Genomic DNA, 56,747 nt, shown 5'->3' with positions numbered 1-56,747 from the left:
TGACCGCCAGCCGCTACACCGAGGTGCGGCCCGCGCTCAAGGACATGCTGCAGAACCGCATCGAGCTGCGGCTCGGCGACCCGACCGAGTCGGAGATCGACCGCAAGGTCGCCCAGAACGTGCCCAGCACCATGCCGGGCCGCGGCCTGAGCCTGGACAAGCTGCACTTCATGACGGCGCTGCCCCGTGTCGACGGCTCCTCGGACACGAAGGACCTGTCGGAGGCCACGACGATCCTCGTGCGCGGCGTCAACGACAACTGGCAGGGCAGCCACGCTCCGGCCGTACGGCTGCTGCCCACCCAGATGCCGGCGGACCGGCTGCCCAAGGGGTACGAGCACCCGGAGCGCGGTGTCGCCATCGGCATCGACGAGTCGTCGCTCGCACCGGTCTTCGTCGACTTCGAGACGGACCCGCACTTCATCGTGTTCGGTGAGAGCGAGTCCGGTAAGTCGGCGATGCTGCGGCTGCTCATCAAGCAGATCACCGAGCGCTACGCCCCGGACCAGGCGAAGATCGTCATGGGTGACTACCGGCGCGCCCACCTGGAGGGCGTCCCGGAGTCGCATCTGTCGCGCTACTGCGCGTCGGCGCCCGCCCTGGCCGAGACGCTGGAGGGCCTGGCCGGCTCGATGCACCGTCGCATGCCGGGCCCGGACGTCACGCCCGAGCAGCTGCGCAACCGCAGCTGGTACAGCAGCCCGGACGCGTTCGTCATCGTCGACGACTACGACCTGGTGGCGACGGGCATGAACCCGCTGGCCCCGCTGCTCGAGTACCTTCCCTTCGCCCGTGACATCGGCCTGCGGGTCATCATCGCGCGGTCCTCGGGCGGTGCCAGCCGGTCGCTCTACGAGCCGGTGATGCAGCGCCTGCGCGAACTGGGCGCCCAGGGCATCGTGCTCTCCGGCGACCGCACGGAGGGCGCGCTGCTCGGCAACATCACCCCGTCGCAACTGCCGCCCGGCCGCGGGTACTTCCACACGCGGCGGCGCGGGGGTCAGCTGATCCAGACCGGATGGCTCCCGGCCCGGTTCTGAGCTCGCGTCGGGCCCGGCACGGCGATCGGAGGGGCGGCACCCGAGGGGTGCCGCCCCTTCGGCGTGTGTGGGGTTGGAGGGGATGAGGGGCCGGAGGTGGGTACGGCCCCGGCCCGCCCGCTAGGGTGGTCCGTCGAACAGTCGAACAAATGCCGAATCACGGGGGGCACTTGTGGCCGACGACGGGCTGCGCGCCGATCCCTCGGTCCTCAAGGCCGAGGGCTACAACATGTTCACGGTGGGCCAGAACTTCGGCAAGGCGGTGGAAAGCCTCCAGAACGGGCTGACCGCACTCGAAGGCGGCAACGGCACCCCGCCGTGGGGCGACGACGACATCGGCGAGAAGTTCGGCGTCGCCTACGAGGGCCTGCGCGACGGCATGTACCAGTCGATGGGCAGCCTGGCGCAACGGCTTGCGGGGATGGGACTGGCCTTCACCGAGATGGGCGTACGGCACGAGCGCAACGAGGACGACCAGTACGCCACCTGGCAGAGCATCACGTCTCGGTACGACGGCCAGGTGGAGATGCCGACGGGGCCGCACCACATGCGTCGTCGCCAAGAGGGCTGATCCGTAGCCCTGAGGCGGCTGGATCTGCCTGGCGAAGGGGCTTGATTCTCCGTGGTCAAGCCACCCGGCCTGCAACAGATTTGTGACAGCAATCCTCTGAAGTTGCTTGCGGGCCAGTACGTAAGCTGTGCCTACGGCTGTTCCACGCGCAATCTCCCTTGATGGGTGGGGGAGTTGGAAGCCGGTCGCAGACGGGGGTGTGTGCGCTGTGTCGATGATGCTGCCGGACGAGCTCGAATGGGTTCTCCAGATGCTCGGCTACCGCTGGCCGACGGCGGACGAGGACAAGCTCAGGGAGTGCGCCACCCTGTGGCGGAAGTTCGGCGACGACGTCACCGACCTGCACGCCTCGGCGAACGCCAGTGCCCGGACCGTGGTGGCCCACAACTCCGGCGAGTCGATCGACGCGTTCACCAAGGCCTACGCCAAGTTCGACGGCGGCAACGGCTCCGACGGCTACCTCGCGAACGCGGCCGAGGCCGCCTACACCATCGCAAACGTGCTGGAAGCCTGCGCGTACATCGTCGAATTCGCCAAATGGGCGGTGATCGCCCAGCTGATCGCCCTGGCCTTCGAGATCGCCGCCGCCCAGGCCGCCGCGCCCTTCACCTTCGGTCTGTCCGAGGCCGGTGCGCTCGGCGCCACGCAGGTAACCCGGCTGATCGTGCGCCGCCTCCTCGACGAGCTCAAAGAGGCGCTCGTGGAGTCGATCGTCCAGGCGCTGAAGGAACCCGCCATCTCGGCCATCGAGGCGATCATCACCGACCTCATCCGGCAGACGGTGAACGTCGGCTTCGGCGCACAGCAGGGCTACGACCTCGGCCAGACCGTGAAGGCCGGCAAGGACGCCGGCTGGCAGGCCATCAAGCAGACCCCCCAGACCCTGGCCGAGGGCGTACGCGACAACCTGGGCCAGAAGGCCGGGCACCGCTTCCACCACGCCATCGACAGCCGCATCGACGGCCACCACACGTCGGGGACGGATCACGGCGACGGCGGGGACGGCGGACGCGGGGAGGACGGCGGTGACGGGGACTCCAGCTCGTCGTCGAGGTCGTCGTCGAGGTCGTCGTCGGACTCGGACACGGACTCGGGGTCCTCGTCCGACTCCTCGTCGTCGACGCACTCGGCCACGAGGGGGCACTCGGACAGCGCGGATTCGGGTACGAGCACGGATTCGGGTCCGGGGAGGAACATAGGCAGCGACATCTCCGCCGACACCGGGCGCACCGATGTTCACACGCCGGATGTGGGTGTGGGCCCCGGCTCGGACTCCGGTTCGCACTCCGGTTCTGATTCCGGCTCCGATGCGGGTTCCGGGTCGCCGAATCCTTCCTCCCCGGACATAACCTCCCCACGGCACACACCGTCACTGTCGGACTTCGACGACCCCACGCCCAGCGGAACCTCGCACAGTGCGCCGAACACCGACGTCTCGTCCGGAGCTCCGAGCACGTCCGCGCCCACCGGCACGGGCCACTCCTCCGTCTCCGGTCTCTCCGCACCGGCCCCGCACGCCGCACCCGCCCATGCGTCGTCCGACGGTGCCGCGCCCTCGTCGGGCGGTGGCATCGGCACGTCGATCGACAGCCTGGCCGCCAGCGTCCCCACCCAGTCGCACGCCTCCCCCACGCCGACGCCCACCGACCACTCCCCCGGCGGAACCGGAAGCCGCGCGGACGGCGGCCCGGCCATGCCGACCTCGCCCACGCCTCCGCCCAGCACGGCCGGCGGCCCGGGCCCGCGCCCGACGGCAAGCACACCCGGCACCACGTCCTCCTCGGCAGGCCCCACGAGCCCGACCCCCTCATCCGCCCCGACGAGGAATCCTCCCTCCGCCCCTTCCGCAACGGGAACAGGCCCCGCGTCCACCCCGAGCCCCACGTCCTCGGCCGCGCCCCGGACACCCCGAACCGCGACGCCGGAGGCCCGTACCTCCGGCGCGGGCGGCGGCCTCATATCCGGCGCGGGGGGCGGACGAATATCCGGCACGGGCGACGGCCGAACATCCGGAGCGAGCGACGGCCGAGCAACCGGTGTGGGTGACGGCCGGGCAGCCGGCGCGGGCGACGGCCGGGCATCGGGTACGAGGGACGGACGCACGCCCGGTGGTACGGCAGACGGCCGCATCCCGACGCAGCGCACCCCTGGCACGGCCTCGGACAACCGGACCGCACCGCGGGACACCCCACCCGGACGCACGACACCTCGCGACACTCCCGGCACCACACCGGGCGACCGAACGCCGCTCCGGAGCACCACCGAGGAGCGAACGGCTCCCCGCACGGACGACCGCACCACGCCTCGGACAGACGAGCGAGCGACCCCGCGCACAGACGAACGCGCCAGGCCCCACACCGACGAACGAACGGCTCCCCGCACCGACGACCGCACCACACCCCCAACCGACGAACGAACGGCCCCGCGCACAGACGAGCGCACCACGCCCCGGACAGACGAGCGAACGGCTCCCCGCACGGACGACCGGGCCACGCCCCGCACAGACGAACGAACGACCCCGCGCACCGACGAACGCGTCACGCCGCGGACGGAGGAACGCACCACACCTCGAAACATCACCCCAGAGGACCGCACCACATCGGGCGACCGCTCTGCACCCCGGAACACCTCGGACGCGACCGACACCCGCACCCCCACCAGAACCCAGAGCCCGAACTCGGACCCGAGCCCGAACCGGAACTCGAACGCGGACCCGAACGCGCCCACGAATCGAACCGCGAACCAGACGCCCCCGCCCCCCACCTCGAGCAGCACAAGCACCGGCACCGGGCCGGAGCGAAGCCCGAACGCGAACGGCAACGCCCAGACGCCGAACTCCTCGCCACAGCCCGGCCCCACCCAGACCCCCCGTGGCTCCGGCACGCCCGGCACTCAGAGCCAGCCGGGCCCCCGCCCCACCCCCAACAAGCCGAACCAGCCCGCAGGCACGGCACCCGGCACCCCTCCGCACCCGAACGCCCCGCACCAGCCGGCCTCACAGCACCACACGTCACAGCCGTCCGAAGCCGGCACGGGCAAGCCCCGAGACCACGACCGGCAGCACGACCATGTGACGCCCGTCCCGATCCACACCGTCACCCCTGCCGCGACGCCCTCCACCCCGCCGTCGCACGCGGGCCCCGCGACGCCGCAGCCACCGGGCGCGCCGCACACCGAACCGGGCACGCCCCCCAAGCAGCACCCGCACCAGGAGAGCCTGGACACCATCCGCAACGGCCTGGACCACTATCCCGGCGGCCTGACCGAACCACACCCCCAGGACCAGCAGGCGCTGGTCAACGCGGTGCCGCACGAACCCGACGGCACCCCGCAACGCTTCCCGGACCCCTTCGGCCACTGGTCCCAACTCCAGAACGACGGCGGCAACCAGGTCCCCGGCCGCAGCAACAACTGCGCCGACTGCTCCCGCTCCTTCCTGGAGACCTGGTACGGAAACCCCCAGGTCTCAGCGCCTCGCACCCTCGACGTCGACCAACACGGCAACCTCGACCCCTGGTCCCCCGAGCACGACGCGAACACGAACCAGATCCGGTGGTCAGGCGCCGCGCATACCTACGCCGGAACCGGCAGCGACCCCGAAACCCCCAACCGCATCGCGTCGGACCTCCAGCAAGCCGGCCACGGCGCCGCGGCCATCGTCCAGGTCGACTGGCCGGGCGGAAGCGGCCACGCCTTCAACGCCGTCAACCACCACGGCAACATCATCTGGATCGACACCCAGAGCGGAGAGGTCAGCCACCAGCCCCTCCACATCCCCAACGCGGAACACGTCTGGCACATCCCCCTGGACGCCAACCGCAACCCGATCCACCCCACCCCCCCTCCGGAAACCGGCGCCTCTCACCACGACTCGAACAACCCCCAAGAGGGAACCGGCACCCTGCACCAGGAGTCCGACAACTCCCCCCACGAGAACAACAAGTCCCCCGAGCCGGAAAACTCGTCAGACGAGCCCTCGAAGAAGGCCCCCGAAGAGAACACCCCCCACTCGGAAGCCGAAACCGCCCCGCACAACCCACCCCACACCGAGTCCGACAACCACAACGGGGAGAACCACAACGGGGAAAGCCCGTCGCACGCCGAGCCGGGCCCTGCCCACACGGACACGTCGAAGACCGACGGCCCCTCAACACGCCATCCGTCCGAAGCCACAGCGGAGCCGGACTCCGGGTCCCCGCACACCACCGATGAGAACAAGAACCGGACGGAGAGCGACAGGCTCACCCCGCCTGCACACGACGCCGTACAGCCGTCACACGCCGGCACCCAAACCGACGAGACCCACACCCCCACCCCCCATGCCGGCGACCCAACCCCTGAACACCAGCGCTCTTCACCGACCGAGCGCCCCAGCAACACCGACGACCGCCCCGTAACGACCGACGCCGCACATCGCGCGTCCCATGCGGCACCGAGTGACCCGACGACCGATCGGGGCACGTCGGCAACGCGGCACGCCACAACCAACGAGCCATCGATCGCCCCGAGCCACCGATCCCCCCGCGAGCCCACCGGGCACGAGCCTGAGAACGGGAAAAAGTCGGTCGACTCCACTGAAGTCACGGACACGAAGAAGACCAGCGACCACGCATATACCAATCCCCACGACCGAGGCACGAGCGATACCTCAGGGGACAGTCACTCCGTCACACGCGACGGTCCAGAGAGTGACGTGTCACGCACCCATGAGCACCCCGAAGCCGCGCAGTCCAGGGAGTACGGCATCCAGCCCGACGCGCTGCAGCAAAGGCTGCGTGAGCAGCGGGACGTCCATCGCGTCGAGTTGGACCGGGTTCATCACCAACTTCAAAGGTGGACCGATTCAGGTGAACTCGCACACGTACTTCAAGTGACCTCTGGCGCCAAGCCACACCCTGACGACCTCAATGGCATGCGCCGCTTCACCAGAGAGCAGCTGAGTAACCACCTCGACGGCTTCGACCGGCTCTCGCGCGGTGAGCAACAGGCCGTCGTGGCCTCACTGGCGAGACTTAGCCTCTCCTTCCACCAGCAGCACAGTGTCGGCCGCAACCCTGAGTCTGTCACCCACCCCTACCGTCAGCCGGGCGAGTCCGAACCAGCGCCAGGCACAAAGGATCGGGGGGGCAAAATGTCGAAGCAATCTCTCGGTGTGCGACTACATCGAATGGCAGTCAACAAGCTGTTTCGATCCGCCGAGTACAAGAAACTCCCGGAGGATGAAGCAAAGGCACTGAGGAAAAACGGCCCCGACTTCACTGACAAGAACTTCGCCGTTCTCGAGGTGGAGGGGCCTCCACCACACCACGAGGTCACCTACATCGTGGATTCGTCCGTTCCCGCCAACACGCCGGGCGTAAGCCCCCGCCACTCGGAGAAGCACCTGATGGATTGGCTGAAGCGCGTCGATCCGGACGGCTCCCAGTACAAACCCCTTGGGCTCTACACCGAACGCGAACCGTGCGGCGAAGGAAAAGGGCACGCGAAGTGCTCGGAAGTACTCCTCGATAAAAGGCTTGCGGGCGTTCCCATTCATTACAGTGCCACCTATCGGCAGGACCCGGCCGGTGTGCACGTGCGCGGGGCCATGATCCAGGACAAGGCCAAGGCACTGGCGGCAGTTGATGAACTGTCGGATCAAAAAGTCAAGGAAGAATTGGAACGCCGTACGCGTGAACGACTGATTCCAAACTCGCCAGCCCTCCCAAAGAACCTCAAAGACATCAGCGACTTGACCACGGGAGCAGCCAGGGACCGTCTGAGGAACGAGGTCGCCAACGAACAGGACGCAATCCGAAAAGCCACCAAAACCAAAGAAGAACTAGCAATGACTGCTGAAATGAATCGACACATGGAAGCACTCGATGGAATTTGGGGTAAGTTGCGCCCCGGTTTGATCAATTGACGACTCGTCACCACCGGACAGACTCAAGGGGTAGCTGCTCGCCAGCGCCCCAAGGATCACTAGGCTGTGCCCATGCCTGACACCATCGACTCTCTAGTACACGATCTCAATGATGAGGACCGCAGTCGTCGGGCCGCCGCAGAGGACAGCTTGGTGGCGCTCGGCGCCCAGGTCGTGGACCACCTGCTGCCCATCCTTCGCCTCGGACCACGGGACAGTCGATACCTGCGCGCCGAGTCCGTTCTGAGTCGGTTGGGCGACGAGGCGGTACAACGACTGAGAGAGATCCGGCGCAATGGCCCCGGACGCCTGCGGAGCGTGGCTCTGCGCGTCATCGCCGACTCGTCTGGCGAACAAGCACTGGACGAGGCTGACCGCCGAGCCGTCGAGCGGCTCGTGCGGATCAAGTTGCTGTCCGAACGTCCGGTGACGCTGCCGCCGGAAAGCCGTTGGCTGGCCTTCCCGGCGGACCGGCTCGACGCCGTCGTAGCGGGGCTCGGGTTGCACGACCTCCGGGCAGCCACCGTCGTCATGGGGCTGGCCGCAACCGAAGCCACGTCCGCACACGACTCAATTGCCGTCGAGGCGTCCCGCGGTGAGGACGAGACGGCCCATCGCGTCTTCATCACACCCGGATTCAGGAACTGGCGCCTCCTGTATGGAAACTCGTTCCTGGACGATCTCGGAGGCGAATACGTGGCCGAGAAAGCAAGCGAGCAGTGCGGCGAAGCCCACTTCTACTCCGTCGACACGTTCCACGACGCACACGTCTGGTGTGTCGCCCGAGACGGCGTCTTGGTGCGCCGCCACGCCACCTGGGGAGATCCCGAGTGGGAAGGAGAGCCCCTGCCCTTCGAACTCGACTACATCGAAGGAAGGGTCTGGATCGACCCGTCGCAGGCCGATGGGGATGGTGTGACCGACGCGAACGTGGCCGCTCGTCACCTCTCCGTCGATGTGGGCTTCATGCCGGCGAGCGGGACACAAGGCCACGGCTGGCTGGCAACCACCCACCCGGCAGCCCTCAACTCACGCTTCAAGGGTGCGCTGCCCGTCTGAGAAGTGCTCATGGTGCGTGCCGCGCGAGGAACCGGCGCCCCCGAGCCCGGCGTCGCACCGGTCACAGTCACTCAGACCGTGTCCTATGTGGTGAGGCGCACGAGTCGCTTGTAGCAGCAGAGAGCTGCGGCGAGACCGGGAATGGCCAGGTAGTTGCGGGGACGGGCGCTCGCAGCGGGGGCTGAGTCTGCGGTAGCCGGTCAGCCAGGACATCGTCCTCTCGATCACCCACCTGCGACGGTCCAATCGTTCGCTGGACTCGATGCCGTGCGACCTGCTCCCCGAACTCACCACATGGCTCTCCGCCCTCGACCCGGCCGCCGCAGCAACCCAGACCTGGGGACACGTACTCGACCAGGACAACTTCTCCTATCTCTAAGCACACGCGCATCCGTGGGCACACCACGGAACGGCACAGGCACGCCAGAGCCCCCGTGCCACCACGAGCATGGTGACAGGGGGAGTTCCGCCGGCCCGCCGTCTACGGGCGGGCCCCGCCGGAGACCTGCGAGAGCCGACTGGCCACACAGTCCTCGCACGGCACCGGCATGTCGGCCGACGCCGGTTCGGGATACCGTCCCAAGCACCTGTCCGTTCCTGGACAGCCGTCAGCCATCAGCCGTCAGCCATCAGCCATCAGCCATCAGCCATCAGCCGCGGGGCGAACTCGCGGATGAGCGGCCCCGATACGACCACCACGACAAGGAGACCCGTTCCATGACCCCGGACACCCCGGCGGCTCCCCCCACCACCCCCGAGGAAGCCCTCGCCATCGTCCGCAGCCGCTACGCCCAGCCGAAGCTGCCCGACGGCACCCCGGCCGCCCTGAACGTCCACGAGTTCGACATCGGCTATCTGGTGTACGCGACCTTCCCGCCCACCACGGACGCCGAAGGCCGGCCGCAGCCCTCGTCACCGGGTGGCAGCAAGATCGTGGTCGCCAAGGACACCGGTGAGACCGTGACCGTCCCCAACTTCCCGACGGAAGCCGCGATCGCCCTGTACCGCCGTCAGCGTCAGGCGCAGCAGCCGAACGCATAGCCCTTGTCGGCACCTAAGATCGAGGCCGGATCGAGGCCAGATCGGCGTCGTACGCACATACGACCGTGAAGGCGAAGGACGGGGAACGGGGAACCATGAGCGGCTCGACCGAGGACTACGCACCGCACCCCCACATAGGCGGCCGGACCGCCGCCCTGCGCGCGGTCGCCGCGTGGCGCAGGGCCGCGCCCGACGCGCCGCGCGTGGTCGTGGTCACCGGCGATTCCGGCAGCGGGCGCTCGCGGCTGCTCACCGGCTTCCTGATGCTGTGCGAGCCGGAGTTCCGCAAGCAACTGCCGTTGGACGCGATGGATCCGTCGACGGTACCCCCGGAACTTCCGGCCCCGGCCGTGCCTGCCCCCGACGGGCTGACCGCCGCGCAGGCGCTGTGGCTGCTCGCCGACCACTACGAGCTGGACGCCACGAGCACGCAGGGCGTGTTCGCCGAGCTGGCGGCACTCGACGAGCCGGTGACGGTCGTCGTGCCGGATGTCGACCGGGCCGGTCCGGTACGGGCCGCAGGCGAGCCGGCGCGGCTTGTACGCGAGGTGCTCGCGCCCCTCGCCGCCACCGGGACCGTACGACTTCTGGCCGAGCTGCCGCGTCCGCTGGCCGTCGAACTGGCGACTGGCCTCGCGCCCGGCACCGTACAGATCATCGATCTCGACGAGCCGGAGTGGGCCGACCCGGCGGTCCTGGTGCTGCACGCCCAGGCGGCGCTGAATCCGGAGTTCGGAGCGCCCGAGCTGCCGTTCACGGTCGATCCCGCCGCACGCCTGGCCCTCGGCGCGGCCATCGGCCGCCGGGCGGGGACGAGTCCGCTGGTCGTTCAACTCGCCGTCCAGGGTGTCTTGATGGCGCCTGAGGGCTTCGATCCCGCCGACGAGGGATGGTTGCCGACCTCCGTCGGTGAGGCTCTCGACCTGCATGCCAGGCGGGTCGGGGCCGATCCGCAGACGCTACGGCTGATGCTGGCTCCGCTCGCCCTGGCCGAGACCGAGGGCATACCCGTTTCTCTGTGGGGGCGGCTGGCGAGCGCGGTCGCGGAACAGGACATGAGTCAGGCCATCGCCGGTGGGATGCTGCTCGCCGGGCCCTTCGTACAGCCCGAGGAGCAGCGGGCGGAGGAGGAGCAAGGCGGCGGACGGATGCTGCTCCGGCTGCTGCACCCCGCCATCGGCGACGAGATCCGCGCCGGCCTGCCGAACGTCCGCGCGGCTCAGACGCGGATCGCGATGGCGCTGCTGGAGGCCGTGCCGGGGCAGGACTGGAGCAGGGCCGACCCGTACGTACGCAACCACATCGCCGGTCACACCCTGGAGGCGGGCCTGCTGCCCCAACTCCTCACGGACCCCGGGTTGTTCGTGCACGCCGACCCGGTGTCACTGCGTGCCGCCATCGAGGCCGTACCCGTGGAGGCACTGGGCGCTCCGGCCCGTACGTATCTGCGTACGGCTCCCCTGCTGACGCGCACCCAGGTACCGCCTGCGCTGCGCGCCGCCCTGCTCGAGACCGCGTTCGTCGAAGACGGGCTGCCCGAGTACGCCGACGCCGTCCACCGGCTCGGCTTCGAGCTGCCCTGGCGGACGCTGTGGAGCCTGCCCGTCGCCGGGGTCAGCGCCGTAACCGTCGGTAGCCTCCCCCGTCCCGAGGGGCCGACCACGCCCGTCGCCGTCCTTGTCGTACCTGCGGACACTCCTGGTGCGCGTCCGGTCGGGGGGATGGGGGAGATCGAGATGAGCGCGACCGGCGAGATCAGCGGCGCGGACGGGACCGGCGACTCGGACGGGGTCGGCGGCTCGGACGGGGTCGGCGAAGCCGACGAGACGGACGAGACGGCGAACCGCGGCCGCTCCGCCGTACTCGTGCACGATCTCGTCCGGCCCCACCCCCTCGCCGACATCGATCCCGGGCAGATCCTGCGCCCGTCCGAGGACGAACGGGCCGCCGCCCCACTGGGGCTCAGCCGGGGCGCCGACTATCTGCGCGTCTGGGATCGGGCGAGCGGGGAGGTCGTGGCCGCGCTGATCTCCGACACGCCCTTCACCGCTGCCGACCTCTCCCCTGACGGCGTCCTCGTCGTCGCCACCGAGCGCGGGGCGAAGGCCCTCCACATCCGCCCGGCGGCCGCGACGATAGCCTCGTAGGACATACGCAGCCGTCCTCCGCCCTCCCCTCTTCTCCCCGCTTCCTTCCCTCCACCCTCGATCGACCTCGAACTCGAACTCGATCTCGACCTCCAAGGAGCCTTCGCCGTGACCAGCCAGGAGCAGGCGCTCGCCATCGCCGACCGTTGGCTCAACCCGGAAGGCTCGGCGGCGCCGCGTCGTGAGGTCAGGATGCGGGAGTTCGATCTGGGGTGGGTCGTGTGGGCCGCGCTCGAAGCCGCCGAACACGACCCGGTGACCGGGGAGCGCCGCCCGCCCGCCGAGGTCGGCGACGCGTGCGGGGTCGTCGACCGCCGTACCGGCGAACTGACGGTCTGGCCTTCGGCGCCGGTCGAGGAGGTCGTACGGATGTACCAGCAGAAGCACGGCGGCGGCGCGCAGGGCGGGGCAGCGGCGGGGGACGCCCGTCCGGTCACCGGTCCCGGCAACACCGCCGTCATCACCTACACCGACCCGGCCAACGGCGAGGAGACCACCCTCTTCCGCACCTCCGGTCCGGGCCTGCCTCCCGCCGAGTACCAGGCCTGGGCCGAGCTGCGGCGCATGAACGTCCCCCAGAGCAGTGTTCTCGCGATCCACACCGACCTGCGTCCCAGCCTGCTCCCCGGCGGCTACACCGCCGAGCTCCTCAATCAGTTCCGCAACGCCGAACTCTCCTGCTCGCAGAACTACGGCGCCCGTCCCGAGGACCGCGCTGAGGGCATCGCCGCCCTGGTCGAGCAGGTCGAGATCATGCACCGGATGGCCGGTCAGCAGCCGCCGCCCCACCCGCACCGCCTCCCCGTCCCCGCGCATGTGAGGCTCGCGGAGCCGATGCGTGACGTGGCCCTCGGCCACCATCTCGTGGAGGTCTTCGGCCAGGACGGCGTACGTCGCCACGCCGCCGACGACATCGCCGAGAGCCCGCTGCCCGAGACCACCAAGGCGACGCTCACCTGGGCAGGGCTCCCCGCCGACCTGCCGCTCTTCTTCACCGCCGACCGGCCCGACGCGCCTCCGGCCGGCGGCCTGTTCACCGACGTCGCCACGAATCTGCGCGAGCGCCGCAGCCAGGCCGGCGAGGAGAAGATCGGCGCCCTGGCCCATCTGGTGCGGATCGGGTTCGACGGGGTCGCGGTGGTCGCGGTGCAGTGCCTGCCCGGTACGACGGAACCGGACGGCCTCGGCGCGCTGTGGGCGGTGGACCCGGTCACCGCCGACGCCCGCTACATCAACGTCTCGGCCGCCGCGTTCGCCCGCTGTCTGGCCCTGCTCTCCACCACTCGGCAGCGGATGCAGGGCCTGGACCCGGCCGCGGCGGGAGCGGCGGTGGCTGCCCTGCAGGAGCAGCTCGCCGCCATCGATCCCTCGTCGCTGGGCAACCCGGACACATGGTGGTCGCTGATCGTCGAGCAGATGTGGCACGGGCTGTTCTGACCGGGCAGGGCCGACCCCGCATCAGTACAGCGAGAACCCACCGCTGTGCCGCGCCTGGCCCTTCTTCCCGGGCTGCGGGGACTGACCCTCCGCCCTCCTCGGGTCGGACTGCCCGGAGGAGGGGTCACCGCTCGTCAGCGCCTCCCCGTGCCTGATCTGCTCGCGCTCCTCCTCGGAGAGCGACTCCCACTGGCCGCGCAGGGACCCCAGCCCCTCGCCCAGGGCGTGGGCCACCGTGGGGTCGTCCAGGGCGCTGCGCAGGGCGAGCCGGCCGGACAGCAGCCTCTTCGCCGCCTCCTGCATGTCCTTGCCGACACCGTCGGTCTCGGACAGCTTGTGCAGGGCGGAGTTGAGAGAACGTATCTGTTCCGGTTCGAGCGCCTCGTCCAGCACACCGGGCTCCTGCGAAGAGCCCTGCGGATTCGTTGAGTTCGCGGGTCGCCTGGTCATGTCGCTTCTCCTCGCTGCCCTTGTCTCTCGGACACCCGAAGTATCTCCCGTCATACACGGATGCCATGCTGACCCCCCATCGGCCGACGAGGAGAAGGACCTCATTGTCATGGCTCAGACGCAGGGCACAGCACAAGGCAAAGGTGTCGACCGTTCCCTTACAGGTCTCGTCGGCAGAGCCTTCGGCCGCCTCGGGCGCGCGGGCGGCGTGCTCTTCCTCCTCGCCGGCCTCGCCCTGAGCGGGTGGGGCGCGTACGAGGGGGCGTACCTGGCGGGTTGGGCGGGCACGCACGGCACGCTGACCGTGAAGCAGTGCGAGGTGAGCTACCCGAACAACGCCTCCCGCAGCCACCGCAAGAACCGACGCCCCATCCGCTGTGAGGGCAGCTTCGTGTCCGACGACGGCAAGAGCACGGACGCGGGAGCGGCGGTGCAGGTCAGACAGCGGTACGCGCCGGGCACCGAACTCTCCGTGCAGCAGACGAGCGCGGCCACGACGGGTACCTCCGTGGACGGCGACTACGTCCAGAGCGGTACGGACCGCGCCTGGCGCTTCTTCAGCGCCTTCTTCGGCGGCTGGGTCCTCACGGGGCTCGGCGTCTTCTGCCTCGCCACCGGTTACGCGCCGTTCGGCCAGAGCCGCATCTCGTTCGACGCGGCATGGGAGGCGGCGGGACGGGGAGTGACGCGTGCGATCGTGATCGGGATGCTGGGTGTGGGGCTTGTCGGAGCCGGGGGGTCGTTCCTGGTCAGCTACTTCGTCTGACCTGCCCTGACGGCGAGTTGATTCCCGGCAAGGAGATGCGCTGCTCGTCGGAGTACGACTGCGGCATTCAGCAAAGCACTGGCCAGAAGCTCAACTAGACGTTGTGCTTCGCAAAGGTCTGAGGTTCGGCTCGTATTTCGCCGCCGGGCGCCGTCCGCCGTCCGCTGACCGGCGTCCCCCGGTCCGCCGTCCACCATCCGTCGTCCGCCGCCCCTCCACGAGCCCTGGTCGACGCTTGGCCGTCAACACCGGCCCGCTGAGACGTGGACATGTTCCCTACACTTCGCACCATGCCGTTTTCCGACGAACTCTCCCCCTCCCCCTCCGCCACTGTCGTGCCCACCGGTCAGCGAGCCTCGCGGCGGATGATCCCCCTCGGGTTCGTGCTCACGGCGCTCAGTGCCCTCGTTCTGTTGGGCGGCATAGTGGTGACCGCCGGACTCGGGGACGCTGGGCCGAGCCCCAAGGGCATCGGGGGAATCGTCATCGGGCTGTTCATGGGCTTCATCGGCGTCACCAGCCTGATCACCACCTGGGCGGCTCGCCGGTCCAGCGTGAGCGTGGATGAGACGGGGCTGTGGGTCGGCAACGGCAAGGCTCAGAACGTTGTCCCTTGGCAGGGCCTGGCCGGGGTCGGGTTGTACTGGTGCAAGGTCGGCAAGCGCGGCGTGCGGATGTACTCCATCGAGCTGTGCCCCAACACCCCCATCGACCGCGACGACCCGGTTCTGTGGCCCCTGGTCCGCGACGAGGAACCACTGCAGCCCACTCTCCCGCGGCTGCGCTACCGCCTGCCCGTCCCTGCCAGTTCCCGGGTGGCAGTGGTCACGGCGATCCAGCAGCAGGTGCCACAGCTGTGGTTCGGCGAGATCGAGCGTCAGGCCGGCTACATGGGCGTTCCGGACCGCAAGGGACACCGGGAGCGCACGCGCGGCGCCTCCCGCTGAGGAACGGGGGTCGGGGGAGGACCCTTGGGCACGCCTGTCCGGCACGCCCGGTAGAGGGCAGTCCGCCCCCGGACCCTCGCCCCCAAGGCTCAGCGCTGAGCCTCAGCACCGAACAGCCGCTCTCCCCGGCCGGAGACGCCCACCGGCTCGTCTCGCTCGGCACGTTCGCGAGCCAGCTCCGCCTGCTGCCGTGCGTCCCAGTCCGCGAACTGAGCCTTGGACTGCTGGCGTTCGGCGTACGTCTGGTTGTCGGCGGCCCGACGGATCTCGTGGAGCCGCTGGTAGACGGCCTCGGTGTAGCGGGGGTCCTGGAAGGCGTCCTTGACGTCGACGCGGCCGATCAACACCGCACGCGCCATGTCACGCAGGGTCGGGTCGAGCGAGGTCGCGTCGGCGATGGTGCGCAGGGAGCGGGCCAGCCGCACGGCCTGGTCGGGGTCCTGGGCGACCCCCATGAGCTCCTCGTCCTGGATCTCCCGGTTCGCGGTCATGGGTCCGGCACGTCCTTCCTGTCGACTCTGTCGACGGTGAAAGCGGTGAAGTCGTAAGGGCGTTGAAGGCGAAAAGGCATTGATGTCGGGGAACGCGGCGACCGCGGGATCACGCGTAGAGCCGTCAATCCGGTGCACCGGGTGCACCCGGTGCACCCGGTGAGAAGCGGCGCCGGTGTCAGCCGAACTCGCTTCGAGCCCAATCCCGCGCGCCCCCAGCGGTGCCTACGGTTCCGGCTGCGGAGGCGGTGACAGGGGCCCTGTTGGACGCCTGCGCGGTACGCGAGGAGCCGGAACCCGTACCGGAGTCGGTGTCCGTAGCGTCACCGGCCCCCTCCGTCGAGCGGGCACCATGTCCGGTCAGCGCGTCGAGACCCCGCTGTGCGCGATCCCCGATCGTCCCGGTGACCTTCTCCGTCGCGCTGTCCACGGCGTTGTCGACGTGCCCCGACACGTCCGGGTAGTCGGCGAAGGTCGACCCTTCGCCCCCGGTGGCCTCGTTCTCGAGGTCGTCCACGTACTCGCCGGCAGCCGTCTTGGCGACGTCCGCCGTCTCTCCGAGGTCGATGCCCGACCGCGCGTCGAAGTAGGTCTCGATGCTCTGCTGACCGATGTTCTGCGCCATACCGATCGCGGCCTCTTTGGCCTTGTCCTTGGCGGCGTCGACCACCTTCTCCTGGACGAACTGCTTGGCCTGCTCCTTGATCTGATCCTTCGCGTACTGCTTGACCTTCTCCTTGGTGACCTTCTCCAGCTGATCCTTCGCGTACTGCTTGACCTTCTCCTTGGTGACCTTCTCCAGCTGCTCCTTGGCGATCTTCTTGAGCGCGTCCATGGAAGCGTGCTCCATGGCCTTGGTGATCGCCTCCATGACCTCCTTCTTGAGCTGCTCCAGCAGCTCCCGGACGACCACGCGTGCGGCCTGCGTCGCGCCCAGTCCGCCGATCTCGGAGAGCCCGAAGGTGAAGGGCGCCGCCGCCTGCGCCGCGATGATCTCCACGGCCAGAGCGATGAGCTGCGCGATCACGGCCAGCTTCGCCGTGAGGACCGCCACCGCGGCCGCGTCGAAGGCGAGAGCGATCACTTCGCACGCGGTCTGCGCGTCCGGGATGTACCTGTCCTCGCCGTTCGCGCCCGTATAGGCACCCCAGGCCTTGGTGAATCCGTCGACGGCCGAGCCCATATTGCTCGCGATGACGGTGCCGGCGAAGCGTTCTCCCTGCGCCTGGATCCCTTGGAGTTCGGACCCGAAATTCCGCCAAGTCTCCGCGACCTCATGAAGTGCTTCTTCATCGACCTCGGGCCAGGAATAGCCAAGGAGGTCGAGCACCCAGACAAGCTCGCTGGGCAGTGTGAGCGACATGCCAATAGCCCCGTCTTTTAATTACAGTTGGTGAGAAATCCCGTTCAGCAGAACATTGTTGGACGCGTCAGCCCCGTCGTAGCCATGCGCCATGTCCTGCAGGTTGTGCCCGATCTGCTGGAGCCGTTTCGCGAGGCTGCCCATCGATGTCAGGATTCCGTCGCGAATCGGCGTGTAGACCTGGCCGAAGACTTCCCCGAAGTCCGCGTCCTCCCACGGCTTTCCAAGCCCTTCGAGGGTGTCCTCAAGCCGCTTGGAGGCATTCGAGAAATCACCCCCGAGATCGACGAAGTTCCCCCCTTGTGTGCGGAGCACACCAGTGTCCACGTCGAATGTCCCGAACGCCATTACTCTCCCCCGTAGTTCACTTGTCACAGTTCACATAGAACAACAGACGGATACCTTAGACTCCACCGCACGACCCAGCGAATCAGCTGGTCAACAGATCGTCAAGTTACCCAGGGGGACGACCGACAGTGGTCACGACACAGCCGCGGTACGGCAGCACAGGGAGCCTGTGGGCGGGAAGACTCCTCGGATTGGGACTGCTTCTCGTAGCAGCGGTAGTCGCCGCGGTGACCATTCTGGAACTGCGCAGCGAACTCGCCAGCGAGGGCACCGACGGAACCCTCACGGTTTCTTCATGCGAAACACACCCGAAGACCCACTACGGCACACACAGGCGCACCAGGGAACTCAAATTCAGCTGCACCGGGAGCTGGACCGCACAACACGGCGGAACCACCTACCAAGACGTAGTGGTGAACACTTCATCACGCCTTGAATCCGGGACTGAAATCCCCGTGATGCACGTGGACAATACCTTCGAGCAGCCGCAGGACCGGGCCCCCGGACGCGACGCGGGGATTCTCGCGCTCTGTCTCTCCTTGGCGGCATTCGGCATCTACTGCCTCCTCACCGGTTTCGGTACCCGCAACGGCCCCGGTTTGACGGCCTCCTGGCAGCGCCTGCCGTCCCCCATCGTCATCGGCCCCCTCCTGGGCGGCATTTTCGCCCTGGGCATTCTGGCCACGTTCGTCTGCGCACTCGTCCTGTGATGCCCGCATTCCATTCCGAGGAACCCTCAATGACACAAATACGCGGGAACACCGCGACGAACGCCGCCAGACCGGAAGAACGTACAGGCCTCGGCCGACTCATCGGCGCGGGCCTGATCCTCGTAAGCCTCGTACTCCTGGCCCTCGGCGCCTTCCTCGGCCCGTATCGCTACGCCACCTCCACAGCGGGCAAGCTCACCGTCCAGACGTGCACTGTCGACTTCAAGTACCGCTCGAGCACGTCGAGCAGCTCACGGAAGCGAACCAAGACCAGGTGGTGCTACGGCACCTTCACCGCCGCCGACGGCAGCGCCAATGACCTCAACGCCGAACTCAAGAGCGACGCCCTCTACCCGCGCGGCCACATCATCGAGGCCCGCAAGTCCGGCGACACCTCTTACCAGCAGGACCACGGCTGGGTCGGCGCCATCGCCGTCGGCTGCGCATGGTGGTTCGCCGCCCTGATCCCCCTCGCCATCGGCCTCTTCTTCACCGCCACCGGCTTCGCCTTCGGCGGCCCCTCCGACGTCCACCGCGCCGGCCAGGCAGCAAGCCAAGGCCTGCTCCGCACCATCTACGTCCTGACCGCAGCAGGCGTGATCGGCTTCGCCATCAGCCTGCTGGTGCTGTTCTTCGCATGAGGAGCGGCCCGGCGCCTCTCGAGGGAAACGAGGAGCGCCGGGCCGACGTGCTCACCACGGCATTCCAGCCGTACGACGAGCTTGCCCCGTTACGAGCTCTCCAGGGACGCCAGCACAAACGTCAACGGCAATGTGACGAGGGCGAGCACGGCCGCAGAGGCCGCCATCCCCGCATGCATCTCCCGTCTGCCCCGGACCGCCAGGTAAGCGACGACCGGCGGGAGAACAACACAGACGAGAAAACTGAAGTGCCAGCCCTCTTCCTTGACGAGGAAGACCACGGCACACCAGCAGACCAGCACCGATCCGAGGCCCAGACAGAAGCAACGCGTGAGGAAGCGCTCGAGCCCGTATCCGCCGCCGAAGAACTCCATGGTCCGGACCCGCCTTCTCCGCTACACCGCCTGGTGGTCATAGCCACCGCTCACCGGAGGGAACCCGTCCGCCGCCGAGAACCCGTTGACGGCCGTGGACATGGCCGCGCCCAACGCGGTGTGGGCTGCCACGTTGGCCGCCTCACGCAACCCCATACGACCGGAGACGACCCCCTGAGCCGTCTCTGAGCGTGGCTCGCGTAAGCCTGGAAGGGGTAAGTAGGCAGCACTCCGTTGCTAGCGGCGAGCCGCCGACCATGCCTGGCGCGTCACCCTGCGCGCGACGTCGGGCAGGCCCGACTCCAGTTTGCTTTGCACGGTCGGCCGCCCGGTGCACCCCGATCACCGGCTACGCTGCAGCCCGCTGCGTGGTACGCCCCTCGCTCACGACGGCACCAGCGGCCCCGCAGGCCGCCAGGAACCCAACGATCCCCGCTGCCCAGCGCCATCCGGTCGGCACATCGAACGTCAGCAGGACAGCGCAGGCAATGACAACGACGTAGGCCTGAAACGCCAGCGGATCGATGTAGAGAGGCCAGTAAGAACGCGGATCGAACAGCCGGAGCGGTCGATCCTCCTGCACAGCAGAACCCAGCTTCTCCACAGAGACCGCACTGCCGTTCAACGACCGTGCCTGGTCAACGCTCATCATTCCCTGCACCACCAAGCCGGTGTCGAACACCATCGCCGCAGGCGTTGTGCTTGGAGAAATCCGTGACCCTCGCGCGCCCCGATGCGCGTCCCAGCAGAGCCACAACGACTGACCCGTCATCGCCTCTGGCAGGCCGTTCTCGCTGGCAGCTGTGTAGAAGCGCGCCCATCCGGCATCCGTGCGGATCTCCAGATACTTTCCCTTGAGCGGCTGCTTCTGACCTTCTGTACCGAAATCTCCCCCAGTTCGCGCGTAGCTGCCCCGAATGGCCTTGTCTCTCTCGCTCAGTCGCGAAAACGCCCGAAAACCGTGTTTCGCCGACAGATGGTTGACGGCCAGGAACCACCCGAGCATCAGCGCGACGACAAAGAACCACCGCATGTAGGTCGGCATCGTCTCCCCACGCAGCTTCCAGCCAAGGCTGCGCTGGTCCCCGGCCACCGCTCCAAGCCGCGGCTGTGCTGGCGAATACAGCACCTTCACGGGGTCACCGGGACGCACCGGCTCATATGTCGTCGGCTTGACCGTTGTCGACACCGGCTCGTCGCCGGCTCTGACAGGCAGTCGGACGACCACTGTCGCGGTATATGGGTCCTTGCCACTGGAGGACTTTTGCCGGACGTCGCTGACCTTCTCCGCTCGTGCGACTCCGAACTCGCCTCCGGCCGAATAGATACGTTGCACCAGCTCCGGCCTCTGCGGAGCCCCCGCAGCCAAGGCGACGACTCCCACGAGCACGGCGGAAATCCCGATTCCCCAGGCAAGGCTTCGAAGCTGCTGGCCTCGCCTCGAAGGAATGTTCAGTGGTACCGAGGTCAGCTCCCGGGTCGAGCCGTGTGCCTCGTCGGCAGATTCAGCACACAGCGCCGCAGCGACTTCTCCAAACGGCCTCCGGCCCCCTGACGACCGGTGCTGAAGCGCGATCACCACGACGCAGACCAGCGCTCCGCCGAGAGACACCAGAACCAGACTCTGCCGCAGGTCCGGGGCCGTTCCGAACAGCCACAGCCACAGCACGGGCGTCGCCGCCATCAGCCCCAGGCCACCACACCACGCGCCGACTCTGGATGAAGCCCTAAGAGGCCTGCGAGTGCCTTCCGCCTGCGCCGTCACCCGAAGTCCTCGCGAATCCGGTCCGTTGCCGACCTGTGCTCACCCTCGACGCCCCTCCGAGCGGCCTTCTGAGCTTGTTCCGCACTCTTGTCCGCACCGGCGAACCCATCCTTCGCGGTGTTCGCGGAGACGCCTCCCGCTACTGGAGCGGCGGAACCAAAGGCGATGTCGGTTCCGACCTGCTGGTGCTCCGGCCGGTCCCCGCTGTAGGCGAAGTCATTGTCGTTCTTCAGGCCTCGAGCCACGTCATCGAAGCCCCTGTCGACCACCCTTGCGCCGCTGCCGAGTCCGCCGGCTGCGCCTCCAGTGACGGCGGTGACGGCCTCTTGCCTGATGTCGAAGTCCTCGCCTTTGCGCAGGGAGTCCAGATAGTCTCCCGAGACTCCTCCAGCAGCACCACCGACCATGCCACTGACAATCTCCCTACCGCCCAGCGAAGTCACGGCTTCACCCGCGGCAGTACCGACGGTCGCTCCGGTCAAGCCCCCGATCATGTTGGTCTCGAGTTCCCAGCCTTTACCACTCAGCTGGCTGGTAATCATGCCGCCCGCGGTGCCACCCGCCCAGTTGAGGGCTCCCTCAGTGAGGAGTCTCGCCGTCTTTCCCATGCCGCAGAGCCTCTGGAATGTGGTCCCGATAAAGCGGAGGAGCCTGCCCATCCGCGCAGCGGCGTCGAGGGCCCGCGTGACCAGCATGGTCACCCGCGCTGTACCAGCCGCGGCCGAGACACCCATCGTCAGGAACGACATGCCTACCGAGACCCCGATGGAGATCCCGATCTCCATGTAGATTTCGTGGATCTCATCGTTGACCTCGCGAATGCCCTTGGCGGCGTCCTCGAGGCCTTTGGCGGCTTCGTCGAAATCCTTTGTGGCGTCCAACACGGCATCGGCGAACTCCTCCCAGTGAGCCTGAAAAGCGTTCGCTGCCTCACCACGCCACGTGTGCCCGACAGTCCTCTTGACTTCCCCGTCCAGGCTCCAGACGAGGCCCTCGACGTCAGACTGCAACTTACGCCACGCCCTGGCCGCGGCTTCCAACTCTTCTGGGCGCCCACCGGGATTGATGACTTCGATGCCGAGTTCGATGATCTCCTCGGCCGCGGACTCGCCGCCGCTCACCGGTCACCATCCGCTTGCTTCCCGAAGAGGACTGCGAGGTTGTCATCAGTGACTTCGGTGTCTCTGTTCACTTTCCGCAAAGCGTCGGCGATCTTGTCCACATGCTCATGCACGGCCTTCATGGCACTGGCGACGTCCGCGGAGTACGCAACATAGGCGGATGTGACTTCCTCCGACTCCGTGAGAACACCGAATCCGTCTGTAATCGACTCTTCCCCTGTTTTCCCCTTGAATTCTTTCAGATGCGCCCTTAAATCGTATGCATACAGCTCAATTTTGCGGGCAAGAGTCCTTATCGCCTCAGGCTCGTAATATGGGATACCGTCGTCAGCCATTTACTGTCCTAATTTTGGTGGTGCGTGCTGCGGCACGCGGCTGATGAGGTCTCTCATGACTGATCTGACCCCACCTGAACCTCTCAGAGCCTAGAGCGCTCAGCTCTGTCTGGGGGAGGGGCGAAATCGGCCTACTGGCCCTGGTGCGGGGGTTGTTGTAGGTAGGGGTTGGGATACTGCGGGGGCGTTCCCGGAGGGGTGGGGTACCCCTGATAGGGAGTGGAGTGGTACGGCTGCTGAGCAGGTGGGTAGGCCGGCTGTGGCGGAGCATAACCCATATGAGGGGGGTAGGTTCCTACCCCAGGGTTGACGGGACTGGTCCTGGAGTTGCGGCGACTACGGATTATTGCGAAGACGACGATGGCGGAGATCACGACTCCGATACCGACGGCAAGGACGATGGCACCCACTGAGGAAAATCCCTTCGCATTCCCGGATTGACCGGCGTCGGTGTAATTGCTTCCGAGTATGCCGGGGAGTGACCGCCGCGCGGCCTTGTCGAGGTAGACGAACCCGTAGTCGGGCCCCGCGAAATCGCGAATCCCTACTGCCCTTGGCGCGGGGGCTGCTGGGTATAGGGGTTGGGCTGCTGCGGGAACTGTCCCGGAGGAGCGGGGTAACCCTGGTTGGGAGCCGCATTGGGATAAGGCTGCTGGGCGTTCGGGTAGCCCGAGCCCTGAGGGGAGATGCCACCGCCGGAGCCGGGATCGCCGTTGCCGCCGTTACGGCGGTTTCGCATTACCACGAAGGCGATCGCACCGATGATCACGACGGCTACAACGCCGCCAACGACGATGAGGGCGGCGCCGGAAGAGGAACTCTTCTTTTCGGCCTGGGTCGAAGCGCCAGTCCCCTTGGATCCGTCGGTGGAAGTGGAGCCGGACGCATCGAGCTGGCCGAGAGGATTTCCCTTAGGGCCGGCGGGGATGTTCATCGTGAGTGCCGAATACGGCCGAACGATCCCGTAGCCGTATTGTTCGTCGGGCGCCTTCAAACCCTTGTGATTCGCGAAGGTGGCCGACTTGATCAGACGGTTGATGACTTGGCCGGCGGTGAGGTCGGGGTATTTTGCGCGGACCAGGGCGGCGGCACCAGATACAAAAGCTGTAGCCTCCGAAGTCCCGGTGCCCACACCATACCCATTGGATTTAGTCGGATTTGCACCAACGATTTCGACACCAGGAGCAGTAAGCACTACCTGCTTTCCAGTGTTCGAGTCCCCCCAAAGGTTCGCATCCTTATCCACAGCGCCGACTGCCACAACGCCCGGCAGCGCAGCTGGCTCATTTACGGCAGCCCCGTCATTTCCTGTGGATGCGACCACTACAACATCATGCGCCTCCGCATAAGCGATCGCCTCACGACCAGCGCTTAGCGTCTTGCCCCCATCGTTAGAAAAGGACAGATTAATGACCTTCGCACCTTGATCCACTGCATATCGAACTCCAGCGCCCCAGGTTTCATCGAGATTCCTGTCGGTCCTAGTCTGAAGAGTACGCAAAGGTAGGATCTTGGCTTTCGGCGCAATCCCAATCACACCAGAGGTATTGCCAGCGCCGTGACCGTGGCCAGCAATAATGCTCGCCATCTTTGTTCCGTGCCCAACCAGGTCCTTTTGGGCATTCCCGCCGCCGGTAAAGTCTTTACCTGGAAGGACTTGCCCAGCCAGATCAGGGTGTCCGCCATCCACTCCAGAATCGACGACGGCAACGGTCACACCGTCGCCCTGAGATTGTGCCCAAACCTTATTTGCGGCGAAAACATTCAAGACCCATTGCTGATCTCTAACGTAGTCCGCTGAGGCAGTTGAAGCCGTAGTGAGGAGCAAAGCTCCCGTCAACGCCACGACTCCCGTCGTAGACCAGACTCGCTTGAAACCCACTTCCTTGCTCCTCACTCAACTACGACTGGTTTCGCCAGTACTACAGGCGAGCCGCACGCTCCTTGTGTGCGACTCGCCCATGTACCTACTCGATCGTCCGCGGTACGTTCTGGTTGCGGTCTTCTTCCGAGATCCAGGTCTCTTCGTCTTCGACCAGGTAGTCGGGACGCTCGTTCGGGGTGTTCTCTTCCTCGGACCGTCGGCCGTTCCGGCCGCCCGCCCCGCCTGCCATGGCGCCTCGCTGGGATCCACCGCGGCTGCCGTGGAGGCCGGCGCCGCCACCGCCCTTGCCCGATACTCCCTTTGCCGCGCCGACCACACCCCCACGAGCCCTCGCGAGGGCTCCACGACCGCCGAGGCCAGCACCGCCTCGGCCACCGGCACCAGCTCCGCCGGCGCCCATGCCGCCCATACCAGCCCGGCCGCCGACACCACGACCTGCTGCCGCGCCGCCACCGGTCAGACCGCTGCGTCCACCGCCGAAGCCGATCCCGCTGCGTCCGAGGTTCGACCCGCCGCCGGGACCTACGATATCCGGGGACTGAACTCCACCTGCGCCGAGGCCGCCACCGCCGCTGCCGCCGCCGAATCCACCGGTTCCAGGGCCGGAACCGGGAGTCGGAAGCGGGGAGATACCGTCCACCTTGGTACCAACGGTCGGGAGTTGCGAGCCCCCCTTGATGCCAGGATCTCGGGGAACCGTGGGAACTCCCGGAATGCCCCGGCCTTCGGGGACGGTTGGAGCTGGCTTGATGCTGGTGGTCGGGCCTGCGCTCCACGGCTTGCTACCAGATCCCGGACTGTTGGGTCGGGACGGAGCCACGACGCCCGGGGTGACCGGCGGCGGGTACTCCACCTGGCGGTTGGGTTCCTTGATGTTGCCATCGCCGGAGCTATTTACCGGGTTCTGTTGCAGGTTCCGCGTGATGCGTGCGTACTGAGCACCCAGATTTTCCATGACGGCAACACCGTTGAGCTGGGCTTCTCGACTAGCGCCAATCTTGCCTTCATCGGCCTTTGCGATCTGAGCGGTAGTCATCTTGCCTGCGTGGAGATCCTTGGCCACCGTTTGGCCGTCGTCCCACTGCCAGTCACTCAGAGCGTCGCCGATCTTGTCCATCGTACTGGGTTCCTTGACGGCGTCCAGTTGCTCTTTGTACGTACGCAACTGGTGGCCGGCATCGGCCATCTGGGAACTGTTGAGATCCGCGTGCCAGGCCGTATTTCGGATGCTCTGTACGATTTCGCGAGCCTTCTTCTCGAAACTCCCGGCTGCGTCACCCTCCCAGTGCTGCAGAACGTTGTCGACCGCCTTGTCGAGCAAACCGGCGATCCCACCCCCGTCACCACCGGCAAGAATCTCGTTGACCTTGCCCCAGTGTTGGCCGACCTCCTCGATCGCCCCCGGGTTGGTGCCGTCAAGCATCTGCTTGAGCTCTTTGAGTGAGTAGTCGATGAACTGAGTCTTGGTCTTAGGGCGTCCCGCGATGCAGGTCTCTTGCTCAATGACTGGCTTCGGCAGCGGTTTGTCACCGGACATTTTGAACGCTTCCCCTCTGTAGGTGATTCTCGATCGGCTTACTCGCCCCAACTACCGTTCGATCCCCCGGATTTACCACCCATTTGCTGCTTGTTCGCGTACTCCTGCTCGGTGTACTTGTCCTTCACCTTGGAGGTGCTCGTGCTGAACTTGTCGATCAGGCCGTGAAGTCCCTGAATCGCACCCTCAAGCTGACTCTTCGCGTCCTGGTGGGCAGAGTGCAGATCCCCCGCCTCCAGGAACGTACAAGTATTCCCGAACGCGTCCATCGGGATCTCCGTGTTGTACCGCGAAGTCTGTCCCGCCTTGTCCATGTCGTCCAGCAACGCCCAGAGCTTGCGGATGACCTCATCCAGTGCGCTCAGATCGACCCGCATTCCGTTGCTCATACCCCGTTGTCCTCTCCCCTGTTTCCAAATCCAAGTCTTGTCTAGCTCGACAGGCCGGCCCGGGCGGCTCGTTTTGTGCGCCAGTCTCGTACGGCGATGCCGCTTCCCGCGGTTACCAGGACCAGGAGCAGGGTCACGCCCAGGACGTACACGGCGATCCTGCGTTCTCGGTCCGTTTCGCTCTCTCCCATCGTGACGGCCATCGGGACGGCTCCTCCCGAGCGGGCCGCCGCGGGCGGGTCCGGTTGGGGGGTGGTGGCCGGCGTGGAGTCGTCCGACAGGGCCGCGACCGGGTCGACCACGCCCCAGCCGGTGTAGCGGTTGGGGCCGCGGCCCGGGCGTTGGGCGGACTGCTCGATGCGGGTGGCGATCTGGGCCGCCGTCCAGTTCGGGTGCTTCTCCTTCAGCAGGGCCGCGACGCCCGCGACGTACGGGGCTGCGAAGCTCGTACCGTCGGCCGTGCACTGGCCGCCCTTCGGGACGGTCGAGACCATGCCGACGCCCGGTGCCGCGACGTCCACGAACTCGCCCGCCTGTGAGAAGAAGGCGCGTTCGTCGTTGCGGTCGGAGGCCGCCACCGCCAGGACGCCCGGATACGAGGCGGGGTAGGTGTTCGCGGACTGGCCGTCGGCTCCGTCGTTGCCGGCCGCCGCCACGATCAGGACACCCGCCCGTACGGCGGCCTCGACCGTGTTGCGCAGCTGTGTGTTGTCCTGCTTGTCGGCGGTGTCCGAGGAAATGTTGATGATCTTCACACCCTTGGCCACCGCGGCGCTGATCGCCCGGGACATGGTCTGCGAGTTGCCCTGCTTCTCCTGCGCGCCCGTGTAGCGGAAGGAGAGGATCCTGGCTTCCGGTGCGATGCCCTCGAAGCCGGTGCCCTTGAGCGGGCGGGCGGCGATGATGCCCGCGACCCGGGTGCCATGGCCCTCGACGTCCTGGGTGCCGTCCGTGGAGCCGACGAAGTCTCCGCCGCCGGGGGCCATGGCGGTCCTCAGCTGCGCGTTGGAGTCGTCGACGCCGGTGTCGATCACCGCGACCGTGACACCCTTGCCCGTCGCCTGTCCGTGCAGCTGGTCCAGGAGGATCCGCTGGAGGGACCAGGGCGTGGACTTGATGACGTTGCCGCCGAAGACGCACTCGGCGGTCGACGAGGCGCCGGAGCCCGGGTCGTCGTCGGAAGCGGAGTCGCCGGCGGCGAGGTGGGTGGGTGTCGCCGGGGCGGCCCCTGCCGACGGGGCCGAGGCGAGGCAGATTCCTGTGGCTGCGAGCACGCCGAAGGCCCGCCGCAGTGTGCGGGTTTCGCTGTCGCGCCTACGCGAACGGGCTGTCGTGCCCCCCATGTTCAGGCCCCCAGGGCTTGCCTGCTTCCTTCGAAGCCGGGTCATGTCGGTGTGTGTGGAGATGCGTCGGCATCGATGGAACAGTGCCGACTTTGTGAAGATTCACGGCTCTTACTGTGCGCGACCCTTGAGACGGGGTCGGCCCAGCGGACGCCGTGGCGTCGGCTGGGCCGATTGTCCTCATGTCGTGTCCCTCGGGCCGCCGACGGCTCAGCCCCAGGTCGAGGCGTTGCTCTTCTCCGTCGCCTGGTAGTTCTCGGCCGCGCTCTGGAGCGCAGCGGAGATCTTCAGCAGGGTGGCGTGCAGGTCCGCGGCGGTCTGGTCCCACTCACGCTGCTTGCGCTGGTAGCCCTCCTGCGCCTCACCTTCCCAGGTGCTGGCGACGCGCTTGACCGCGGCCTCGAGGTCGTCGAGCTGCTGCTTGATGCGGCCCGCGGTCGAGCGCACGTCCGTGGACGCGTTGGTGATGGTTGCGTAATTAACGAGAATCGACATCGCTGTTCCCTTTCAGGAAGAGTCGAAGGAAAACGGTGGAAAGAGGTGAGAACTGCTGTCCTACGCGGCTGGATCAGCCGAAGTCGGACATGATCTTGCTGATCTCGGAGTTCTGCTGCTCTTCCGAAGCGGAGTAGTTGCTCCGCGTGGAGTCCACGGCTTCCTTGATGTCGTTGAGGATGTCGCTCATCCTCTTCGCGTCCGCGTTCCAGCGCTCCTGCAACTGGCGGTAGGACTGGGCCGCCTGGCCCTGCCAGCCGCCCGCGATCTGGTCGATGACGCCGTTCAGACGGCGGATCTCGCCCTGGATCTGACCGTTCGCGGTGTTGATGTCGCCGGAGAGCTTGGTCAGCTCGTCCTCTGTTACCCGGAACTGGCCGGCCATGTGAACCTTCCCCCATGTCGTTGTTGATCCGGGAAACCTGCACCAGGCACCCGGAAAAGGCTTCGCAGCCTTGAGTGCTGCAAACACTCTATCGTCCGCCTGTGACACAGTCACAGGCAAGACCAATCAGTTACACGGCTCACACACCTGAGCGATGATTTCGTGATCGATCGGGTCAACGCGAGTCCCTTGCAGGCCCGTTGGCGGCTACTGGGCCTGCGGCTGTGCCGCGCTACCGGTGTCCAGAGTCGGGCCCTTGGGGATGAACGTCGCCCAAGACTGCGGCACCACCGCGGGGTTGGAGACCTTCTCGTAGCCCAGCCGGGTGCGTGCCTTGTCCGTCTCGCTCGCACCGTCCGTCGAGGACGATGACGAGGACGAGGAAGCGGAAGCGGATGAGGAGGCGGACGAGGAGGCGGACGACGCGGTGGCCGAGCTGTCGTTGTTCGACGGGAGCGAGTAGCGCAGGCCCGTGTCGGTCAGCAGGTATGTGGCACCGCCGCCCCCTGCCGCCCCGGTGACCTCCTGGAAGAGCAGGCCCGAGCCGGAGGAGACATAGGCGCTCAGCGAGTCGGCGACGACCTTCTCGGGGTACGCCGTTCCGGCCCAGGCGGCCAGCTGCGGCTTCCTGTCCGCGCCGATGGTGCCGTCGTAGACGCTGCACGAGGTGGTGCGGGCCGGCTCGGTCGCCGTGGCCGCCGGGTTGGCCTGCCGCGGAACGGTCTGGGGCCAGCCCTTGTCCCCGTAGAAGGCCTCCGCCTGGCCGCCGTTGGCGGCGATGATGTCCGGGGTGGCGACCTTGATGTCGGTGATCGCGTCGGTCCCGTACGCCAGCTTGGCGGAGGGCGAGCTCTTGAGCAGGTTCGCCACGAAGGGCGTGATGGTGGCGACGTGGTCACGGAGGACGACGTAGTACTGCGTGCCCTGCGCGTCCTGCGCCTTGAGCACCCGGCCCACCTTCCCCGCGTCCTGGGGCAGGCCCTTGACCGAGGTCGGCTGACCCGCCGACGGAACGTCCGGGAAGCTGATGAGCCCGCCCTCGTTGAGGGTGTGCAGCCACTGCTCGCTCACCGGCTGCGGCCGGGCCGTGGTGCCTATGACGGCGGCGCGCAGCTGCTCCATGGTGGTGTTGTTCAGTGCCGAGGGGCCGCCCAGCAGGAAGGCGTTGCCCTTTCCGTCGACCAGGTACTCCTGTTTGGTCTTGGAGTCGACGACGTACAGGGCCTCGTCGGCGTCCACCTTCCCGGAGTTCGCCAGTGACTTCGCGTCGCCCGCGTCGAGGACGAAGACGGCACGGTCGATGGCGTCTTCCGAGCCGGCGGCCGGCCGTTCGCACACCGCCCAGGTCTTCGCCTTCTCCGCGTCCTCCTTGGCGGGCAGCCGGTCGGGGGCGTAGGGGATGCCGAGGGTCGCGCCGTGCGGGATGCCGCTCTTGTCGATCTCCTTGCCGGGCACCTCCAGGACGCTGCCCTTGTCCTTGTCGAGGAGCAGCTTGGCGGAGGCGTAGTTGAGGACGGGGTGCAGCGTCGGAGTCGCCTTGCCGTTCGCCCCCTTGTCGTCGAGGACGACGTAGCGCGTCGTGGAGTCGCTGTCGACGATGATGTACTCGCCGGGCGTGTCCCAGCCGGGCGGCGCCGACGGCTTGATCACGCCCCACGCGATGAATCCCACGACCAGTACGACGCCCATCGCCAGGCTGGGCATCACCGTCTGCATGGGGCGCGGTGCGCCTTCGTCCGAACCTCCCGGCGATGGTGCCAGGAACGCCGCGACGGTGCGCTTGCGAGCGAACGTATAGGCGGCGAGCTCGTCCCGACGCTTTGCCATGGTCCCCAGGTCTCCCGTTTTGTCATGCTCTGTGTGCTCGAAGGGCCGCAACGGCCGAGCAGGCATTTACTATCGCACTGCGCCATGGGGCGACGGTTCATCAGGTGCGCGGCCGCCCCCGCATCTTCACAGAGCCTCACACAGCGCACCACCATGCGGGGCCGGTCCGTGACAGGCTGGCCGTCCGGGGTCCCGGTGTCCCCTGTGTCGCCCCGCGTTCAGCAGCGGGTACCGTGAGCCACGCGCATGGATGACGTGGGCCATCGGTGCCCCTGGCCCGTCGCCGGGATCTCCGCAGAGGATCACCGCCCGACGTACGGCCAGTATTTCGCGAAAGGGATGTCCCGGGGGATGACCAGCGCTACGAGCACTCGGCGCGGAGGCCGCGCACAGCAGCAACAGGACGGCCCGGACCGCAGACGGGTGCCGGCCTCGGCGCCCGCCGCCGCGTCGCCGCGTCTGCTGCCCAGCCCTGGCGGCATGGGTCCGGTACGGCTGCCGCAGCTCGTTCTGGTGGAGCTGGCGGCGGCGGTCATGCTGGTCGCCTGGGTCGCCGACGCCTCCTGGCTGCTGGCTCCGGCCGGTGCCGTGGCGGCGCTGCTGCTGCTTCTGGCGGTGCTGCGCCGGGGTCACCGGCCGCTGCCCGAGTGGTACGAGACGCGGCGCGCGCTGAGGCGCCGTCAGCGCGACGCCAAGCAGCCCGTCCCGCCGGGGACGGACCCGATGCTGGCCCCCGCCGTGGAGTGCGACCCGGCGCTGCGGACCTACCGTTTCGTGTCCCGTGACAACCGCTCGATCGGCATGATCGGCGACGGCACCTTCCTGACCGCCGTGCTCTTCGTGCAGCCCGGTGACCAGCCGCTGCGCCCCGAGTCCGCCGGTCGGCAGCTGCCGCTCGGGCTGGTCCACGAGGCCCTGGAGGTCGACGGGATCCGGCTGGCGTCCGCGCAGATCGTGCAGCACACACAGCCCGCGCCCGCGCCCCATCTGCCGCCGCAGGCGGTCGCCGTACGGTCCTACGGTCCTCTCCAGGCGCAGTCCGGCTCGCCCGCGCTGCGGCTCACCTGGGTCGCACTCAAGCTCGACCCGGAGCTGTGCCCGGAGGCGGTCCAGGCCCGGGGTGACGGCGTTCCCGGGACGCAGCGCGCACTGCTGCGGGTGGCCGACCAGCTGGTGAGCCGGCTGGCCGGGGCCGGCTTCAAGGCGACCATTCTCGACGAGAACGAACTGGTGCAGGCGCTCGCGACGTCCAGCTGTCTCAACCCGCGGGCCAACGCGCAGCACGCCCAGGACGGGCGGGCGGCCCAGCGCCGTACGGTCGAGTCGGTGCGCAGCTGGCGCGTCGACGACCGGTGGCACACCACGTACTGGCTGTCCCGCTGGCCGCAGTTGGGAGGCGGCGGTGTGGCGCTGCCCGAGCTGGTCACGCGGTTCACCTCGCTCCCCGTGCTCGCCACCACGTTCAGTGTGACCCTGGGCAGGGCCGGCAGCCGGGGTGTCTCCCTCACCGGACACATCCGCATCACCACCCGCGGTGACAGCGAACTCGGCCAGGTGGGCCGGGAGTTGGAGCGGGCCGCGAGCGCCGCGAAGGTCGGTCTGGTGCGCCTCGACCGGGAGCAGGTTCCCGGAGCCCTCGCCACTTTGCCGCTCGGAGGTACGTACTGATGTCCCATCCCGCTTCGGCCATGGAATCGGGGCAGCGCGGCCGGACCCCCGGGCGCACGCCGGCGCATGTGGCCTCGCCCACCGACACCGGGATGATCCCGATCATCTCGGAGCCGCAGGCGCCGCTGGAGCAACGGCGCGTGTTCAGCCCGGGATTCGGGCTGCGCGGACCGCGCCGTAACCGTCATGTCGTCACCGTCGACGAGCTGGCCGCGGTCAGCATGCCGATCGGTGACGACGGTGTGATCATCGGCACCGACACGGAGTCGCAGCCGGCCGTGCTCGGTCTGTCCCGTCCGACGCCGTTCGACGTTGTCCTCGTGGGCGGTCTCTGGCTCGCCCAGGTGCTGGCCCTGCGCGCCGCCGCGACGGGAGCACGCGTGGGCGTGGAAACCGGCCGTCCGGGGGCCTGGCAGCAGTTGGCGCAGGCGGCCGGTGGCGGCCAGCAGTGTGTGACGGTCTATCCGGTGGGGCGGGTGCCCGCGCAGGGGCCCTCGGTCTCCAGCCCGGTGGTGCTGATCCGGGACTGCGGCGTCCGTCCGCCGCGCGGACGGGTGACCTCTCTGCCGTGGCAGGCCGTCGTGACGGTGCTCCCCTTCGTCAGCGAGCACGCGCCGCGCTGGCTGGCCCAGGCCCAACTGGTGGGCATCCAGCGCATCTCGCCGCAGGAGACCGAGGTCGTACGGGACACTCTGGGCATCCCGGACGAGCAGCTCCAGGCCCTGCCGACGCTGTATGACGGCGTCGCCCTGTGGTGCACCCGCAAGCACCGCAAGTTCGTCATGACCGAGCCCACGGACGCGGAGACGGGCCTTCTCGGCGTGGCCCGCCGGATGGACTGACGGCTCGTCGTCCCCGGGGGTGCACTACCGGTCGGCCACCCCCACGGCCACTTTTCCCTCCCGCGATGCGAGTGATTAGTCTTCTGGTGATGCGGTGACGATCGCAGCCGCGTGGGGCTCGCCACTCGGTCCGCCCGGCCGCGACGACGACCAACTCAGCAGCAGTGGCTGACCAGGAGGCAAGCAGTGAACAGCGATCGGTCCGAGTACAACGGCGGCAGCCCGTCCTCGGACGGGGACGATCAAGAGGTTGACCTCACCGGCGAGTTCGAAATCGTCTACACGCCTCCCGCCTGGTACGCCCAAAGCACGCAGGGGGGCTCGCCGGCCGGCGGGCCCCGGGACGCCGGCCAGGCGCCGCCACCGCCGTCTCCCGGACCGCCGGTCGGTCCGGCCGTCGGGGTGCCCACCGGGCCGCCGGGCGGTCCCGGTCCCGCACCGCACGCCGCCCCGCCCCAGGCTCCCGTACCGCCGCTCGCTGCCGCACCGCAGACTCCCGCACCGCCGCACGCCGCCCCGCCCCAGGCTCCGGTACCGCCGCCCGCTGCCGCACCGCAGACTCCCGCACCGCCGCACGCCGCCCCGCCCCAGGCTCCCGTACCGCCGCACGCTGCCGCACCGCAGACTCCCGCACCGCCGCACGCCGCCCCGCCTCAGGCCCCTGTCCCGCAGGCCCCTGCTCCCCAGGCGCCCGCCCCGCAGGCTCCGGCGCCTCAGGCTCCGGCACAGCCGTACGCCCAGGGCGCCCCGCAGCCGCCCGCGTACGGTGTGCCCGCCGCGAACCCCTACGCGACGGGTGGCTACGGATTCCCGCAGCAGCACTCCGCGCCGGGCACTCCCCCGGCGGCCGCGGGCGCGGTGCCGCCCGGCGGCTACGGCTACCCGCAGCAGGCGGGACCGGGCGCGCCCCAGCCGGACCAGGGCGCGCCGGGTGGGTACGCACAGCCGCAGCAACAGCAGCCCCCCGCGCAGCCGACCGCCGCGCCCGGCTTCCCCGTGCTGCGCCCGGTCGACGAGGACGCCCAGGCCGCCCCGACTCCGACCGCCGCCCCCGTGGCGAGCGTGCCCCGGCAGGCCGCTCCCGAGCAGCCGATGCCCGAGCTGAACCATGCCGCCGCCGATGCCGAGGCCGCGCGGCTGTTCGGCGACGGCCCCGACGACGAGGAGCCGGAGGAGGAGCGCGGCCACGCGGTGGCGGAGCCGGGCGACTCCGCCGGGTCCGTGACCGGTGCGGACGTCGACGAGACGACGGACGCCCCGTCCGTCGCGGAACCCGCCGCCCCCACGGCCGAGAACGCCGACCCCGCGTCCGCGACGGCGGAGGCAGCGCCGGAATCACCGGCGGAAACAGACGCGGAGTCAGGCGCGGACGCCGAGGCACGTACGGAGGCGGAGCCGGCGCCGCCCGCCCCCGGTCCCCTGCCGGCGCAGGCACAACCCCGGCCGGAGCAGGAGCTTCCGCCGCTGCCGCAGGGCTATGTACCCGCGCAGCCGGTCCCGGGAGTGCCGCGGCAGGCGCCCGCGCCCGCGCAGCCCCAGCCGCCGCAGCCGCAGGCCGCCGGCTACGGGTACCCCCAGCCGCCCGCCCAGCCTGAGCATCAGGTGCCGCCGCAGGGCTCGTTCGGGCCGGCCCAACCGCCCACGTTCCCGACGCAGGGTCAGCCGCCTGCCGACCCGCGGCAGGCGCCCCCGCCCGCGCAGCCCCAGCCGACGCAGCCGCAGGCCGCCGGGTACGGCTATCCCCAGCCGCCCGCCCAACCTCAGCCGCCCCAACCGCAGGCCGCCGGCTACGGCTACCCCCAGCCGCCCGCCCAGCCCGCACCCCCGCCGCAGCAGCAGCCGCAGCCCGGACCGGTCGCGTACGGCTATCCGCCCCAGGACGGCTACGGCTACCCGCAGCCGCCCGCCCAGCCGCAGCAGCAGCCGCAGCAGGCCGCGCCCCAACAGCAGCCTCCGGCCCAGGCCGTGCCGCCGCAGCAGCAGACGCCCCCGCAGCCTCCCGCCGCCTACGGCAACCAGGGCTGGACTGCCCCGGTCGGCCCCCAGGCCGGACCCGGTGCCGCGCAGCACCAGGCCGCGCCCGGCACCCCGCTCGGTTACAACGCCGCTGTGGAACTGTCCTCCGACCGGCTGCTGCGCAACCAGCCCAAGGCCCGCAAGAACAACGCGGGTCCGTCCCGGTTCAAGTTCGGCGCCAAGAAGGAGGAGGCCGAGCGCCAGCGGAAGCTGGGGCTGATCCGTACGCCGGTGATGTCCTGCTACCGGATCGCGGTGATCAGCCTCAAGGGCGGCGTGGGCAAGACCACGACGACCATGTCGCTCGGCGCCACGCTCGCCACCGAGCGCCAGGACAAGATCCTCGCGATCGACGCCAACCCCGACGCCGGCACCCTCGGCCGGCGGGTGCGGCGCGAGACGGGTGCCACCATCCGTGACCTGGTGCAGGCGATCCCGCAGCTGAACAGCTACATGGACATTCGCCGCTTCACCTCGCAGGCGCCCTCGGGTCTGGAGATCATCGCCAACGACGTGGACCCGGCGGTCTCCACGACGTTCAACGACCAGGACTACCGCAGCGCCCTGGAGGTGCTGGGCCGGCAGTACCCGATCATCCTCACGGACTCGGGCACCGGTCTGCTCTACAGCGCGATGCGTGGAGTCCTGGACCTGGCCGACCAGTTGATCATCATCTCCACGCCTTCGGTGGACGGTGCGAGCAGTGCCTCGACCACGCTCGACTGGCTGTCGGCGAACGGGTTCGCCGATCTCGTCCAGCGGTCGGTCACGGTGATCTCGGGTGTCCGCGAGACCGGCAAGATGATCAAGGTCGAGGACATCGTCGCGCACTTCGAGACCCGCTGCCGCGGTGTCCTCGTGGTGCCCTTCGACGAGCACCTCGCGGCGGGTGCCGAGGTGGACCTCAACATGATGCGTCCCAAGACCCGCGAGGCTTACTTCGACCTCGCCGCGCTCATCGCCGAGGACATCGCCCGTACCCAGCAGGGCTTCGGCAACCCGAACCTGCAGTACCAGCAGCCCCCGCAGGGGTACGCACCCCCGCAGCAGCCCCAGCAGCCCTACGGGCAGCCCGGTGGCGCCCCCCAGCAGGGACAGGGCTGGCAGCAGCAGCCGCCCGCACCGGGGCAGAGCTGGCAGCAGCCTCCGGCGCCGGGCCAGGGCTGGCAGCAGCCCCAGGCTTCGCAACAGGAGCAGCCCCAGCCGGGCCCCGTCCCGCCCGGCTGGACCCAGCAGTAGCGAACCGGCCGGCGCGGAACCGGCCGGCAACGCCGGAGGGCCGGCACTGTGACAGTGCCGGCCCTCCGGCGTTCGCGTGCGTCGCGGCCACAGACGTGTCGGTGCGCCTCCGCGGTGCTACCGCAGATCGAACTCCCCGTCGCGCGCGCCGAGTACGAACGCCCGCCACTCCGCCGCGGTGTAGCGCAGAACCGTGTCGGGGTCCGCGGAGTTGCGCATCGCGACGGCGCCGCCCTCCAGGTACGCGATCTCCACCCGCTCGTCCTGGGGACCGTCAGGGGAGCCGACCCACTCGACGCCGCTGATGTCCATGGCGTACAGCGCTTCCTTCTCCTGCTCGGTCGCCACCGGTTCACTCCGTTCCACCGACCTTACGGACAGCGAGGATTCTACAACTGAGCGCGGTGGCAGGGGGCTTACCGAGCGAACCCGACAAGTCGGGTTCAGGCGGGCGGCTGGGCGGCCGCGATCAGCTCGCGGCAGCGCTTCACGTCCTCCGCCATCTGCTCCAGCAGGGCGTCGAGCGACTCGAACCTGGCCTGGCCGCGGACGAACGCGAGGAAGTCGACGGCGACATGCAGGCCGTACAGGTCCAGACCCACCCGGTCGATGGCGTACGCCTCCACGGTCCGCTCGGTGCCGTCGAACTGGGGGTTCGTGCCGACGGAGATCGCGGCCGGCATCGCCTCGCCCTGGACGTGCAGCCATCCGGCGTAGACACCGTCGGCGGGGATCGCGGTGTGCGGCAGGGTCTCGACGTTGGCGGTCGGGAAACCGAGGTCGCGGCCGCGCTGCGCGCCGCGCACCACCACGCCCTCGACCCGGTGCGGGCGCCCGAGGATCTCGCTCGCGCCCTCCATGTCGCCCTCGGCGATCAGCCGCCGGGTCAGGGTGGAGGAGAAGGGCTGGCCGCCGCCCGCCTCACCGGACTCGTACAGATCCACCACCTCGACCTCGAAGTCGTAGGTCTTGCCCTGCTCGGCGAGGAACTCCACGTTTCCGGCGGCCTTGTGGCCGAAGCGGAAGTTGGGGCCCTCGACCACGGCCTTGGCGTGCAGCTTGTCGACCAGGACCTTGACCACGAAGTCGGCGGGCGAGAGCCGGGAGAACTCGGTGGTGAAGGGCAAGATCAGGACCGCGTCGACCCCCAGCTCGGCGCACAGCTCGGCACGGCGGTGGTGCGGGGCGAGCAGCGGCGGGTGGCTGCCGGGGCGCACGACCTCGCTGGGGTGCGGGTCGAAGGTGACGAGGACCGAGGGGACGCCCAGCTCACGGGCGCGCTCCACCGCATGCCGGATGATGAGCTGGTGTCCGCGGTGGACACCGTCGTAGGAGCCGATGGTGACGACGCTGCGCCCCCAGTCCTCGGGGATGTCCTCCAAGCCACGCCAGCGCTGCACTGTGACCGCTCCTCGTCGAACCCGTGTCCGTGTTTGCTTTGTACGCAGGTCTAAGGGTGCCATGCCGCGCGCTCTCGGCCCGCATCGGCATGGTGGCTGTGACGGGCGGCACGCCCCGCAGGACCGCCCGTACCGGTCATGCCGGGACCCGCTCGGCCGCGAGGCCCTCGATCATGCGGCGGGTGCCGGGGCCGACCACGGCGGCCCACTCCGCCGGGGCCTCGGCCAGCCAGCGGGCGAGGAGTTGCGCGAAGCCCGGCACCCGCCGGGCGAGATCGAGCAGGCAGCGGTCGAGTCGGGCGGTGCCCTCCTGGGTGCGGGCCAGCAGCAGGCCCGCCCGGTGGATCACCACACGGGCGTGTGTCTCCCCGCCGCCCTGTGCCCCGTCGGCGGCGGCCCGCAGCAGGGCGTCGAGGACGGCGGGGTCCCTCTCCCGGGTGAGCAGCAGGTCGAGCAGTTCGTGCCTCAGGGGGCGGGACTCCTCGACGCCGGGCGCGCCGAGGACCACGGCGAGCGCGGACCGCAGCCCCGGGGAACCGCCGTCGAGCAGTCCGGCGACCAGCGGCAGCAGCACGGCGGGGGCGGCGGGGCCGTGGTCGAGCCGCCGGCCGACCTGGACGGCGGCCTGCTCCGCGAGACTCGCTCCCGGGCCGACGGCGCTCGCCTCCTGCGGACCCTGTGCCGCGGCCTCGCGGATCAGGGCGGCGACCTGGTGGGCGAGGGCAGGTGTGGCGGCGTCGGCGAGGGCGCCCAGGGTCTCGCCGGTGTCGGGTCCGGAGTGCCGCAGGCGGGTGCGGAACGCGGTGAGCACCGGTTCCGGATGGGTGGCGAGGGCGGTGACCAGGGCGTCCGGGGGCAACTGGGGGTCACCGGCGGCGAACCGGGCGAGGGCTCCCGGCAGATGCCGGGTGCGGGTGCGGGGGTCGCGTACGAGGAGCGCGAGGGCGCCGCCGTGCACCGCGCAGTCGGCGGGGCGGGCGAGCACGGTGAAGGCGGCGTGCCGCAGCAACTCGTGATCGGCCTCGGTGCGGGTGTACGGGGCGGCGCGCAGTCCGTACGCCATCGCCGCCACCCGGCGGGCGGGGCGCTCGTCACGAACCCATCGCCCGACGGCCCGGCACACGGCCGACGGTTCCTCCTCGGCGAGCACCGCGAGCAGTTCGTCGCCGCGCGGGTGCGCGCTGTCGGCGAGCGCCTCGGGCAGGTCGTCCGGGGCGCGGTGCCGGTGGGTGTGCAGCAGGGCCTGCGCGGCGGTCGCGACGGTCGCGTGCGGGGTGGCGGGCAGCGGGCGCTCGTCGTCGAACCAGCGGGTGAGATGGCGCTGTACGGCGACGGGGTCGGCGGCGAGCAGCCGGGCGACGGCGTCCAGGTACCGGGGCGGGGCGGTCTCACCGGACCCGTCCGGCTGCCGGTGGCCGGTACCACGGGCCGGCCGGGGCCGCCGGGACCGGCCGGGGGGCTCGTCCGCCGTCACCAGCCTTCTGAGCAGGTCGAGACGTTCCGCCTCCGGTACGGGCAGCGCCGTCCAGAACCAGGGTGCGAACGCCCGGGGCACGGGCCGTCCCTTGGCCCGCCACCGCACGATGCGGTCGGCGAGGAGGCGCAGGACATGCAGATACGGCCTCGCGTCGGTGAGCCGGACGAGGGTGTCGGTGAGCAGATGGGCGGCCCACCAGAGCGCGTCGTCGTCCGGTGGCGTGGGGCGGGGCTCCAGCAGCGCGTCCACCGCGTGCACCAGGTCCTCCAGCCGCAGGGCGAGACCGGCCGGGCCCTCCCGGCGGGTGAGGTGGAGCAGCGCCTCCACGACCGGGCCGATGCGATGGTGCGGCACGGGCTGGGTACGGGACACCACGGCGGGCCGGTGGAAGGGGCGGGCGCGACGGCGTGCGGCGGCCGTGGCGGCGAGGGAGGACACCGGGTGCTCCCCCATGCCGGGCACGCACCGGTGCACCAGGGTGTGCAAGGCGGCGTCCAGGTCGAGATGCCTGCCCTGGAGCCAGTCGGCGAGTTCCTCGTGGGCGAAGCGGTAGCCCAGGCCCGCCGGCTGGATCAGGCCTTCGGCGAGTACGGCGCAGGCCCAGCCCGCGGTGTTGCCGAGCCGTCGGCCCGGGGCGGGTCCCCAGGGGAAGACGGTCTCGAAGGCGGCGGGGTCCAGGGCGCCCTGTCCGGGGCCCAGGCTGCGGCGGGCGGCGTCGTGGACCTGCCCGGAGACCTTGGCCGCGAGGCGGCGTACGGCCGTGCCGCGCAGCCCGTTCTCCGCGGCGAGCCGCACCGCGATGCGCAGGCAGACCAGATCGAGATGGGCGGAGAACACGAAGTCACGGTCGACCGGCGGCGCGCACGCCACCATCGGCGCGCACGGCAGCTCCTCCGCACCCGGCACGCACGGCAGCTCCTCCGCACCCGGCACGCACGGCAGGTCCGGCCCGCCCGTCGCGTCCGGGAGCGCGGCGCGCACCTCCCCCAGCAGGCGCAGGGTCAGCGGGTGCCGGGCGTCGGGGTCCGGGAGGAGGCCTTCGGGGATGCCATGGCGGGCCCGGGCCTCGTGTGCCTCGGCCGGGGTGAGATCGCCGAGCGCCACGCAGGGCGGCAGATGGTCCGGCACCGGGCCCAGGTGGGACCCGCCCGGACCGGACGGATGCGCCCCCCGCTCCCCCGCGCGCCCCCCGTACAGCAGCTCCTGCGGGAACCGCGTCCCGGCCTGCTCCCAGTGCTCCGGCCCGCAGGCCGTCACCAGCCGTGCCCCGGTCCCGCGCAGCCAGGCGGCCGTCTCCCGCGTCCACTCCGGGAGTCTCCGGGCGAGACCGTGCGGCATCTCCTCAGGGCCGTCGAGGAGCAGCAGCAACGGTCGCCCGGCGCCCCGCGCGACCCGGGCGAGATGTTCGGGCAGGACTCCGCCGGGCTCACCCTCGACGAGAGGTTGCCCACCGCCGCCGGTCCGGTGCAGCGCCCGGGCCACCGCTGCGGCCAGGGAGGAGTCGGTGTCCCTGAGGTCCGCCCCGCGCAGCCGCAGCACGGGGATCGGCTCGGGGCCCCGGGCGCACCGTGCGGCCAGGGCGGCGAGTTCCGTCGTACGGCCGCTGCCGGGGGCGCCGACGAGCGCCAGGACGGCGCGCTCGCTCCGCTCGAAGGCGGTGAACTCCTCGACGAGACGCGTACGCCGGACGGTGAGGCGGTCGTCGGGCGGGACGCCCGTCCCCGCTGCCCTCGCCGTGAGGTCCAGGACTCCCGCGAGGTTCAGGTCCTCCCCGTGGGCGGGGACGGTCCGCGCGTTGCGGTCCAGCAACTCGTCGAGCGGCTGTCCGAGCCCCCGCAGCGGTACGGCGAACCCGGTGGCCCGCTGATCCGTGTGCAGGCGGGTGCCGAGCACGGCCAGCACGGCACCGGTGGCGGCGTCGAGGACCGGTCCGCCGGCGGCCCCGCCGCCCGGGCGGAGCGCTTCGGTGCCCGCGGTGCCGAGCGCCAGTTCCAGGGTGTCCTCGACGAGCCGGGAGCAGTCGGCGGCCCGGTAAGTGGCCGCGGTCGTGTCGAGCACCCGGGCCTCGCGCCAGCCGCCCGCAGCGATCTTCACGTAGGTGCCGGCCTCGATCCGGTCCCGGGCCGTGACGGGGAGCGGGTCCAGGCCCAGTCCCTCGGTGCGCAGGAGGGCGAGGTCGGCGTACGGCAGCGGGGTCACCGCGTCGGCGTCCAGCACGCACATGCGCCCGTCCGCTGTGTGCAGCACGAGACGTGCCAGTCCGTCGACGGCCTCGTGGCTGGTGATCAGCGTGCCCTGGTGGTCGATCGCGAACCCGGTGCCACGAGGGCGTCCGGCCGGGTCGCACACCCTCACAAGGGCGGAATCCGTGCCGTGCCCCGCCTCGCCGCCGTCCCGTGTCCGAGGGCCTGGTACCGCCATGCTCGAACCTCCCCGCCGTGCCTGAGCCCGACGGTAGGCCGCTGGTGATCAACGGAACAGATCTTGCGGCGAACGCGCCCCCTTCCGCTCCCTCGGTTCACTCCGAGCGCCTGCTCGATGGGGTGAATAGGCGAGGGGGGATGGATAGACCTCTGGGAGGGGGAACCGAGGGGGGACCGTGGAGCGGCGGCTCGAACCCCGTGCTCGCCGCTCCACGGGCTCGAACCGGCACCGGCGGAGTCAGCCGAACACCGCCAGGCTCTTCGCCTTGCCCTTGACCGCCTCGACCAGCGCGAGCAGGCGGCCCTCGGGGTCGAAGACAGCGACGGTGCCCCGGTTCGCGTACTCCTCGGGCATCTCCAGACGCACGCCGTTGGTCAGCAACCTGGCCCGCTTGGCGTCCACGTCCCAGCGGGGGAACGCCGCCGCGGCGGCGTCGGCGATCGGCATCACGTTCAGCTCCTGCTGGAGCTGGTCCAGGGTGCGCGCGGAGTCGATCTTGTACGGCCCGACGCGGGTGCGCCGCAGCGCGGTGAGGTGACCGCCGACCCCGAGTTCCGCGCCCAGGTCACGGGCGAGGGCCCGGATATAGGTCCCGGAGGAGCAGACGACGGAGACCACCAGGTCCAGCACCGGGGTGCCGTCCTCGGCGACGGCGTCCCGGACGTCGTACACCGTGAAGGAGGAGACGGTGACGGGCCGCGCGGGAATCTCGAAGTCCTCGCCGTCCCGCGCCCGCTTGTACGAGCGCACGCCGTTGATCTTGATCGCGCTGACCTTGGACGGCACCTGGAGGATGTCACCGGTCAGCTTGGCGATCCCGGCGTCGATGGCGTCCCGGGTGACCCCGGAGGCGTCGGCGGAGGAGGTGATCTCCCCCTCGGCGTCGTCCGTGACGGTGTTCTGCCCGAGCCGGACGGTGCCCAGGTACTCCTTCTCCGTCAGGGCGAGGTGCCCGAGGAGCTTGGTCGCCTTCTCCACGCCGAGGACGAGCACGCCGGTCGCCATCGGGTCGAGGGTGCCGGCGTGTCCGACGCGCCGGGTCCGGGCGATCCCGCGCATCTTGGCGACGACGTCGTGCGAAGTGAAACCCGACGGCTTGTCGACGATGACAAGGCCGTCGGGCGTGGTGTGCTGCTGGGTCATGCCGAGGTGTCGTCCGTCTCGTCGTCGGAGTCGGGCTTCTTGTACGGGTCGGCCTCACCGGCGTACGAAGCGCCCGTGGCCGTCTCGCGCACCTTCGCGTCGGAGGCGCGCGCCTGGTCGAGGAGGTCCTCGATGGTCCGTGCGGTGTCCGGCAGGGCGTCCGCGACGAAGGTGAGGGTGGGCGTGAACTTCACGCCCGCGGCGCGCCCGACCTCGGAGCGCAGGATGCCCTTGGCGCTCTCCAGGCCCGCGGCCGCCGACTTCCGCTCCTCGTCGTCTCCGTACACCGTGTAGAAGACGGTCGCCTCCCGCAGATCACCCGTCACCCGGGTGTCCGTGATGGTGACGTGCGTGCCGAGCCGCGGGTCCTTGATCCCGCGCTGCAGCTTCTGGGCCACCACCTCTCGGATGAGGTCCGCCAGCCTCTTCGCCCGCGCGTTGTCGGCCACTGGTCCGTCTCCCGTTCTTTCCTGTCTGTGTTCAATGCTCAGTCGTCGTCGCCGTGGAAGCGCCGTCTCACGGACAGCAGCTCCACCTCGGGGCGCCCGGCGACCAGCCGCTCGCACTGGTCGAGTACGTCGGTCACGTGCCCCGCGTCGCCGGCGACCACCGCGAGGCCGATACCGGCCCGCCGGTAGAGGTCCTGGTGGTCCACCTCGGCCGCGCTCACCGCGTACTTCCGCTGAAGTTCGGCGACGATCGGGCGGACGACGGAGCGCTTCTCCTTCAGCGACCGTACGTCGCCCAGGAGGAGGTCGAAGGACAGCGTCCCCACATACATGTATGGATCCGGATGACCCGCCGGTACGGGATCGATGGCCCCGCCGCCGGAAGGGGCAGGGACACGAAAACCGTACAACGAACACCGGAGGCGGCTCGACGGGGTTTTCACCGGAGGCCGTCGGGCCAGGGGCGGGGTGCCGGGGCCGAAGCCCCGGGCAGACGGCACGCCGGCCGACGGGACCAGGTCCCGTCGGCCGGCGGTGTTCCGTCGGCGGTCACACCCGCTGCGGGGTGTTACACCCGCGGCTTCTCGCGCATCTCGTACGTCGCGATGACGTCGTCGATCTTGATGTCGTTGAAGTTGCCGAGGTTGATACCACCCTCGAACCCTTCGCGGATCTCGGTGACGTCGTCCTTGAAGCGACGCAGGCCCTCGATGTTGAGGTTCTCCGCGACGACCTTGCCGTCGCGGATGAGGCGCGCCTTGGTGTTGCGCTTGACCTCGCCCGACCGGATGAGCACACCGGCGATGTTGCCCAGCTTGGACGACTTGAAGACCTCGCGGATCTCCGCCGTGCCGAGCTCGACCTCTTCGTACTCCGGCTTGAGCATGCCCTTGAGGGCCGCCTCGATCTCCTCGATCGCCTGGTAGATGACCGAGTAGTACCGGACGTCCACACCCTCGCGCTCGGCCATCTGCGCCGCGCGGCCTGCCGCACGGACGTTGAAGCCGATCACGATGGCGTCGGAGCCCATCGCCAGGTCGATGTCGGACTCCGTGACCGCACCGACACCACGGTGCAGGACGCGGATGTCGACCTCTTCGCCGACGTCCAGCTGGAGCAGCGAGGACTCGAGAGCCTCGACCGAACCGGAAGCGTCACCCTTGATGATCAGGTTCAGCTGCTGGACCTCACCGGCCTTGAGCACCTTGTCCAGGTCCTCGAGCGAGACACGGCGCGTGCGCTTGGCGAACGCGGCGTTCCGCTCGCGGGCGGCGCGCTTCTCCGCGATCTGGCGGGCCGTACGGTCCTCCTCGACCACGATGAAGTTGTCGCCGGCACCCGGGACGTTGGTCAGACCCAGGACCTGCACCGGCGTCGACGGGCCGGCCTCGGCCACGTTGTTGCCGTTGTCGTCGAGCATCGCCCGGACGCGGCCGTACGCGTCGCCGACCACCATCGTGTCGCCGACTCGCAGCGTGCCTCGCTGGACGAGGACCGTCGCCACGGCACCGCGGCCGCGGTCGAGACGGGACTCGATCGAGATGCCCTGCGCGTCCTGGTTCGGGTTGGCCCGAAGGTCCAGGGCGGCGTCGGCCGTGAGGACCACGGCCTCCAGCAGGCTGTCGATGTGCAGGCCCTGCTTGGCGGAGATGTCGACGAACATCGTGTCGCCGCCGTACTCCTCGGCCACCAGGCCGTACTCGGTCAGCTGACCGCGCACCTTGGTCGGGTCGGCACCCTCGACGTCGATCTTGTTGACCGCGACCACGATCGGCACCTCGGCCGCCTTGGCGTGGTTCAGGGCCTCGACCGTCTGCGGCATCACACCGTCGTTGGCCGCGACCACGAGGATCGCGATGTCCGTCGACTTGGCACCACGGGCACGCATGGCGGTGAACGCCTCGTGACCCGGGGTGTCGATGAAGGTGATCGCCCGGTCGTCGCCGTTGACCTGGGTCGCGACCTGGTAGGCACCGATGTGCTGGGTGATGCCACCGGCCTCACCCGCGATGACGTTCGTCTTGCGGATGGCGTCGAGCAGACGGGTCTTACCGTGGTCGACGTGACCCATGACGGTCACGACCGGCGGACGGACGACCAGGTCCTCCTCGGAGCCCTCGTCCTCACCGAACTCCAGGTCGAAGGACTCGAGCAGCTCGCGGTCCTCCTCCTCGGGGCTGACGATCTGAACCGTGTAGTTCATCTCGCCGGCGAGGAGCAGCAGGGTCTCGTCGGAGACGGACTGCGTGGCCGTGACCATCTCGCCGAGATTCATCATGACCGCGACGAGCGACGCCGGGTTGGCGTTGATCTTCTCCGCGAAGTCGGTGAGCGAGGCACCGCGCGACAGGCGAATGCTCTCGCCGTTGCCGCGAGGCAGCATCACACCGCCGACCGACGGGGCCTGCATGGCCTCGTACTCCTGACGGCGCTGCCGCTTCGACTTGCGGCCACGACGCGCCGGACCGCCGGGACGGCCGAACGCACCCTGCGTGCCACCGCGGCCACCCGGACCACCGGGACGACCGCCGAAGCCGGGACGGCCACCGCCGCCACCGCCGAAGCCGCCGCCACCACCGGGAGCACCGCCACCGGGACGACCGGCGAAACCGCCGCCACCACCGGGACGACCGGCACCGCCGCCGCCACCGGGACGACCGGCGAAGCCGCCGCCGCCCGGACGACCGCCGCCACCGGGACGACCGGCACCGGCCGGACCACGGCCGCCGGGGCCGCCGCCGGGACGCGGGCCGGCAGCGGGACGCTGCGGCATCATGCCGGGGTTCGGACGCGGACCCGCGGGACCGCCACCGGGACGCGGACCGCCCTGCGGACGGGGCATCGAGCCCGGAGTCGGACGGGGACCGCCCGGAGCCTGCGGACGGGGACCGCCACCGGCGGCACCCTGCGGACGGGGACCGCCCTGACCCGCACCCTGCGGACGCGGGCCGCCGGGAGCACCGCCCGGGCCGCCCGGACGGGGGCCGCCCTGCGGACGGGGCGCCTGCGGGCGCGCCATACCGGTGGAGCCACCGGAGGTGAAGGGGTTGTTACCCGGACGGGGACCGGCCGGACGGGCACCGGGACGCTGTCCCTGGCCACCGGGACGCGGGGCACCCGGACGAGCACCCTGACCGCGCTCCTGACCCTGACCCTGACCGCGCGCGTCGGGACGTGCGCCGGGCTTCGGGGCGCCGGGACGGGCTCCCGGACGGGGGGCCTGAGCCGGGGGCGGCGTCTGAGCAGCCGGAGCCGACGGCGGTGCCGTGAACTCGGGCGTGCTCGGGGCCGGGGCCGCCGGGGCGGGCCGCGGCGCGGGCTTCGGACCGGGCGTCGGTCGCGGGCCCGGGGCGGGGGCCGCGGGACGCTCGGCCGCGGGCCGCTCGACCGCCGGGGGCTTGGGCGCCGGCGGGCGCGGGGCAGCCGGACGTGCGGCCTGCGCCGGGGAAGGCGCGGCCGGCTTGGCCGGTGCGGCCTTGCGGGGGGCGGCGGGCTTCGCGCCACCGCCGTTGCCCTGCTGCAAGGCGTCGGTCAGCTTGCGTACTACGGGCGCCTCGATCGTCGAGGACGCCGAACGGACGAATTCACCGAGTTCCTGGAGCTTGGCCATGACGACCTTGCTCTCCACACCGAACTCCTTGGCGAGTTCGTAGACCCGGACCTTAGCCACTTCGCTCCTTTGAGGTCCGGGTTGCGGCCGGACCGTCGCTAGTTCATGGGCGTACTCATCGCGTACTCATCGAGTGCTCATCGCAATCTCGACCTGCTTTCGACTCGCGAGGTACCAGACCGCACGGGGATCCACGCGGCGCGTCTTACGGTGTTACCTGCTCAGCTGCGCGCTGTCGGCAACCTTCGGTCTGCTCGACGTACTGGCGCAACGCCTTTATGTCGAGCGGTCCCGGGACGCGAAGCGCCCTGGGGAACGCCCGGCGGCGGACCGCCAGGTCGAGACAAGCCGACACGGGGTGCACATAGGCACCCCGGCCGGGCAGCGTACCGCGAGGATCGGGGACGCAGTCGTCCTCGATCACCACGGTGCGCAGTAGTTCGATCTTGGCCGCTCGCTCCCGGCACCCCACACAGGTGCGCTCAGGGCATGCGCGGGCATGCGTCCGGCCAGACACGCTTAAGTCTACCTCCCCGCAGCGACCTCACCCCTTTGGGGCAAGAATCGAACACTTGCTGCGTAAAAAAGTGTCGTGATCTCAGCGACGCCCGGCCGGGATCTATTCCCCGGCCGAGGTCAGAAGTCTCATCCCTGCCGGTCGGCGGGCTGCTCGGTGTCCGGTCGGATGTCGATCCGCCAGCCGGTCAGACGGGCCGCGAGGCGGGCGTTCTGCCCCTCCTTGCCGATCGCCAGCGACAGCTGGTAGTCCGGGACCGTCACCCGGGCGGAGCGGGCCGCGAGGTCCACGACCTCCACCTTGGAGACTCGGGCCGGGGAGAGGGCGTTCGCCACCATCTCAGCCGGGTCGTCCGACCAGTCGACGATGTCGATCTTCTCGCCGTTCAGCTCGCCCATGACGTTGCGGACCCGGCCGCCCATGGGGCCGATGCAGGCGCCCTTGGCGTTCAGACCCGATCGGGTGGACCGGACGGCGATCTTCGTACGGTGGCCGGCCTCGCGGGCGATCGCGGCGATCTCGACGGACCCGTCGGCGATCTCCGGCACCTCCAGGGCGAAGAGTTTCTTCACCAGATTGGGGTGCGTGCGCGAGAGGGTGACGGACGGACCGCGCACGCCCTTCGCCACCCGAACGACGTACGACCGGATCCGCTTGCCGTGCTCGTACGACTCACCCGGCACCTGCTCCTGCACCGGCAGGATGGCCTCCAGCTTGCCGATGTCCACGAGCACGTTCTTCGGGTCGCGGCCCTGCTGGACCACACCGGTGACGATGTCGCCCTCGCGGCCCGCGTACTCGCCGAGCGTCGCGTCGTCCTCCGCGTCGCGCAGACGCTGCAGGATGACCTGCTTGGCGGTGGTGGCGGCGATGCGACCGAAGCCCGACGGGGTGTCGTCGAACTCGCGCGCCTCCTGCCCCTCCTCGAGGTCCTCGGGGTCCTCCTTCGCCCACACAGTCACATGGCCGGTCTCCCGGTTGAGCTCCACGCGCGCGTGGCGGCGGCTTCCCTCGGTGCGGTGGTAGGCGATGAGGAGGGCCGCCTCGATCGCCTCGACCAGCAGGTCGAAGGAGATCTCCTTCTCCCGAACCAAGCCCCGCAGGGCACTCATGTCGATGTCCACGGCTACGCCTCCTCCTCTTCCTTCATGTCCTTCGTGTCCTTGCGGTTGAACTCGACCTGTACGCGCGCCCTGTCGATCTCCGGGAAGACGAGTCTGCGGGTGGTCGCCTTGCGGCCCTTCACACCCGGCACCTCGAGGTCGAGGCCCTCGTCGTCGACCCCCAGAATCCTGGCGACCAGCTCGCCGCCCTCGGTCAGCTGGAACCTCACCAGCCGGCCCTCGGCCCGTACGTAGTGCCGGTGTTCGCTGAGGAGGCGCTCGGCGCCCGGGGTTCCGACCTCGAGGGTGTACTCGCCCTCGCCCATCGCGTCCGTCTCGTCGAGCTTCGCCGAGAGCTCGCGGCTCACATCGGCGATCTGGTCCAGGTCCGCTCCGGTGTCTGAGTCGACGACGACGCGCAGCACACGCTTGCGTCCTACGGAGTCCACCGCGATCTCTTCGAGGTCAAGACCCTGGGAGCTGACGAGCGGTTCCAGAAGTTCTCGCAGCCTCTCGCTCTGGGTGGTGCTCATCCGGGTGACTCCTCGGCCGCGTGTGCTGTTGTGGGATGGTCGCGTGTCAGGTCAAAGGGTATCCGGTCCCGGAGGGTGTTGCCGTCCACCGGCCCCGTCTCCCGGCCACCCGCGGGCGGGGCCGGACCCTTGGGGTTCCGGCCCGGCCCGAGCCGATGGCGATCAGTGGGGCGGTGCGCGGGTACGGTGATCACGGGCAGCCGCCCATCCGTTCGTACGAGGTCTTCGAGGACGTCTGCCGTGCCGTTCCCTCCGCACCCGCGCACCCGTCTGCGCAGAAGGAGTCTGCTCGCGTCGGCCGCGGGTGCCGCGCTGGTCGCGGGCTGTTCCGCCGCCGCCGATACGACCGGCCCGGGCCGCGGCACCTCGGCCGCCGACCGGGTACGCGCGCGTGCCGCCCGCGACAGCGAGGAGCTGGGTCAGCGCTACGCCGCCGTGATCGCCGCCCATCCGGCACTGGCGGCCCGGCTGGGCCCGCTGTGCGCGGAGACCGTCCGGCACGCACAGGCGTTCGGCGCCCACCCCGGGAGCTCGGCGTCCCCGTCCGCTTCGGGATCCGCGTCCCCGTCCGCTTCGGGATCCGCGTCCCAATCGGCGTCCGCCGTCCCCGCCGATCCGAAGGCAGCCCTCGCCGGGCTGGCCGCGGCCGAACGGACGCTGGCCGACCGGCGGGCGGCCGCGCTGCTGGACATGCCGGGCGAGCTGGCCCGGCTGATGGCGTCCGTGGCGGCGGCCGGCGCCGCCCATGTGTATCTGCTGACGGAGGGCGGAAGATGAGCGGCAGCGACAGCACGCCGAAGGACGGCGGGGAGCTGGCGGCCCTGCAAGCCGCACTGCGCGCCGAGCACGCCGCGGTCTACGGCTACGGTGTCGTCGGCGGGCGCGTCGAGCGGGCCCGCCGGACGGAGGCACAGGCCGCCTACGACGCCCACCGCGCCCGGCGGGACGAACTGGCCCGGACGGTACGGGACCTGGGCGGCACGGCGGAGCCCGCCGCGGCCGGGTACGCGCTGCCCTTCACCGTCCCCGACTCCGCCGCCGCCGTGCGGCTCGCCGCCGAGCTGGAGGAGCGGGTGGCCGGGGTGTACTCGGACCTGGTGCGGGCCTCGACGGGCGCGCGGCGGCGGTCCGCGGCCGAGGCGCTGCGGGAGGCGGCGGTGCGGGCGGTGCGCTGGAGCGGCGAGAGCGTAGCCTTCCCTGGTCTGGCCGAGCGGGCGGCGGCGGCCTCCCCCACCGCGTCGGTGACACCGCGGACCTGAGCGGCGCCGCGGGACGTAGGCGTACGCGCATCTCGCACGCGTGCGAAGCCGACCTGGAAGGGAACAACTCGCGCATGGCTTTCGAACCGCCGCGGCGTCTGGTGCGGGCGCTGGGCGAGACGCACCGGGACGGCGGCACCGAGTGGCTGGCGGCACTGCCCGGGCTGATCCGGCAGGCCGTGGATCTACGCGGGTTGACCGTGGAGCGGGTGCAGGCACCGGGCGGCCGCAGCAGCCTGGTGCTGCTGGTGCGGCAGGCGGACGGCACGCCCGCGGTGCTGAAGCTGGCGCCGCCCAGGGCGCGGCCGGAGAGCGAGCGGGCGGCGCTCGTGCACTGGAACGGCTCGGGGGCCGTACGGCTCCTGGACGCGAACGCCGAGCAGGGCGTGCTGCTGCTGGAGCGACTGCATCCGGAGATGTCGGTGCGCTCGCTGCCGGAGGCGAAGGCCCTGCTGGAGGCGGCGGGCACGCTGCGCCGCCTGTGGGTCGAGCCGCCCGCCGGGCACGGTTTCGAGACGGTCGCCGGGCGCACCGGGCGGCAGGCCGAGGCGATGCGGGAGGGCGCCCGGACGGATCCCGAGGCCGCGCCGCTGATCGAGGCGGCGCTCGCGGCCCGTGAGCAGTTGCTCGCCGCCCCGCCCGAGGAACGGCTGCTGCACGGCACCCTGCGCCAGAGCAAGATCCTCGCCGGGGAGCGGATGCCGTGGCTCGCGGTGGGCCCGGACCCGGTGGTCGGCGAGTGCGCCTTCGATCTGGCGCGCCTGGTGCGCGACCGGGTGGAGGACCTGATCGCGGCGCCCTCGGGTGCGTCGATCACCCGCCGCCGGGTGAAGCGGCTCGCGGAGTCGCTGGACCTGGACCAGGAGCGGCTGCGCGGCTGGACGCTGTTCCGGGCGGTCGAGTCGGGGGTGCGGGCCCGCCGGGTGGGCCGCACCCAGGACGCGGAACTGCTGCTGGAGTTCGCGACCTGGCTGTAGCCGTCCCGAAGCCGCGGGAGAAGCCGACGGCCGCCGGTCCCGGAGGCCGGCGGCCGTCGCCGCGCAGAAGGGCGCGGACCGTCAGGCGGTGAGGCGGGCGATCGCCTCGTCCACCGTCAGCTCCTCGCGCTCACCGGTGCGGCGGTCCTTGAGCTCCACCACGCCGTCGCCGGAGCGGCGACCGGCCACCAGGATCTTCGGCACACCGATCAGCTCGGCGTCCGTGAACTTCACGCCCGGGGAGACACCGGCCCGGTCGTCGACCAGGACACGGAGGCCGGCCTCGGCCAGCTTCCCGGACACGTCGAGGGCCAGCTCGGTCTGGAGCGCCTTGCCCGCCGCCACCACGTGCACGTCGGCCGGGGCGACCTCCGCGGGCCAGCACAAGCCCTGCTCGTCGGCGGTCTGCTCGGCGAGCGCGGCGACCGCGCGGGAGACACCGATGCCGTAGGAGCCCATGGTCACGCGGACCGGCTTGCCGTTCGGGCCGAGGACGTCGAGCTTGAGGGCGTCGGCGTACTTGCGGCCCAGCTGGAAGATGTGGCCGATCTCGATGGCGCGGTCGAGCTTGAGGCCGGTGCCGCACTTGGGGCACGGGTCGCCCTCGCGCACCACCACGACGTCGACGTAGGCGTCGACCTCGAAGTCGCGGCCGGCGACCACGTTCTTGGCGTGCATGCCCTCCTTGTTGGCGCCGGTGATCCAGGAGGTGCCGGGGGCCACGCGCGGGTCGGCGATGTACGTGACCTTCTCCAGGCCCTGCGGGCCGACGTAGCCGCGCACCAGGTCGGGGCGGGCGACGAAGTCGTCGACGGTGACCAGCTCGACGGAGGCCGGCGCGAAGTGCGCCTCGACCTTGTCCATGTCGACCTCGCGGTCGCCGGGGACACCGACGGCGACGATCTCGCCGTCGACCTTCACCAGGAGGTTCTTCAGGGTGGCCGAGGCCGGGACGCCGAGCGAGGCGGCGAGGGTCTCGATGGTCGGGGTGTCAGGAGTGGGGATCTCCTCCAGCGCGGGCACCTCGTCGGCCTCGACCGGCTTCAGCTCGTAGGTGATCGCCTCGGTGTTCGCGGCGAAGTCGCAGTTCGGGCAGTCGGCGAAGGTGTCCTCGCCGGCCTCGGCGGGGGCGAGGAACTCCTCGGACTTGGAGCCGCCCATCGCGCCCGCGGTCGCGGCGACGATCCGGTAGTCGAGGCCGAGGCGCTCGAAGACCCGCTGGTAGGCCTGGCGGTGCAGGGCGTAGGAGTGGGCCAGGCCCTCGTCCTCCAGGTCGAAGGAGTACGAGTCCTTCATCAGGAACTCACGGCCGCGCAGGATGCCCGCGCGCGGCCGGGCCTCGTCCCGGAACTTGGTCTGGATCTGGTAGAGGATGACCGGCAGGTCCTTGTACGAGGACGCCTGGTCCTTCACCAGCAGGGTGAAGATCTCCTCGTGGGTCGGGCCGAGGAGATAGTCGCCGCCCTTGCGGTCCTTCAGGCGGAACAGCTCGGCGCCGTACTCGTCCCAGCGGCCGGTCGCGTCGTACGGCTCGCGCGGCAGCAGGGCGGGGAGCAGCACCTCCTGCGCGCCGATCGCGTCCATCTCCTCGCGGACGATCCGCTCCACGTTGGCGAGGACCTTCTTGCCGAGCGGCAGCCAGGTCCACACGCCCGCGGCGGTACGACGCACATAGCCGGCGCGGACCAGCAGCTTGTGGCTGAGGACCTCGGCGTCCGCCGGGTCGTCGCGCAGCGTCTTCGCCATCAACTGGGACATGCGCTGGACCGGTGCGTTCGCCATGGTTTCTCGTACTCCTGCCGATGGGATCCCCCCGCCCGGGCGAGACCGCGCGGGGAGGAGGCTGATGGCTAGGAGGTTAGCCGGGCTTGCTGTGCCGGTGGAAATCCGTTAACGGCGGCGGAGTGGCAGGGGGGCGCCCATCACGGCGTACGGCTTCGGCGCGCTGGGGAAGACCACCCGTCGGGCCAGGTCCACATAGCCCAGCGAGTGGTACAGGCCGCGGGCCGGGCTGTCAGTGTCGATCGCGGAGAGGATCGAGCGCGGCTGGGCGGCGGCGTCGGTGATGGTGGTGATCAGGCCGCGGCCGATACCCCGGTTCTGGTAGGCCGGATGGACATGCAGTTCGGTGATCACGAAGGAGCTGTCGAGCCAGTCGTCGTACCCCTGGGCGCGCAGATAGGGCTCGACGACGGTGGACCACCAGTGCGTACGGTCGTTGGGCATGCCGTAGACGAACCCGGCGAGCCGTCCGTCGACGGTGGTGGCGCCCAGGGCACGCGCACCCGGGTAGTTCATGTGCCGCAGCACGATCTGGCGGCGCACGGCGACCTCCTCGGCGCCGAGCCCGAACGCGATGGCCTGCACCGCGAGCGCCTCGTCGACGCGCGCGGACAGGTCCAGGGGGCCGATCACTACGTCGTCGGGGGTACGCGGCATGACTGGAGCCTACCGGGGCCTCGGGCCGCTCTCAGAACAGAATGCTCATGAAAGCGCCGACCTCCTGGAACCCCACCCTGAGGTAGGTCCGCCGGGCCGCCGTGTTGTAGTCGTTGACGTACAGGCTCGCCACCGGCGCCACCTCGTGCAGCGCATAGCGCAGCACCGCCGCCATACCGGGCGCCGCCAGGCCCTGGCCGCGGTACTCGGGGGCGACCCACACGCCCTGGATCTGGCAGGCCCTCGGGGTGGCCGCGCCGATCTCCGCCTTGAACATCACCCGGCCGTGGTCGTCGAGCCGGGCGAAGGACCGTCCGGCGCCGACGAGTTCGGCGACCCGGGCCTGGTAGAGCAGCCCGCCGTCGCCCGCCATCGGGGAGACGCCGACCTCCTCGGTGAACATCGCCACGCACGCCGGCATGATCGTCTCCATCTCGTCCTTGCGGACGCGGCGGACGTACGGATCCGGGGCGATGTCGGCGGGCATATGGTCGGTGATCATGAGCGGCTGATGGGCGCGGACCTCTCGGGCCGGTCCCCAGCCGGGCTCCAGCAGCCGCCACAGCTGGGCGGTGGGCCCGGCGGGCCCGACGATCGAGGAGCAGCGGCGGCCGGCCCGCCGGGCACGGTCCGCGAAGGCGCGCACCGCGCGCGGGGTCGCGCAGATCGGCACGAGGTTGGCGCCCGCATAGCAGAGCGACGTGAGCATGCCGTCCTCGTACCAGCCCCACATCTCGCCGCCCAGGCGCCACGGGTCGAGGCCCGCGACCTGCACCCGGGACGTCACGAAGGCGTTCGTGACCGGCTCGCGGTCGAGGACGGCGAGTGCGGCGTCCAGGTCACTCGGTTCGAGGACCCGGGTGGTGGTCTGCGTCAACAAGTGCGGATGCCTCACCCTGGGGTCTGCTGATCTCCGCACTGTACCTGCCGTACCTCGTGGGCGCCGCCCCGTAGCACCCGGTAAGGGCACGATCACCGAGCGGCGAACCCGACGAATGCCTTCCAGGCGGCGGGCGGGAGGGTGAGGGTGGGACCGGTGTCGGGGGCGTGCTTGGAGTCACGGATGTGGATGGTGGTGGGGCAGGGGGCGACCTCCAGGCATTCGCCGCCTTCACCGTCGCTGTAGCTGGACTTGAACCACACGAGCTCGGACGCTTCTTGGGCGTTCATCTCTCTCCCAGCAACTTCTCTACGTGGGCCAGCGATTCACAGGGTGGCAGGGCCTGGGCGCGCAGAACGCCGTACCGCTCGTCCAGTTCCCTGACGGTGGACCGGTCAATGAAGAGGCTGCTGCTCTTGAACGCCTCCACGTAGGCGATCCTGCGCTCGTTGGCTGTCTCGATCAAGGTGAAGCGACCTGAAAGTGCCGCATGTTCTTCACGACTGTCCGGCATGACCTGAATCTCGACGTTGGGGCGCTCACCAATGAGCAGGATCTGCTCCAACTGCCCGCGCATGACCGCCGGTCCACCCAACTGCTTTCGCAGAACCGCCTCTTCGATCACGAAGCTGATCACGGGCATCGGCCTACGCACGAAGACCGCCTGCCGGGCCAGTCGCGCCGCCACGCGCTGTTCGATCGTCGACTCGTCCAACGGAGGCCGCCGTATGGCGAACACTGCTCGCGCATACTCCTCCGTCTGCAACAGACCAGGGACCGTCTGCACGGCGAAGAAATGCAATGCAACCGCCTCCTTCTCCAACTTCGCCGCATCCTGGAAGAACGGCGGATACTGCGCCCTCTCCATCTCCTCGACGAACTCGAGCAACACCCCATGCGCGTCCAGCACTTCATCCGCCTGCCCGATGAACTGGCGCGACGGAATCCGTCTCCCCTGCTCGAAGGAGGCGATCGTCGACTCCGAGTACCCCGTACGCGCGCCGAGTTCCGCGCGCCCCATTCCCGCCCACGTCCGCAGCCTCTTCAACTGCCGCCCGAAGATGTGCGGCACACCCGTCCCCACGGCCTGATCGTCGCTCATACACCCCTCACCGCTCTGACGCAGCACCGGTTACGGCTCACCTCGCGTACAGACGCGCCCCGACCACGTACAACGCCCGACGGTCGCGGTTCAGCCGCTGTTCAACGCTACGCAGCGTGCGGGAGCGTGAACCCCATGAAGTCAGCAACTCCCCCCGACTGGCATATGCCGAAGCGCATCCCGTCCGCGCACACGTTCGAGATGCGGTTCACGTCCAGTCCCCGGGGTGCCCGGCTCGCCCGGCGTCTCGTCTCGCATCGGCTCCATGAGTGGGGGCACCCCTACGACGGCACCCTCAACGAGACCGTCACCCTGATCGCCGCCGAGCTGGCCGCCAACGCCGTACGGCACGGGCATGTGCCGGGGCGGGACTTCCACCTCCGGCTGGTCGAGACGCCGTACGGCGTACGGCTGGAGGTCTCCGACACCCGCAGCGAGCGCCTCCCCGCGCACCGGCCCCCGGGGGACCCGGCGGTCGACGAGTCCGGGCGGGGTCTGCTGCTGGTGGAGGCGCTGGCCGCGCGGTGGGGCGTTGAGCCGCGCAGTCCGGGGAAATGCGTCTGGGCGGAGGTACGACGAAGTCCCGCCACCGACGGGTGACGGGACTCGCGTGAAGGGCGTCCGGGGCTCAGCCCGCGACCGCGACGGACGGCTCGCCGGAGGCCACGCCGTCCTTCTCCATCTGCTCGGCCAGCTTCATGGCCTCCTCGATCAGGGTCTCCACGATCTTCGACTCGGGCACCGTCTTGATGACCTCGCCCTTGACGAAGATCTGGCCCTTGCCGTTGCCGGACGCCACACCCAGGTCGGCCTCACGGGCCTCACCCGGGCCGTTCACGACACAGCCCATGACCGCCACGCGCAGCGGGACCTCCATGCCGGTCAGGCCCGCTGTGACCTCCTCGGCCAGCTTGTACACATCCACCTGCGCGCGGCCGCAGGACGGGCAGGACACGATCTCCAGACCCCGCTGGCGCAGGCCCAGGGACTCCAGGATCCGGGTGCCGACCTTGACCTCCTCCACCGGAGGCGCCGACAGCGAGACGCGGATGGTGTCACCGATGCCCTGCGACAGCAGCGCACCGAACGCGACCGCCGACTTGATCGTGCCCTGGAACGCCGGACCGGCCTCCGTGACACCCAGGTGCAGCGGGTAGTCGCACTGGGCCGCCAGCTGCCGGTACGCCTCGATCATCACGACGGGGTCGTTGTGCTTCACGGAGATCTTGATGTCCCGGAAGTCGTGCTCCTCGAAGAGGGAGGCCTCCCACAGCGCGGACTCCACCAGCGCCTCGGG

The 56,747-nt window shown here is 69.9% G+C and carries 52 protein-coding genes and 1 pseudogene (1 of these 53 running past the window's edge); 18 read left to right on the top strand and 35 right to left on the bottom strand.

The window, feature by feature from the left end:
* Together eccCa and ACFYX0_RS32580 are read left to right on the top strand one after the other, a co-directional pair.
* Window positions 1-1,040, top strand: partial view of a type VII secretion protein EccCa gene (eccCa, locus tag ACFYX0_RS32585; RefSeq protein ID WP_388975674.1) — the 3' end only. 2,905 nt of this gene lie to the left of the window's left edge; 1,040 of the gene's 3,945 nt are visible here — the last part of the coding sequence; its start codon lies off the left edge, out of view; the stop codon is at window positions 1,038-1,040.
* A gap of 172 nt (window positions 1,041-1,212) precedes the next feature.
* A complete protein-coding gene (locus tag ACFYX0_RS32580) occupies window positions 1,213-1,611 on the top strand; it encodes a hypothetical protein (protein ID WP_388975671.1) in 399 nt (132 codons plus the stop codon).
* 55 nt (window positions 1,612-1,666) lie between these two features.
* Here ACFYX0_RS32580 and ACFYX0_RS32575 read toward each other — a convergent pair whose 3' ends face one another.
* From ACFYX0_RS32575 to ACFYX0_RS32565, 3 genes are all read right to left on the bottom strand, one after another.
* Window positions 1,667-2,578: a hypothetical protein gene (locus ACFYX0_RS32575; RefSeq protein ID WP_388975668.1), complete on the bottom strand. Its 912-nt coding sequence runs from the start codon at window positions 2,576-2,578 to the stop codon at window positions 1,667-1,669.
* A 17-nt stretch (window positions 2,579-2,595) separates the two neighbouring features.
* On the bottom strand, window positions 2,596-2,784 hold the full coding sequence (locus tag ACFYX0_RS32570) for a hypothetical protein (protein ID WP_388975665.1): 189 nt from the start codon (window positions 2,782-2,784) through the stop codon (window positions 2,596-2,598).
* Window positions 2,785-2,847: 63 nt separating this feature from the next.
* Window positions 2,848-3,405 carry a hypothetical protein gene (locus ACFYX0_RS32565; RefSeq protein ID WP_388975663.1) on the bottom strand — a complete coding sequence of 186 codons (558 nt, stop codon included), beginning with the start codon at window positions 3,403-3,405 and terminating at the stop codon, window positions 2,848-2,850.
* Between the two features lie 1,276 nt (window positions 3,406-4,681).
* On the opposite strand from ACFYX0_RS32565, the gene ACFYX0_RS32560 reads away from it, so the two are divergent.
* Both ACFYX0_RS32560 and ACFYX0_RS32555 read left to right on the top strand, forming a co-directional pair.
* Window positions 4,682-7,516, top strand: coding sequence for a toxin glutamine deamidase domain-containing protein (locus ACFYX0_RS32560; protein ID WP_388975661.1), 2,835 nt, complete (start codon window positions 4,682-4,684; stop codon window positions 7,514-7,516).
* A 72-nt stretch (window positions 7,517-7,588) separates the two neighbouring features.
* A complete protein-coding gene (locus tag ACFYX0_RS32555) occupies window positions 7,589-8,575 on the top strand; it encodes a hypothetical protein (RefSeq protein WP_388975658.1) in 987 nt (328 codons plus the stop codon).
* 83 nt (window positions 8,576-8,658) lie between these two features.
* Here the strand turns inward: ACFYX0_RS32555 and ACFYX0_RS32550 are convergent.
* A pseudogene (locus tag ACFYX0_RS32550) lies at window positions 8,659-8,842 on the bottom strand (transposase); the annotation flags it as partial.
* 450 nt (window positions 8,843-9,292) lie between these two features.
* On the opposite strand from ACFYX0_RS32550, the gene ACFYX0_RS32545 reads away from it, so the two are divergent.
* The 3 genes from ACFYX0_RS32545 (at window position 9,293) to ACFYX0_RS32535 (ending at window position 13,200) form a co-directional block, all read left to right on the top strand.
* Complete coding sequence (locus ACFYX0_RS32545; RefSeq protein ID WP_388975656.1) at window positions 9,293-9,616, top strand: hypothetical protein; 324 nt, start codon at window positions 9,293-9,295, stop codon at window positions 9,614-9,616.
* 95 nt (window positions 9,617-9,711) lie between these two features.
* A complete protein-coding gene (locus ACFYX0_RS32540) occupies window positions 9,712-11,763 on the top strand; it encodes an ATP-binding protein (RefSeq protein ID WP_388975653.1) in 2,052 nt (683 codons plus the stop codon).
* A gap of 108 nt (window positions 11,764-11,871) precedes the next feature.
* On the top strand, window positions 11,872-13,200 hold the full coding sequence (locus ACFYX0_RS32535; RefSeq protein ID WP_388975650.1) for an SUKH-4 family immunity protein: 1,329 nt from the start codon (window positions 11,872-11,874) through the stop codon (window positions 13,198-13,200).
* 21 nt (window positions 13,201-13,221) lie between these two features.
* On the opposite strand, the gene ACFYX0_RS32530 is transcribed toward ACFYX0_RS32535, so the two are convergent.
* Window positions 13,222-13,650: a hypothetical protein gene (locus ACFYX0_RS32530; protein WP_388975647.1), complete on the bottom strand. Its 429-nt coding sequence runs from the start codon at window positions 13,648-13,650 to the stop codon at window positions 13,222-13,224.
* Between the two features lie 109 nt (window positions 13,651-13,759).
* Between ACFYX0_RS32530 and ACFYX0_RS32525 the strand changes: the two genes are divergently transcribed.
* Complete coding sequence (locus ACFYX0_RS32525) at window positions 13,760-14,416, top strand: hypothetical protein (protein ID WP_388975645.1); 657 nt, start codon at window positions 13,760-13,762, stop codon at window positions 14,414-14,416.
* A gap of 290 nt (window positions 14,417-14,706) precedes the next feature.
* On the top strand, window positions 14,707-15,363 hold the full coding sequence (locus ACFYX0_RS32520) for a hypothetical protein (protein ID WP_388975642.1): 657 nt from the start codon (window positions 14,707-14,709) through the stop codon (window positions 15,361-15,363).
* An 89-nt stretch (window positions 15,364-15,452) separates the two neighbouring features.
* On the opposite strand, the gene ACFYX0_RS32515 is transcribed toward ACFYX0_RS32520, so the two are convergent.
* The 3 genes from ACFYX0_RS32515 to ACFYX0_RS32505 all read right to left on the bottom strand — a co-directional run bounded on the left by ACFYX0_RS32515 (window position 15,453) and on the right by ACFYX0_RS32505 (window position 17,565).
* The gene (locus ACFYX0_RS32515) at window positions 15,453-15,854 is read right to left on the bottom strand and encodes a hypothetical protein (RefSeq protein ID WP_388975639.1); all 402 of its coding nucleotides are present in this window, start codon (window positions 15,852-15,854) and stop codon (window positions 15,453-15,455) included.
* A gap of 178 nt (window positions 15,855-16,032) precedes the next feature.
* Window positions 16,033-17,217 (bottom strand): PE-PGRS family protein, encoded by a 1,185-nt coding sequence (locus ACFYX0_RS32510; protein WP_388975636.1) that lies wholly within the window; start codon window positions 17,215-17,217, stop codon window positions 16,033-16,035.
* 21 nt (window positions 17,218-17,238) lie between these two features.
* A complete protein-coding gene (locus ACFYX0_RS32505) occupies window positions 17,239-17,565 on the bottom strand; it encodes a WXG100 family type VII secretion target (RefSeq protein ID WP_388975633.1) in 327 nt (108 codons plus the stop codon).
* Window positions 17,566-17,792: 227 nt separating this feature from the next.
* Between ACFYX0_RS32505 and ACFYX0_RS32500 the strand changes: the two genes are divergently transcribed.
* Window positions 17,793-18,275: a hypothetical protein gene (locus ACFYX0_RS32500; RefSeq protein ID WP_388975630.1), complete on the top strand. Its 483-nt coding sequence runs from the start codon at window positions 17,793-17,795 to the stop codon at window positions 18,273-18,275.
* Window positions 18,276-18,304: 29 nt separating this feature from the next.
* Window positions 18,305-18,916, top strand: a complete 612-nt coding sequence (locus ACFYX0_RS32495) for a hypothetical protein (protein WP_388975627.1) — start codon at window positions 18,305-18,307, stop codon at window positions 18,914-18,916.
* Between the two features lie 89 nt (window positions 18,917-19,005).
* Here ACFYX0_RS32495 and ACFYX0_RS32490 read toward each other — a convergent pair whose 3' ends face one another.
* From ACFYX0_RS32490 to eccB, 11 genes are all read right to left on the bottom strand, one after another.
* The gene (locus ACFYX0_RS32490; protein ID WP_388975625.1) at window positions 19,006-19,290 is read right to left on the bottom strand and encodes a hypothetical protein; all 285 of its coding nucleotides are present in this window, start codon (window positions 19,288-19,290) and stop codon (window positions 19,006-19,008) included.
* A 349-nt stretch (window positions 19,291-19,639) separates the two neighbouring features.
* Window positions 19,640-20,974: a hypothetical protein gene (locus ACFYX0_RS32485; RefSeq protein WP_388975622.1), complete on the bottom strand. Its 1,335-nt coding sequence runs from the start codon at window positions 20,972-20,974 to the stop codon at window positions 19,640-19,642.
* A 77-nt stretch (window positions 20,975-21,051) separates the two neighbouring features.
* The gene (locus ACFYX0_RS32480) at window positions 21,052-22,176 is read right to left on the bottom strand and encodes a WXG100 family type VII secretion target (RefSeq protein WP_388975619.1); all 1,125 of its coding nucleotides are present in this window, start codon (window positions 22,174-22,176) and stop codon (window positions 21,052-21,054) included.
* Window positions 22,173-22,511, bottom strand: a complete 339-nt coding sequence (locus tag ACFYX0_RS32475) for a hypothetical protein (protein ID WP_388975616.1) — start codon at window positions 22,509-22,511, stop codon at window positions 22,173-22,175. Before ACFYX0_RS32475 ends, ACFYX0_RS32480 begins: the two co-directional genes overlap by 4 nt.
* A gap of 544 nt (window positions 22,512-23,055) precedes the next feature.
* Complete coding sequence (mycP, locus tag ACFYX0_RS32470; RefSeq protein ID WP_388975614.1) at window positions 23,056-24,357, bottom strand: type VII secretion-associated serine protease mycosin; 1,302 nt, start codon at window positions 24,355-24,357, stop codon at window positions 23,056-23,058.
* A gap of 121 nt (window positions 24,358-24,478) precedes the next feature.
* Entirely contained in the window at window positions 24,479-25,933 is a 1,455-nt protein-coding gene (locus tag ACFYX0_RS32465) for a hypothetical protein (protein WP_388975611.1), read from the bottom strand.
* 38 nt (window positions 25,934-25,971) lie between these two features.
* Window positions 25,972-26,322 (bottom strand): hypothetical protein, encoded by a 351-nt coding sequence (locus tag ACFYX0_RS32460; RefSeq protein ID WP_388975608.1) that lies wholly within the window; start codon window positions 26,320-26,322, stop codon window positions 25,972-25,974.
* A 41-nt stretch (window positions 26,323-26,363) separates the two neighbouring features.
* On the bottom strand, window positions 26,364-27,596 hold the full coding sequence (gene mycP / locus ACFYX0_RS32455; RefSeq protein WP_388975605.1) for a type VII secretion-associated serine protease mycosin: 1,233 nt from the start codon (window positions 27,594-27,596) through the stop codon (window positions 26,364-26,366).
* 279 nt (window positions 27,597-27,875) lie between these two features.
* Window positions 27,876-28,160: a WXG100 family type VII secretion target gene (locus tag ACFYX0_RS32450; RefSeq protein WP_355921014.1), complete on the bottom strand. Its 285-nt coding sequence runs from the start codon at window positions 28,158-28,160 to the stop codon at window positions 27,876-27,878.
* A 73-nt stretch (window positions 28,161-28,233) separates the two neighbouring features.
* Window positions 28,234-28,545, bottom strand: coding sequence for a WXG100 family type VII secretion target (locus ACFYX0_RS32445; protein WP_311697200.1), 312 nt, complete (start codon window positions 28,543-28,545; stop codon window positions 28,234-28,236).
* 207 nt (window positions 28,546-28,752) lie between these two features.
* Complete coding sequence (eccB, locus tag ACFYX0_RS32440; protein ID WP_388975603.1) at window positions 28,753-30,372, bottom strand: type VII secretion protein EccB; 1,620 nt, start codon at window positions 30,370-30,372, stop codon at window positions 28,753-28,755.
* A 351-nt stretch (window positions 30,373-30,723) separates the two neighbouring features.
* Between eccB and eccE the strand changes: the two genes are divergently transcribed.
* From eccE to ACFYX0_RS32425, 3 genes are all read left to right on the top strand, one after another.
* On the top strand, window positions 30,724-32,040 hold the full coding sequence (gene eccE / locus ACFYX0_RS32435; RefSeq protein ID WP_388975601.1) for a type VII secretion protein EccE: 1,317 nt from the start codon (window positions 30,724-30,726) through the stop codon (window positions 32,038-32,040).
* Window positions 32,040-32,882: a hypothetical protein gene (locus ACFYX0_RS32430; protein ID WP_355921023.1), complete on the top strand. Its 843-nt coding sequence runs from the start codon at window positions 32,040-32,042 to the stop codon at window positions 32,880-32,882. Before eccE ends, ACFYX0_RS32430 begins: the two co-directional genes overlap by 1 nt.
* A 186-nt stretch (window positions 32,883-33,068) precedes the next feature.
* Entirely contained in the window at window positions 33,069-36,137 is a 3,069-nt protein-coding gene (locus ACFYX0_RS32425; RefSeq protein WP_388975599.1) for an SCO5717 family growth-regulating ATPase, read from the top strand.
* Between the two features lie 117 nt (window positions 36,138-36,254).
* Here ACFYX0_RS32425 and ACFYX0_RS32420 read toward each other — a convergent pair whose 3' ends face one another.
* From ACFYX0_RS32420 to rimP, 10 genes are all read right to left on the bottom strand, one after another.
* Window positions 36,255-36,485 carry a DUF397 domain-containing protein gene (locus tag ACFYX0_RS32420; RefSeq protein WP_311697205.1) on the bottom strand — a complete coding sequence of 77 codons (231 nt, stop codon included), beginning with the start codon at window positions 36,483-36,485 and terminating at the stop codon, window positions 36,255-36,257.
* A 95-nt stretch (window positions 36,486-36,580) separates the two neighbouring features.
* The gene (locus ACFYX0_RS32415) at window positions 36,581-37,537 is read right to left on the bottom strand and encodes a bifunctional riboflavin kinase/FAD synthetase (protein WP_355921032.1); all 957 of its coding nucleotides are present in this window, start codon (window positions 37,535-37,537) and stop codon (window positions 36,581-36,583) included.
* Between the two features lie 136 nt (window positions 37,538-37,673).
* Complete coding sequence (locus ACFYX0_RS32410; RefSeq protein ID WP_388975596.1) at window positions 37,674-41,435, bottom strand: trypsin-like peptidase domain-containing protein; 3,762 nt, start codon at window positions 41,433-41,435, stop codon at window positions 37,674-37,676.
* A gap of 240 nt (window positions 41,436-41,675) precedes the next feature.
* Window positions 41,676-42,581: a tRNA pseudouridine(55) synthase TruB gene (gene truB / locus ACFYX0_RS32405; RefSeq protein ID WP_388975594.1), complete on the bottom strand. Its 906-nt coding sequence runs from the start codon at window positions 42,579-42,581 to the stop codon at window positions 41,676-41,678.
* Entirely contained in the window at window positions 42,578-43,030 is a 453-nt protein-coding gene (gene rbfA, locus ACFYX0_RS32400; protein WP_311697209.1) for a 30S ribosome-binding factor RbfA, read from the bottom strand. Before rbfA ends, truB begins: the two co-directional genes overlap by 4 nt.
* 38 nt (window positions 43,031-43,068) lie before the next feature.
* Window positions 43,069-43,362, bottom strand: coding sequence for a DUF503 domain-containing protein (locus ACFYX0_RS32395; protein WP_311697210.1), 294 nt, complete (start codon window positions 43,360-43,362; stop codon window positions 43,069-43,071).
* 236 nt (window positions 43,363-43,598) lie between these two features.
* Window positions 43,599-46,700, bottom strand: a complete 3,102-nt coding sequence (gene infB, locus ACFYX0_RS32390; RefSeq protein ID WP_388975591.1) for a translation initiation factor IF-2 — start codon at window positions 46,698-46,700, stop codon at window positions 43,599-43,601.
* Between the two features lie 145 nt (window positions 46,701-46,845).
* Window positions 46,846-47,157 (bottom strand): YlxR family protein, encoded by a 312-nt coding sequence (locus tag ACFYX0_RS32385; RefSeq protein WP_355921045.1) that lies wholly within the window; start codon window positions 47,155-47,157, stop codon window positions 46,846-46,848.
* A gap of 128 nt (window positions 47,158-47,285) precedes the next feature.
* Entirely contained in the window at window positions 47,286-48,281 is a 996-nt protein-coding gene (nusA, locus tag ACFYX0_RS32380; protein ID WP_311697213.1) for a transcription termination factor NusA, read from the bottom strand.
* Window positions 48,282-48,283: 2 nt separating this feature from the next.
* Entirely contained in the window at window positions 48,284-48,793 is a 510-nt protein-coding gene (rimP, locus tag ACFYX0_RS32375) for a ribosome maturation factor RimP (RefSeq protein WP_355921051.1), read from the bottom strand.
* Between the two features lie 240 nt (window positions 48,794-49,033).
* Between rimP and ACFYX0_RS32370 the strand changes: the two genes are divergently transcribed.
* The 3 genes from ACFYX0_RS32370 (at window position 49,034) to ACFYX0_RS32360 (ending at window position 51,029) form a co-directional block, all read left to right on the top strand.
* Window positions 49,034-49,570, top strand: coding sequence for a hypothetical protein (locus ACFYX0_RS32370; protein WP_388975588.1), 537 nt, complete (start codon window positions 49,034-49,036; stop codon window positions 49,568-49,570).
* Window positions 49,567-50,052, top strand: a complete 486-nt coding sequence (locus ACFYX0_RS32365) for a ferritin-like domain-containing protein (protein WP_388975586.1) — start codon at window positions 49,567-49,569, stop codon at window positions 50,050-50,052. Before ACFYX0_RS32370 ends, ACFYX0_RS32365 begins: the two co-directional genes overlap by 4 nt.
* Before the next feature lie 74 nt (window positions 50,053-50,126).
* Window positions 50,127-51,029 (top strand): aminoglycoside phosphotransferase family protein, encoded by a 903-nt coding sequence (locus ACFYX0_RS32360; RefSeq protein ID WP_388975583.1) that lies wholly within the window; start codon window positions 50,127-50,129, stop codon window positions 51,027-51,029.
* 81 nt (window positions 51,030-51,110) lie between these two features.
* On the opposite strand, the gene ACFYX0_RS32355 is transcribed toward ACFYX0_RS32360, so the two are convergent.
* From ACFYX0_RS32355 to ACFYX0_RS32335, 5 genes are all read right to left on the bottom strand, one after another.
* A complete protein-coding gene (locus ACFYX0_RS32355) occupies window positions 51,111-52,811 on the bottom strand; it encodes a proline--tRNA ligase (RefSeq protein WP_388975580.1) in 1,701 nt (566 codons plus the stop codon).
* A 108-nt stretch (window positions 52,812-52,919) separates the two neighbouring features.
* Window positions 52,920-53,468 (bottom strand): GNAT family N-acetyltransferase, encoded by a 549-nt coding sequence (locus ACFYX0_RS32350; RefSeq protein WP_355921065.1) that lies wholly within the window; start codon window positions 53,466-53,468, stop codon window positions 52,920-52,922.
* Between the two features lie 31 nt (window positions 53,469-53,499).
* Window positions 53,500-54,348, bottom strand: a complete 849-nt coding sequence (locus tag ACFYX0_RS32345; RefSeq protein WP_355921068.1) for a GNAT family N-acetyltransferase — start codon at window positions 54,346-54,348, stop codon at window positions 53,500-53,502.
* Window positions 54,349-54,440: 92 nt separating this feature from the next.
* Window positions 54,441-54,638, bottom strand: a complete 198-nt coding sequence (locus tag ACFYX0_RS32340; RefSeq protein WP_388975578.1) for a DUF397 domain-containing protein — start codon at window positions 54,636-54,638, stop codon at window positions 54,441-54,443.
* Window positions 54,635-55,450 (bottom strand): helix-turn-helix domain-containing protein, encoded by an 816-nt coding sequence (locus tag ACFYX0_RS32335; protein WP_388975575.1) that lies wholly within the window; start codon window positions 55,448-55,450, stop codon window positions 54,635-54,637. Before ACFYX0_RS32335 ends, ACFYX0_RS32340 begins: the two co-directional genes overlap by 4 nt.
* A gap of 135 nt (window positions 55,451-55,585) precedes the next feature.
* On the opposite strand from ACFYX0_RS32335, the gene ACFYX0_RS32330 reads away from it, so the two are divergent.
* Complete coding sequence (locus ACFYX0_RS32330) at window positions 55,586-56,050, top strand: ATP-binding protein (protein WP_388975572.1); 465 nt, start codon at window positions 55,586-55,588, stop codon at window positions 56,048-56,050.
* A gap of 28 nt (window positions 56,051-56,078) precedes the next feature.
* On the opposite strand, the gene ACFYX0_RS32325 is transcribed toward ACFYX0_RS32330, so the two are convergent.
* On the bottom strand, window positions 56,079-56,747 hold a 669-nt coding region (locus ACFYX0_RS32325; protein WP_388975569.1), incomplete at its 5' end, for a flavodoxin-dependent (E)-4-hydroxy-3-methylbut-2-enyl-diphosphate synthase.

The sequence above is a fragment of the Streptomyces sp. NPDC002573 genome (assembly GCF_042889625.1).
In the GTDB taxonomy this organism is placed as follows: domain Bacteria; phylum Actinomycetota; class Actinomycetes; order Streptomycetales; family Streptomycetaceae; genus Streptomyces; species Streptomyces gibsoniae.
The sequence above is the reverse complement of the archived record's forward strand: the minus strand, read 5'-3'. Positions and strand labels throughout refer to the sequence as shown.

What these genes read in the sequence shown, in the direction of transcription:
- ACFYX0_RS32555 (WP_388975658.1), top strand. Translation starts at nt 7,589, where the DNA reads ATGCCTGACACCATCGACTCTCTAGTACACGATCTCAATGATGAGGAC.
- ACFYX0_RS32545 (WP_388975656.1), top strand. Translation starts at nt 9,293, where the DNA reads ATGACCCCGGACACCCCGGCGGCTCCCCCCACCACCCCCGAGGAAGCC.
- ACFYX0_RS32540 (WP_388975653.1), top strand. Translation starts at nt 9,712, where the DNA reads ATGAGCGGCTCGACCGAGGACTACGCACCGCACCCCCACATAGGCGGC.
- ACFYX0_RS32530 (WP_388975647.1), bottom strand. Translation starts at nt 13,650, where the DNA reads ATGACCAGGCGACCCGCGAACTCAACGAATCCGCAGGGCTCTTCGCAG.
- ACFYX0_RS32525 (WP_388975645.1), top strand. Translation starts at nt 13,760, where the DNA reads ATGGCTCAGACGCAGGGCACAGCACAAGGCAAAGGTGTCGACCGTTCC.
- ACFYX0_RS32520 (WP_388975642.1), top strand. Translation starts at nt 14,707, where the DNA reads ATGCCGTTTTCCGACGAACTCTCCCCCTCCCCCTCCGCCACTGTCGTG.
- ACFYX0_RS32515 (WP_388975639.1), bottom strand. Translation starts at nt 15,854, where the DNA reads ATGACCGCGAACCGGGAGATCCAGGACGAGGAGCTCATGGGGGTCGCC.
- ACFYX0_RS32510 (WP_388975636.1), bottom strand. Translation starts at nt 17,217, where the DNA reads ATGTCGCTCACACTGCCCAGCGAGCTTGTCTGGGTGCTCGACCTCCTT.
- ACFYX0_RS32505 (WP_388975633.1), bottom strand. Translation starts at nt 17,565, where the DNA reads ATGGCGTTCGGGACATTCGACGTGGACACTGGTGTGCTCCGCACACAA.
- ACFYX0_RS32495 (WP_388975627.1), top strand. Translation starts at nt 18,305, where the DNA reads ATGACACAAATACGCGGGAACACCGCGACGAACGCCGCCAGACCGGAA.
- ACFYX0_RS32490 (WP_388975625.1), bottom strand. Translation starts at nt 19,290, where the DNA reads ATGGAGTTCTTCGGCGGCGGATACGGGCTCGAGCGCTTCCTCACGCGT.
- ACFYX0_RS32485 (WP_388975622.1), bottom strand. Translation starts at nt 20,974, where the DNA reads ATGGCGGCGACGCCCGTGCTGTGGCTGTGGCTGTTCGGAACGGCCCCG.
- ACFYX0_RS32475 (WP_388975616.1), bottom strand. Translation starts at nt 22,511, where the DNA reads ATGGCTGACGACGGTATCCCATATTACGAGCCTGAGGCGATAAGGACT.
- ACFYX0_RS32465 (WP_388975611.1), bottom strand. Translation starts at nt 25,933, where the DNA reads ATGTCCGGTGACAAACCGCTGCCGAAGCCAGTCATTGAGCAAGAGACC.
- ACFYX0_RS32460 (WP_388975608.1), bottom strand. Translation starts at nt 26,322, where the DNA reads ATGAGCAACGGAATGCGGGTCGATCTGAGCGCACTGGATGAGGTCATC.
- ACFYX0_RS32450 (WP_355921014.1), bottom strand. Translation starts at nt 28,160, where the DNA reads ATGTCGATTCTCGTTAATTACGCAACCATCACCAACGCGTCCACGGAC.
- ACFYX0_RS32445 (WP_311697200.1), bottom strand. Translation starts at nt 28,545, where the DNA reads ATGGCCGGCCAGTTCCGGGTAACAGAGGACGAGCTGACCAAGCTCTCC.
- eccB (WP_388975603.1), bottom strand. Translation starts at nt 30,372, where the DNA reads ATGGCAAAGCGTCGGGACGAGCTCGCCGCCTATACGTTCGCTCGCAAG.
- eccE (WP_388975601.1), top strand. Translation starts at nt 30,724, where the DNA reads ATGACCAGCGCTACGAGCACTCGGCGCGGAGGCCGCGCACAGCAGCAA.
- ACFYX0_RS32430 (WP_355921023.1), top strand. Translation starts at nt 32,040, where the DNA reads ATGTCCCATCCCGCTTCGGCCATGGAATCGGGGCAGCGCGGCCGGACC.
- ACFYX0_RS32410 (WP_388975596.1), bottom strand. Translation starts at nt 41,435, where the DNA reads ATGGCGGTACCAGGCCCTCGGACACGGGACGGCGGCGAGGCGGGGCAC.
- truB (WP_388975594.1), bottom strand. Translation starts at nt 42,581, where the DNA reads ATGACCCAGCAGCACACCACGCCCGACGGCCTTGTCATCGTCGACAAG.
- ACFYX0_RS32395 (WP_311697210.1), bottom strand. Translation starts at nt 43,362, where the DNA reads ATGTATGTGGGGACGCTGTCCTTCGACCTCCTCCTGGGCGACGTACGG.
- rimP (WP_355921051.1), bottom strand. Translation starts at nt 48,793, where the DNA reads ATGAGCACCACCCAGAGCGAGAGGCTGCGAGAACTTCTGGAACCGCTC.
- ACFYX0_RS32365 (WP_388975586.1), top strand. Translation starts at nt 49,567, where the DNA reads ATGAGCGGCAGCGACAGCACGCCGAAGGACGGCGGGGAGCTGGCGGCC.
- ACFYX0_RS32360 (WP_388975583.1), top strand. Translation starts at nt 50,127, where the DNA reads ATGGCTTTCGAACCGCCGCGGCGTCTGGTGCGGGCGCTGGGCGAGACG.
- ACFYX0_RS32355 (WP_388975580.1), bottom strand. Translation starts at nt 52,811, where the DNA reads ATGGCGAACGCACCGGTCCAGCGCATGTCCCAGTTGATGGCGAAGACG.
- ACFYX0_RS32350 (WP_355921065.1), bottom strand. Translation starts at nt 53,468, where the DNA reads ATGCCGCGTACCCCCGACGACGTAGTGATCGGCCCCCTGGACCTGTCC.
- ACFYX0_RS32340 (WP_388975578.1), bottom strand. Translation starts at nt 54,638, where the DNA reads ATGAACGCCCAAGAAGCGTCCGAGCTCGTGTGGTTCAAGTCCAGCTAC.
- ACFYX0_RS32335 (WP_388975575.1), bottom strand. Translation starts at nt 55,450, where the DNA reads ATGAGCGACGATCAGGCCGTGGGGACGGGTGTGCCGCACATCTTCGGG.
- ACFYX0_RS32330 (WP_388975572.1), top strand. Translation starts at nt 55,586, where the DNA reads ATGAAGTCAGCAACTCCCCCCGACTGGCATATGCCGAAGCGCATCCCG.